The 43,242-nt window shown below is 69.2% G+C and carries 31 protein-coding genes and 4 pseudogenes; 17 read left to right on the top strand and 18 right to left on the bottom strand.

Annotated elements, in window-relative coordinates:
* Positions 1-160: 160 nt before the first annotated feature.
* Positions 161-841, bottom strand: a complete 681-nt coding sequence (locus ACFW2Y_RS14305) for an ABC transporter ATP-binding protein (RefSeq protein ID WP_384877745.1) — start codon at positions 839-841, stop codon at positions 161-163.
* Positions 838-1,914: an ABC transporter permease gene (locus ACFW2Y_RS14300; protein WP_384877742.1), complete on the bottom strand. Its 1,077-nt coding sequence runs from the start codon at positions 1,912-1,914 to the stop codon at positions 838-840. The genes ACFW2Y_RS14305 and ACFW2Y_RS14300 overlap by 4 nt, the downstream gene beginning before the upstream one ends.
* A gap of 125 nt (positions 1,915-2,039) precedes the next feature.
* Here ACFW2Y_RS14300 and ACFW2Y_RS14295 point away from each other — a divergent pair.
* Positions 2,040-2,132, top strand: a pseudogene (locus tag ACFW2Y_RS14295) (thymidylate kinase); the annotation flags it as partial.
* Positions 2,133-2,262: 130 nt separating this feature from the next.
* Here the strand turns inward: ACFW2Y_RS14295 and ACFW2Y_RS14290 are convergent.
* On the bottom strand, positions 2,263-6,480 hold the full coding sequence (locus tag ACFW2Y_RS14290) for an FG-GAP-like repeat-containing protein (RefSeq protein ID WP_384877740.1): 4,218 nt from the start codon (positions 6,478-6,480) through the stop codon (positions 2,263-2,265).
* A gap of 3,355 nt (positions 6,481-9,835) precedes the next feature.
* Here ACFW2Y_RS14290 and ACFW2Y_RS14285 point away from each other — a divergent pair.
* The 4 genes and pseudogenes from ACFW2Y_RS14285 (at position 9,836) to ACFW2Y_RS14270 (ending at position 15,599) form a co-directional block, all read left to right on the top strand.
* Complete coding sequence (locus ACFW2Y_RS14285) at positions 9,836-13,660, top strand: RHS repeat domain-containing protein (protein WP_384877754.1); 3,825 nt, start codon at positions 9,836-9,838, stop codon at positions 13,658-13,660.
* A 65-nt stretch (positions 13,661-13,725) separates the two neighbouring features.
* Positions 13,726-14,070 carry a hypothetical protein gene (locus ACFW2Y_RS14280; RefSeq protein WP_384877737.1) on the top strand — a complete coding sequence of 115 codons (345 nt, stop codon included), beginning with the start codon at positions 13,726-13,728 and terminating at the stop codon, positions 14,068-14,070.
* A 261-nt stretch (positions 14,071-14,331) separates the two neighbouring features.
* Positions 14,332-15,063, top strand: a pseudogene (locus ACFW2Y_RS14275) (IS701 family transposase); the annotation flags it as partial.
* A 338-nt stretch (positions 15,064-15,401) separates the two neighbouring features.
* Positions 15,402-15,599 (top strand): hypothetical protein, encoded by a 198-nt coding sequence (locus ACFW2Y_RS14270; protein ID WP_384877760.1) that lies wholly within the window; start codon positions 15,402-15,404, stop codon positions 15,597-15,599.
* 216 nt (positions 15,600-15,815) lie between these two features.
* On the opposite strand, the pseudogene ACFW2Y_RS14265 reads toward ACFW2Y_RS14270, so the two are convergent.
* Positions 15,816-17,306 (bottom strand): annotated as a pseudogene (locus tag ACFW2Y_RS14265) (IS1380 family transposase).
* A gap of 257 nt (positions 17,307-17,563) precedes the next feature.
* On the opposite strand from ACFW2Y_RS14265, the pseudogene ACFW2Y_RS14260 reads away from it, so the two are divergent.
* From ACFW2Y_RS14260 to ACFW2Y_RS14250, 3 genes and pseudogenes are all read left to right on the top strand, one after another.
* Positions 17,564-17,890, top strand: a pseudogene (locus ACFW2Y_RS14260) (transposase); the annotation flags it as partial.
* A 91-nt stretch (positions 17,891-17,981) separates the two neighbouring features.
* On the top strand, positions 17,982-18,221 hold the full coding sequence (locus ACFW2Y_RS14255; RefSeq protein ID WP_384877757.1) for a hypothetical protein: 240 nt from the start codon (positions 17,982-17,984) through the stop codon (positions 18,219-18,221).
* Positions 18,222-18,623: 402 nt separating this feature from the next.
* Positions 18,624-18,959 carry a lysine transporter LysE gene (locus tag ACFW2Y_RS14250; RefSeq protein WP_384877734.1) on the top strand — a complete coding sequence of 112 codons (336 nt, stop codon included), beginning with the start codon at positions 18,624-18,626 and terminating at the stop codon, positions 18,957-18,959.
* 35 nt (positions 18,960-18,994) lie between these two features.
* Here the strand turns inward: ACFW2Y_RS14250 and ACFW2Y_RS14245 are convergent, their stop codons facing one another.
* Positions 18,995-20,206, bottom strand: coding sequence for an IS110 family transposase (locus tag ACFW2Y_RS14245; RefSeq protein ID WP_384877731.1), 1,212 nt, complete (start codon positions 20,204-20,206; stop codon positions 18,995-18,997).
* 471 nt (positions 20,207-20,677) lie between these two features.
* On the opposite strand from ACFW2Y_RS14245, the gene ACFW2Y_RS14240 reads away from it, so the two are divergent.
* Together ACFW2Y_RS14240 and ACFW2Y_RS14235 are read left to right on the top strand one after the other, a co-directional pair.
* Positions 20,678-21,895, top strand: a complete 1,218-nt coding sequence (locus tag ACFW2Y_RS14240; RefSeq protein WP_384877728.1) for a sensor histidine kinase — start codon at positions 20,678-20,680, stop codon at positions 21,893-21,895.
* The gene (locus ACFW2Y_RS14235) at positions 21,892-22,515 is read left to right on the top strand and encodes a response regulator (RefSeq protein WP_384877725.1); all 624 of its coding nucleotides are present in this window, start codon (positions 21,892-21,894) and stop codon (positions 22,513-22,515) included. The genes ACFW2Y_RS14240 and ACFW2Y_RS14235 overlap by 4 nt, the downstream gene beginning before the upstream one ends.
* 66 nt (positions 22,516-22,581) lie before the next feature.
* Here the strand turns inward: ACFW2Y_RS14235 and ACFW2Y_RS14230 are convergent, their stop codons facing one another.
* Positions 22,582-22,896: a DUF5955 family protein gene (locus ACFW2Y_RS14230; RefSeq protein ID WP_384877722.1), complete on the bottom strand. Its 315-nt coding sequence runs from the start codon at positions 22,894-22,896 to the stop codon at positions 22,582-22,584.
* Positions 22,897-23,259: 363 nt separating this feature from the next.
* Between ACFW2Y_RS14230 and ACFW2Y_RS14225 the strand changes: the two genes are divergently transcribed.
* From ACFW2Y_RS14225 to ACFW2Y_RS14215, 3 genes are all read left to right on the top strand, one after another.
* Positions 23,260-23,874 carry an NTP transferase domain-containing protein gene (locus tag ACFW2Y_RS14225; RefSeq protein ID WP_384877719.1) on the top strand — a complete coding sequence of 205 codons (615 nt, stop codon included), beginning with the start codon at positions 23,260-23,262 and terminating at the stop codon, positions 23,872-23,874.
* 224 nt (positions 23,875-24,098) lie between these two features.
* A complete protein-coding gene (gene aceB, locus ACFW2Y_RS14220) occupies positions 24,099-25,721 on the top strand; it encodes a malate synthase A (protein WP_384877716.1) in 1,623 nt (540 codons plus the stop codon).
* A gap of 217 nt (positions 25,722-25,938) precedes the next feature.
* Positions 25,939-27,084, top strand: a complete 1,146-nt coding sequence (locus tag ACFW2Y_RS14215) for a GDSL-type esterase/lipase family protein (protein ID WP_384877713.1) — start codon at positions 25,939-25,941, stop codon at positions 27,082-27,084.
* A 72-nt stretch (positions 27,085-27,156) separates the two neighbouring features.
* On the opposite strand, the gene ACFW2Y_RS14210 is transcribed toward ACFW2Y_RS14215, so the two are convergent.
* The 3 genes from ACFW2Y_RS14210 to ACFW2Y_RS14200 all read right to left on the bottom strand — a co-directional run bounded on the left by ACFW2Y_RS14210 (position 27,157) and on the right by ACFW2Y_RS14200 (position 30,573).
* Positions 27,157-28,944 carry a hypothetical protein gene (locus tag ACFW2Y_RS14210; protein WP_384877710.1) on the bottom strand — a complete coding sequence of 596 codons (1,788 nt, stop codon included), beginning with the start codon at positions 28,942-28,944 and terminating at the stop codon, positions 27,157-27,159.
* Between the two features lie 50 nt (positions 28,945-28,994).
* Positions 28,995-30,095, bottom strand: a complete 1,101-nt coding sequence (locus ACFW2Y_RS14205; protein WP_384877707.1) for a hypothetical protein — start codon at positions 30,093-30,095, stop codon at positions 28,995-28,997.
* Positions 30,096-30,261: 166 nt separating this feature from the next.
* Positions 30,262-30,573 (bottom strand): hypothetical protein, encoded by a 312-nt coding sequence (locus ACFW2Y_RS14200; protein ID WP_384877704.1) that lies wholly within the window; start codon positions 30,571-30,573, stop codon positions 30,262-30,264.
* A 157-nt stretch (positions 30,574-30,730) separates the two neighbouring features.
* Between ACFW2Y_RS14200 and ACFW2Y_RS14195 the strand changes: the two genes are divergently transcribed.
* Positions 30,731-31,330, top strand: a complete 600-nt coding sequence (locus tag ACFW2Y_RS14195) for a hypothetical protein (protein ID WP_384877701.1) — start codon at positions 30,731-30,733, stop codon at positions 31,328-31,330.
* Positions 31,331-31,336: 6 nt separating this feature from the next.
* Here ACFW2Y_RS14195 and ACFW2Y_RS14190 read toward each other — a convergent pair whose 3' ends face one another.
* The 9 genes from ACFW2Y_RS14190 to ACFW2Y_RS14150 form a co-directional block, all read right to left on the bottom strand.
* Positions 31,337-31,990: an aspartate/glutamate racemase family protein gene (locus ACFW2Y_RS14190; RefSeq protein WP_384877698.1), complete on the bottom strand. Its 654-nt coding sequence runs from the start codon at positions 31,988-31,990 to the stop codon at positions 31,337-31,339.
* 62 nt (positions 31,991-32,052) lie between these two features.
* Positions 32,053-33,402: a nucleobase:cation symporter-2 family protein gene (locus tag ACFW2Y_RS14185; RefSeq protein ID WP_384877751.1), complete on the bottom strand. Its 1,350-nt coding sequence runs from the start codon at positions 33,400-33,402 to the stop codon at positions 32,053-32,055.
* A 398-nt stretch (positions 33,403-33,800) separates the two neighbouring features.
* Positions 33,801-35,192 (bottom strand): 8-oxoguanine deaminase, encoded by a 1,392-nt coding sequence (locus ACFW2Y_RS14180; RefSeq protein ID WP_384877696.1) that lies wholly within the window; start codon positions 35,190-35,192, stop codon positions 33,801-33,803.
* Between the two features lie 45 nt (positions 35,193-35,237).
* Positions 35,238-36,656 carry a nucleobase:cation symporter-2 family protein gene (locus ACFW2Y_RS14175; RefSeq protein WP_384877693.1) on the bottom strand — a complete coding sequence of 473 codons (1,419 nt, stop codon included), beginning with the start codon at positions 36,654-36,656 and terminating at the stop codon, positions 35,238-35,240.
* Between the two features lie 71 nt (positions 36,657-36,727).
* Positions 36,728-37,651 carry a factor-independent urate hydroxylase gene (gene pucL, locus ACFW2Y_RS14170; RefSeq protein ID WP_384877690.1) on the bottom strand — a complete coding sequence of 308 codons (924 nt, stop codon included), beginning with the start codon at positions 37,649-37,651 and terminating at the stop codon, positions 36,728-36,730.
* 5 nt (positions 37,652-37,656) lie between these two features.
* Positions 37,657-38,046: a hydroxyisourate hydrolase gene (gene uraH / locus ACFW2Y_RS14165; RefSeq protein ID WP_384877687.1), complete on the bottom strand. Its 390-nt coding sequence runs from the start codon at positions 38,044-38,046 to the stop codon at positions 37,657-37,659.
* On the bottom strand, positions 38,046-38,558 hold the full coding sequence (uraD, locus tag ACFW2Y_RS14160; protein WP_384877684.1) for a 2-oxo-4-hydroxy-4-carboxy-5-ureidoimidazoline decarboxylase: 513 nt from the start codon (positions 38,556-38,558) through the stop codon (positions 38,046-38,048). Before uraD ends, uraH begins: the two co-directional genes overlap by 1 nt.
* A 155-nt stretch (positions 38,559-38,713) precedes the next feature.
* On the bottom strand, positions 38,714-39,052 hold the full coding sequence (locus ACFW2Y_RS14155) for a helix-turn-helix domain-containing protein (protein ID WP_384877748.1): 339 nt from the start codon (positions 39,050-39,052) through the stop codon (positions 38,714-38,716).
* 44 nt (positions 39,053-39,096) lie between these two features.
* Positions 39,097-39,351, bottom strand: coding sequence for a hypothetical protein (locus tag ACFW2Y_RS14150; RefSeq protein WP_384877681.1), 255 nt, complete (start codon positions 39,349-39,351; stop codon positions 39,097-39,099).
* 137 nt (positions 39,352-39,488) lie between these two features.
* Between ACFW2Y_RS14150 and ACFW2Y_RS14145 the strand changes: the two genes are divergently transcribed.
* The 3 genes from ACFW2Y_RS14145 to ACFW2Y_RS14135 all read left to right on the top strand — a co-directional run bounded on the left by ACFW2Y_RS14145 (position 39,489) and on the right by ACFW2Y_RS14135 (position 42,901).
* Positions 39,489-40,322: a TIM barrel protein gene (locus ACFW2Y_RS14145; RefSeq protein ID WP_384877678.1), complete on the top strand. Its 834-nt coding sequence runs from the start codon at positions 39,489-39,491 to the stop codon at positions 40,320-40,322.
* A gap of 44 nt (positions 40,323-40,366) precedes the next feature.
* Positions 40,367-41,257: a 2-hydroxy-3-oxopropionate reductase gene (locus ACFW2Y_RS14140; protein WP_384877675.1), complete on the top strand. Its 891-nt coding sequence runs from the start codon at positions 40,367-40,369 to the stop codon at positions 41,255-41,257.
* A gap of 186 nt (positions 41,258-41,443) precedes the next feature.
* Entirely contained in the window at positions 41,444-42,901 is a 1,458-nt protein-coding gene (locus ACFW2Y_RS14135; RefSeq protein ID WP_384877672.1) for a catalase, read from the top strand.
* The last annotated feature ends 341 nt before the right edge of the window (positions 42,902-43,242 follow it).

The raw sequence follows: 43,242 nt of genomic DNA, 5'->3' as shown, positions 1-43,242 counted from the left end.
GCACCCCGCGCGGCACCACCGGGACGGTGGGGACACGCCGGGTCGACCGGGGCGGGCGACCCGCGGGTGGGCACGTCCCCGCCCGGGGACGTGCCCACCGTCGATGGACCGCCCGAGGAGGGCGGGCCCGTCGGGGCGCGGGCCGTCCCGCGCGCACGGCTCAGGTCCGTACCGACTCCGTCAGTCGGCCGTCCTGGACCGTCACCGTGTGGTCCGTACGGGCCGTGTGCGTGCGGTCGTGGGTGACGAGGACCGTCGCCGTTCCCCGCTCGACCGTCAGCGTGGCGAGCAGTTCCATGACGGCCGCCCCCCGCTCGTGGTCGAGCGCACTCGTCGGCTCGTCGACCAGGAGCACGGACGGTTCGTTCATCATCGCCCTCGCGATGTTCACGCGCTGACGCTGCCCGCCCGACAGTTGGTGCGGCCGTCGGTGGGCCTGGTCCGCGAGTCCCACCGCGGCGAGGAGCTCTTCCGCCCGGCCGCGGGCGGCCTTGGGCGAGCGGCCGGACAGGTGGGCCATCACCTGGAGCTGTTCCGCCGCGCTCAACGAGGGCAGCAGATTGGGCTGCTGGAAGACGATCCCGATGTGTTCGCGCCGCAGCTCCGCCTTGGCCGCAGGGGTGAGGGACCCGGTGTCCGTACCGGCGACGACCACCCGCCCCTCGTCCGGGGTCACCAGGGTGGCGGCCACCGCCAGGAGGCTGGACTTTCCGGAACCGGACGGGCCGACGACGGCCGTGAGCGTACCGGCGGGGACGGTGAGGGAGACGGCGTCGAGGGCGGTGAGCCGGCCGTCGCCGTCGGGGTAGGTGAGGGTGACGGCGTCGAGGACGAGGCTCATCGGGCGCTCCCGAGGGCGGTGAGGGGGTCGACGGCGGTGATCCGCCGGATGGACAGTGCGGCGCCCAGGACACCGAGGACGATGATCACGGCGGCGGGACCGAGGACGGTGAGCGGTTCCAGGACGAAGGGCACGTTCCCACCGCTGACCAGGGCTCCGATGCCGACCGCGAGCACGGTGCCGAGCAGGGTGCCGGCGCCGAGCATGAGGACGGCCTGTCCCAGGGCGTCCTTGAGGAGGTACGGGGTGGAGGCGCCCAGCGCCTTCAGGACGGCGACGTCACCGCTGCGCTGGATGGTCCAGACGGTGAAGAAGGCTCCTATGACGAGCGCGGAGATCGCGAAGAGGAAGCCGCGCATGAGCTGGAGCGAGCCGTTCTCGGCCTGGTAGGACCCTATGGCCGTGAGGGCGTCGTCGGAGGTCCGGGCCTCGGTACCGAGCGCTTCGTCACCGGCCGCCCAGTCGACGTCCTCGCCGCTCAGCGCGATGACGGTGGCCTCCCCCCGGGAGGCGGTGCCGCTGCGACCGAGCTCCTGCCAGTCGTCGAGCGAGGTCCACACCACGGGGGTGTGGCTGTACGAGGCGTCACCGGAGACCGCGGTGACGGTGACCTCCAGCGGACCGAGACGGACGGTACCGCCGGTGGTGACCCCCAGCTCCTCCGCGGCCGACTCGGACAGGACCGCCTTCCCCGCGCCGACGGCTCCCGGGGCGAGCCCGGCGTCCGGCTCCGCCCCGAAGGCGGAGACCGCCGCGGTGCGGTCCCCGGCGACTGCGTTGACGGTGCGGATTCCGAGCGGCTCGGCCTCCGTCACCCCGGGCCGCTCCGACCACCCGCGCCACTGGTCCTCCGTCACCGTCGAATTGGTGAAGGAGACCGACTGACCGGACGGCGGCGCCGCGAAGGCCAGCCGGTCGGCGGGCAGGCCGGTGATCGCGGAGACGTTCTCTCGCGCGAGGCCGGCGGTCAGCCCGGACAGCAATCCCACGAGCAGGGTGATCAGCACGATCACCGTGCCCATGAGGGTGAAACGCCCCTTGGCGAATCTCAGGTCTCTCCATGCCACGAACATGCTGACCAGAGTGGTCCGCGAAGGCCGCCGCGGGCATCGCGCCACGGATGGCTCCACAATCAAACTTTCGGTTGATTCGCCGGAGGGGCTGCTGCGGGGTTGGGGGACACCTGATCACGCAGTAGGCCCACGAGACCTCTCCGCATCTCGGCAGCCCGGTCGACTGGCGGCCGTGGTCGGCCGAGGCCTTCGAGGAGGTTCGGCGCCGCGAGGCCCCTCGTGCCGTTCTGGCTGTGACTCAGATCAAGCCGGCCTTTCTGGCGACTTGGTAGGTGCCGATGCTGATGCAGGGCCGGCAGACGGTGCTGCTTGCCGACCCTGCCGCGTGTGCTGCCTGGTTGGGGTTGGTTAGGCGGGGCTGTAGCGCTCGATCATGTGGACGCGGTCGAAGGACCAGTTTCCGGCGGGGGTCTCCCAGCCGCCAGCGTGGGAGTTGAGAGTACCGTCGGTCTTGGCGATCCAGGTGAGCGTCCTGACTCGGCCGTCTTCGAAGCCGTACATGCCGCCGATGTCGTCACGACCATCGCCATTGAAGTCACCGGTGACGATCTTCAGGTTCTCCCTCCAGAAGTGGCCGGCTTCGATGCTCCAGATTTCCTTGCGGTTGCCGAACTTGCCGTCAGTGCCGCTGGGGTTGAAGCTGATCATGGCGTCATGGCCGTCACCGTAGTCGTACCAGGTGACGATGTCGTCGCGGCCGTCGCCATTGAAGTCACCAGAGTGCACGGAAGTACGTTCGAAACTGCCCCAGGCTGTGCTGAACCAGCCAGCGAGGGGTTCGTTGAAGCTGCCATTGGGTTTGGTGGTGAAGGTGAACAGTCTGCTGTCACCGTTGCTGTAGCCGTAGAAGACCCCGAGGTCGTCGCGGCCGTCTGCATTGTAGTCGCCGGTGACGAACTTCATGTTCTGCACATACCAGCCGTCGGCTCGGTAGAAGGAGGAGAAGGGGTAGTTGAAGCCACCCTTGACGTTGGCGATGAAGGTGAAGAGTTTGTCACTGCCGTCGCCGTAGGCGTACCAGGTGGCGATGTCGTCGCGGCCGTCGCCGTTGAAGTCACCGGACTGCACCCGGATGGCATCAAAGTTCCAGTGCCCGGCTGGGACGTTCCAGGAGACGAAGGGTGCGGCGAAGTTGCCGTCACCCTTGCCGAGCCACGTGCGCAAGTTCATGTGGCCGTCCTCGTAGCCGTAGAAGGCCGCGATGTCGCCGATGCCGTCGCCGTTGAAGTCACCGGTGGTGTGCTTCATGTTCTCGGCCCAGTAGTTGCCGGCGGCGGTCTCCCAGGCGTGGATGGGTGCCTTGAAGGTGCCGTCGGAGTTGGTGGTGAAGGTGTGGAGTTTGTCGCTGCCGTCGCCGTAGTCGTACCAGTCGGCCATGTCGCTGCGGCCGTCGTTGTTGTAGTCGTGTCGGACCGCGGTGCCGCTGGACCACTGGGACTGGCTCTTGGCGTTGTAGATGACGAGGTTGCCCTTGTCTTGGAGCAGGGCGTATCCCTCTGCGGCAGTTGTCCCCGACTGCCAGGCTATGGTGACGCCGTCAGCCTTGTAGACGACGAGGTTGCCGTCACCGCGCATGACGGCCTTGGCGCCCACGTTGCCGGTTGTTTTGGAGGACCACAGGGCGTTGCCGGCGTTGGAGGTGATGACCAGGTTGCCGTCGTCCTGCATCGTCAGTTTGGCCGAGCGGGAGGTCAGCGACTGGCCGGCCTCCAGTGTGGTGCCGCTGGGGATACGGGCGCCGCCGGTGATGCCGTCGATGGTGAAGGAGGCGCCGAAGGACCGATTGTCCGCGCCAGGGATCTTGCCGTACCAGCCGAGCATCGTGTTGTCGGTCTTGCGGGCCCACAGGTCTGCCAGGCCGTCGCCCGTCACGTCGCCAACGGACCCGATGGCGGGGTACGCGGACGCCTGGTATCCGACCGCGATCTTCACGCGGGCGGAAGTGTCACCCCAGGTGGTCGGGTCCAGGTAGCCGTTGGAGCCCTTCTTGCCGTAGGAGCGCCAGATGTCGCCCGTGGCGTCCTCACGCAGCCACAGGTCGGCGATGCCGTCCCCGTTGACGTCGCCGGGCGCGATCACGGTGAACTTGTTCCAGTCGCCGCCGCCGACGAGGACCGGCTCGCGGACGTCGAGGTTGTATCCGGCGCGGTTGCCATAGTAGGCCCACAGGAACGTGCCCTGCTTGACAAGCAGATCGGGCGCGGTGTCACCGTTGAGGTCACCTGGCGTGATGATCTGCTCGGCGTTGTGCCAGTGGTCGTCACCTGTCCACGTGTCGTCACCGAAGCAGCCGAGTTCCTCGTTGACCACCGGGCAGGAGACGGTCAGTTCGGTGTAGTTGTCGCTGATGACCCCTCTGCCGTTGTTGGGGTAGGTCCACAGGCGCTTCTTCTTCTCGATGTCGTCGTACTCGAGGGCGACCAGGTCGTTGTAGCCGTCCTGGCCCCAGTCTCCCCGTGAGTCGACGTCGGCGTCGGTGAAGTGCTTGCCGCCGCCGTTGGTGGCGGCGGAGAAGGTGGAGTTGCCCTGGCCGGCGTAGGTGAGAAGTGTGCCGTTGGAGTCGATGCTCCAGATGTCGCTGTGGGTGTCGCCGTTGAGGTCGGTCGGGCCGTCACGCTGCTGCGAGCGACTGGCGTAGTACAGGTAGGTGGCGGCGTCGGAGCGGTTGCCGGCCTTGTCGACGCTGTAGGCGTAGACGAAGTGCGGTCCGTAGCCGGGCGGGCTCACCGAGGCCGGGACACCGGGCGCGGCGTCGTTGGGGTCCGGGTTGTAGTCGGTCCACCAGACGTAGTGGTCGATGTCCGGCACCTCGTTGGCGGAGAAGGTGAACTTGCCCACGTCACGCGCCTTGCCGGTCACCGCAGGCCACCCGCTGTCACCGGGTGGATACTGGTTGTTCACCGAGATGATCACCGGCGGCTTGCTCGGCCGGGTGCGGTCGATGGTGAACTTGCAGGTGGTCGACCAGGGAGAGTAGGCGTTGTCCTGGTCCTTGGCGCGCACCCGCCACGTCCAGTTGCCGGACGGCAGATCCGCGTCCGGGACGACCCATGTGCTGATCTTGCCCTTGTTCGCGGGCAGCGACCTCGTCTTCGAGGTGCCGTCCGCCTTGATCAGCTGGAACTCGGCGGTGAGGTTTCCGGCATCCTCGTCGTCGATCTTCGCGTAGAGGCTGACCCGGGTGTTACCGATCAGCCCGCCTGCGGTGCAGCTCGTGCGCGGGTTGGTGCCCAGGTCACTCGGCTTCTTCGGCGGGTTGTTGTATGTCGTCTCCAAGATCGCGGTCTTGGGGTCGAACTTCTTCCAGCCGAAAGTGTCGGTCTCGTCGGAGGCGTAGAGGCCGAGGGTGATGCTCGACCAGCCCTTCAAGGCGGCATCGCGCATCTTGGCGGTGGTGTCGAACTCCAGGTTGCCGGCGGCGCAGTCCTCGCTGTTGCTCCAGCCCTTGGCGTCGTTCACCGTGTCGAGGGGAGAAGCGCCGATCTTCGACGGCTGCCGGTTCCAGGTGGTTTGCTTCGTGATGCCGGTGGTGTGCCACAGCTGCACTGGGCGGTGTTGGCAGGACCAGGACCAGGTGTTGCGAATCCGGAAGACCGAGGACTTGACCTGGGCGCCCCGGGTGTCGCTGGTGTCGAGCTGGACGAAGGACCGTGAGATCCGGTTCGAGCCGCCCGTCTGGGCCTCGTAGCCGACCCGGACGGGGTCCTTGGTGTTCCAGTACGACGTGTTCGGGTACTGCTTGTAGACCCGGGTCCAGTTCTGCTTCTCGCCCCACGCCCACGACGGATCGATATAGACCGGATACTGGGTGTCGGCGCCGGTGAGCAGTGCCTGGTCTGGCTTGATCTCCAGAACGTCTCCGGAGACCGTGGTCGGCATCTGCGCGTCCTGCGCACCAGGCGCGGGGTCGAAGACGTCCGCCGGGGCGGGGGGCTCCTCCTCCGTCACCGTAGAGGCGCCATAAGCGCTTATGCCCATGGAGGCCGCACCGCTGCTCGTGGTGGTCGAGTCCCACATTAGTGGCGAGGGGCTGGTGAACACCGTCTGCCCCGCCGGGTTCACGGCGCTGACGCTGCCCGTCTCGGCGTCCGTGGAGACGTCGAGACCGACCGTGTTCAGCTTGTACTTGAGCGAGGCGAGTTCAGGGTTCTTCGCCGCTTCGGCCGTCTTGACGACGAGCAGCTGCGAGAAGCCCTCTATCTCGGCCTTCAGCTGAAGGTCCACGCCAGGCAGGACCTCGACGTAGGTAGCGACATTCTCGGCCAGCGTCGGCGTGGGCAGCGCCATCGGCCAGGTCAGCGAGAGCGTACGACCGTCCTTCACGCCGGTGAGCAGCGGTCCGGTGCCTCCTCCGGAGAAGGTCACGTCGACCGTGGACGCCTTGGGAACGACCGTTCCGGCGGTCGTGAACACGAGGCTGGCGTCGGTCGGAATCCAGGCCCCCGCCCGCAGCAGACGCACCGGAGTGCCGTACCGCTTCACCGACCACGAACCGTCGGGCTGCGCCCAGGTATCCGTCGACTCCGTACGAGCCGAAACGAGCTCATAGGGCTGCCCCGTGGCCACTGCCTGCTCAAGCGCGAACTCCTCCTCGCTCTTGGACCCTTCCGCAACCGGATCGGCAGTGACGGCGCCATCCGCGACAGAGGAAACGGCGGCCAACGCGGTGGCGGGCAGAAGAAATCCGGAAGCAAATATTCCGGTTGCTGTCGCGAGTGATATCGCGCCGACCATTCGGCGTCTCGCCCGCCGGGCTTCGGGTGTTCTTGGATGCGTCACGTAAACCTCTCAATATTCGATGATGATCGAGACTTTATCCGCGATCCAAAGTACCCCCCACCCCCACCCCCCACCTGCCACTTTGCGGCAATCTCGGCGTTCATGTCTGATTCATCAATCAAGATCAGCTTTTGATTTATCTTCACCAACAAAAGGCGGATGGTCGCTTGCTACTGAGGTTGAACTCGTGGTGCCGTAGGGGCTGACGACTGGTCACCCACTGCAGCATCAGCAGGGCATGCGGCACCAACGGGGCATGCGGCACCCACAAGGGGACGGTCTGACCGCCGAACGACGGCAGTTCCACGAGGAGTGATCTCCGCCGCCGGCCGCCACCCCCTCGCCCACGTCACCAACCATGCCCACCCGCCCGAACTACTCTTACTAGCCGAGGCCTTCGAGCAGCGGTGGGACGACATCAAGGCCTACCTGACCACTGACATCACCAACGCCGCCTCGAGGGCAACAACCGCCTCATCAGGCTCGAAGTCCGCAACGCCTTCGACTGCAGACACCGAGCCGACCAACACCTCGAATCACGCCGCGCAATCACTCGGCGGAGCCGGCGAGAGGCGTACCCCAACTAAATTCGAAGACTCCGACATGGACTATCCACCATCAAGATCATCTTTAATGTCCATTCTAGTCCAAAATGGACCCTGCTAGCCTTTGCTGGCCTTATTCAAGGTTTATTGAGGGGGGATCAATGAGACGTTTCAGTATGCGTGGCCTACCGACGCTCTTGGCCGCCGCGGTGCTGGCTGGGGTGTTGCCCAGTTCAGCGGTTGCCGCAGGAGCCAATGGCGAGGCACGGCGTCACGTGGTAAAACAGCCAGAGGCTGTTGAGGTCATGAGAGTTGCGGTGGGTGGGACGCGGCGACCGGACGCGGCAGCCGCCAACTCCTGGCTGAAGAAGGCCCCGAACGTAAACTGGCCCCGTCCCGGCGCCGCAGAGGTGTCGCTCGCCACGGGTGGGCGGGCGGGTTCCCTTCCGGTCTCGGTGACGGCAGGAACTCCGTTGTCCCGCAAGGCTGGTGCCGGCGCACCGAAGAACCAGGCTCCAGCCACGGTGAAGGTGTCCGTCGCCGCCCGTGACACCGCCCGCAAGGCGGGAGTCGAGGGCATGCTGATCTCCGTCGCCCGTACAGACGGCGGACAGGACATGGCACCTGCTCGGGTCGACGTGGACTACTCGTCCTTCCGGGGCGCGTACGGCGGCGATTGGGCCGCACGACTGCGTCTGGTGGAGATGCCGGTCTGCGTCCTGACCACGCCGCACGACCCGAAGTGCCGGATCCAGAAGCCGATTCGGACGACGAACGACATCAGCTCCGGGAAGCTGTCCGCCCAGACTCAGGCGGTTCCCGCCGGCATGGTGCTGGCGGCGACCGCCGAGGCGGGCGGCGCGACGGGTGACTACAAGGCCACAGGCCTGCAAGCCTCCGGCTCCTGGAGTGCCGGTGGTTCGACCGGCGCCTTCACCTGGTCGCATCCGATCGGTGTGCCGACGGTTCCCGGCGGTTTGGAACCGCAGATCTCGCTCGGCTACAACTCCCAGGCGGTGGACGGACGTACCGCCGCGTCGAACAACCAGGCCTCGTGGATCGGTGACGGCTGGAACTGGGAGCCGGGGTTCATCGAGCGCAAGTACAAGTCGTGCAACGACGACAAGACTGGCGGCACCAACACGACCAAGGTCGGCGACCTGTGCTGGTACAACGACAACGCCACGCTCTCCCTCGGCGGCAAGAACACCGAACTTGTCTATGAGAAGGACAAGGGCTGGGTACCCGAGAGCGACTCCGGCGAGAAGGTCGAGAAGCTGTCCGGTGCTGTCAACGGTGACAAGGGCACGGCGGGCGTCGACGGTGAGGGTGAGCACTGGAAGGTCACCACGACCGACGGCACTCAGTACTTCTTCGGCTTGAACCGCCTGCCAGGCTGGAAGGACAACGGCACCGCCGCCGACGACCCGGTCACCAACTCCGCTTGGACCGTACCGGTCTTCGGCAACCAGTCCGGCGAGCCCTGCTACAACGCGAGCTTCGCCAGCGCCTGGTGCCAGCAGGCATGGCGCTGGCAGCTCGACTACGTCGTCAGCCCCACCGGCAACGCCATGGCCTACTACTGGAACACCGAGAAGAACAACTACGGCCGCAACGTCTCGGAAACCACCGGGAAGGCCACGGTAACCCCGTACGTCCGGGGTGGCTGGCTCGACCACATCGACTACGGCCTGCGCTCCGACACCGTCTACACCGGCAAAGCCATGGGCCAGGTCCACTTCGGCGTGACCGAACGCTGCCTCACCAACTGCGGCACCTTCGACGAGACCAACGCCACCAACTGGCCGGACGTCCCGTACGACCTGTACTGCAAGGACGGCTCCACCGAGTGCAAGGACAAGTACTCACCCACCTTCTGGACCCGTAAACGCCTGACCACCATCAGCACCAAAGTCCTCACCGGCGGCGCATACAAGGACGTCGACACATGGACCCTCGCCCAGGACTTCCCCGCCTCCGGCGACGGCATCTCCACCCCCATGTGGCTGAAGTCCATCCAGCGCACCGGGAATGCCAACGGCACCGCGACCCTTCCTCCGGTCACCTTCGCAGGTGAACAGAGAGCCAACCGAGTGGACGGACTCGGCGACGGACTCGCGCCCTTCATCCGCCTCCGCCTCTACCAGATCACCACAGAAGCCGGAGGCACCATCGGCATCACCTACTCCCAGCCCGACTGCACCGCCACCACCCTGCCACCCGCCGACGGCACCAACACCACCCTCTGCTACCCGGTGAAATGGGCTTACGAGGGCGAAACCGCCAAGCAGGACTGGTTCAACAAATACGTCGTCACCCAGGTCGTCGAAGGCGACAACCTCGCCGAGTCCCCTGACAAGGTCACCACGTACACCTACCTCGGCGGCGCCGCCTGGGCCAAAAACACCGACGAGTTCACCAAGGCGGAGAACCGAGTTCACTCCGTAGCCCGTGGCTACGAGCGGATCCAGACCCGCAGCGGCGCCGCGGAAGACGGGAGGACTCTGCAGGAGAAGCGCTTCTTCCGTGGGATCGACGGCGCCGCTGTGAAGGACTCGGCCGGTATATCGGTCACCGACCGCGTGCAGTTCGCCGGCATGGTCCGGGAGAGCATCACCTACAACGGCGACGACACGAACAAGCTCGTCTCCGCCACCTCGTACACCCCATGGCGCTCGGCCGCAGGCAACACGCGTACACGCACCGGTCTGCCCGACCTCGTCTCGTACAAGACCGGCACGGAAAAGGAGTCGACACGCACCACGGTCACGGGTGGTACACGCACGACCGAGACAACCCGCCGCTTCGACAGCTACGGCATGGTCGACCAGATTTCCGAAACCGGTGACACCGCCAAGAACGGTGACGAGAGATGCACCACGACCAACTACGCCCGTGGCACCGGTTCCATCGTCGACAGGGTCAGCCGGGTCGAGGTAGTGGCCGTCCCCTGCGGTGACACGGTGTCCCGCCCCGGTGACGTCATCGACGACATCCGCTCGTACTACGACGGAGGCGCGTTCGACGCGGCGCCCACCAGGGGTCTGGTCACAAAGAAAGAGAAGATCAACGGCTCGGGCACCGGATACTCCACCGTCTCGTCCACTCCCGTAGCGGACTTCGACATCTACGGCCGCGCACTGAGCATCAGCGACGCCTACGGAAAGGTGACCCGCACGGCGTACACACCGCCCACCGGCGAGGTACCGACGCAGACCGTGGTCACCAACCCCAAGGGCCACACAGTCACCACCACGTTGGAGCCGTTGCGCGGACAGCCCACCCAGGTCGCCGACGCCAACGGCAAGATCAGCACCACGGCGTACGACGCTCTCGGCCGCCTCGTCAAGGTCTGGAAGCCGACCCGCTCGGCCCTCACCTACCCCGACTCGCCCAACATGGTGTTCGAGTACCTCGTGCGCAATGACGGCCCTGTCGTCGTGACCACGAAGTCCCTGACGCATGACTCCCAGTACACCGTCTCCTACTCCTTCCACGACGGCTTGCTGCGTGACAGACAGACCCAGAAGGAGTCCCCGGACCGCGCCGGCCGCCTGGTCAGCGAGTCTTTCTACGACACCCACGGCCGGGTCTGGCGCAGCTCCGGCACCTATTTCGCCACCGGAGCGCCCGAGCCCGTACTGATCACCGGTCAGGAGCTGAAGTACCCGGCGTCCACCGACACCGAGTTCGACGGCGCGGGACGCGTCACCGCCGTCATCGCCAAGAGGTTCGGCGATGAGACGAAGCGCAGCACCACCGTCCACACCGGTGACACGACCACTCTGATTCCGCCCCTCGGTGGCATCGCCAGCACCACAGTCGTCGATGCTCTCGGCCGTACGACCGAGGTGCGGCAGTACACGGATGCGGCACGGACAACAGCGCAGATCACCAAGCACGTATACAACAAGCTCGGGAGACTGGCCGAGGTCATCGACCCGTCCGGCGCCAAGTGGACGTACACGTACGACGTCCGCGGCCGTCAGGTCGAAACACTCGATCCGGACAAGGGGCTCGTCAAGAGCACCTTTGACAACGGCGACCGAATCACGGACGTGCTCGACGCACGTGGCGTGGCACTGCACACCGACTTCGACGAACTGGGTCGTCGGACCTCCCTGAAGAAGGGCACGACGACCCTCGCCACATGGGAGTACGACACCGTCGCCAAGGGGCAGGTGTCCAAGTCCATCCGCTACGTGGACGGCAACGCCTACGAGTCGGCGGTCACCTTCTACAACAGCGTCTACCAGCCGGTGGTCACCCAGACCACCATCCCGGCCTCCGAAGGCGCGCTGGCCGGCACGTACAAGTGGATCACCAGCTACAACCTCAACACCGGCCAGCCGATGTGGACACAGCATCCCGCCATCGGCGGACTGCCGTCGGAGAAGGTCGCCAACACCTACACCCCCGTCACAGGTCTGCTCAATACGGTGGGCGCCGGTACCGACCCGCTGGTCAACGCGACCACCTACGATCACTACGGCCGCCAGATCATCCGGAAGTTCGGTGAATTCGGCCGGACTGTGACGAACGCGCACACGTACGACGACCACACCGGCGCGCTGACAGACAGCTACCTGGACCGCGAGCTCGCACCACAGCGCATCGAGGACGCACACTACACGTACGACCCGGCCGGCAACGTGACGTCCATCGCCACCTCGTACGGCCAGGACGCCGCTCGTACGACGGACACCCAGTGCTTCGACCTGGACGCCCTGCGCCGCCTGACCGAGGCATGGACCGACAAGAACGCGGCGTGCTCCTCCGCACCCTCGGACTCCGTGGTCGGTGGAGAGGACCCGTACTGGACCTCCTACACGTACGACGCCGTCGGCAACCGCAAGACCGAGACCCAGCACAGCACAGACGTGGGTACGGGCACGGGTGCGAACACCCTGCGCACCTACTCCGCTCCGACGACGGGCAAGCACGACCTGCCCAAGGTCACGCAGACCGGCACCAACAGTCACGAAGTGGTCTTCACCTATGACGAATCGGGAAACACACACACCCGCAAGCTCGGCACCGCCGCGACGGAGACCTTCGACTGGAACGACGAGGGGCACCTCGCGTCGGTGAGGGAGGGCACGATCGAGAAGGCCGCCTACCTGTACGACACCGACGGGCAGCGCGTCATCGCGCGCGAGGCCACAGGTACGACGCTCTACCTCTCGTACGGCACCGAGCTGCACCTGAGCAAGAGCGGCACCGTCACCGGAACCCGCTCGTACACGGCCGACGGCCGGACCGTGGCCTTCCGAACCGGCACGAAGCTCACCTTCTCCTTCGGTGACCACCACGGCACCGGCACCACGCAGGTGACCGCCGACGCCACCCAGAGCGTCACCCGGCGCAAGACCTCTCCCTTCGGAGCGGCCCGTGGCACCCAGCCCACCGACTGGACCGGCGGCAAGGGGTTCGTCGGCGGGACCAACGATGAGGTCACGCTGCTCGTCCACCTGGGCGCGCGCGAGTACGACCCGAGCACCGGCCGTTTCATCAGCGTCGACCCCGAGATCGACCTGAACGATCCACAGCAGTCGCAGGGCTACACCTACGGCAACAACAATCCCGCCACCAATGGCGACCCGACTGGGCGCATGCTGATGGAGTGCTGGGAGGGCCTGATCGAGTGCAAGGGCGGAATGCCCGTGACGGACGACAAGCCCAAGGACCCGGATCCGCCGGTCGACGACAAGGTCGCTGAAGCCACGGATGCCGGCTGGGGGACTCAGCCGACCGGATCGGTCCGGAAGAAGTTCAATGTCGGAAAGGGTCCCAACCGGGGAATCATCCGCCTCACGTTCTACATTCATACGCGGGAGGCGGCTATGGGGATGCTGCTGGGTGACGACCGTGAGGCATCGCTCGATCCCCATGCGCCGTATCGCATGTCGCTTTTCTGGAACACCGAGTCGGGCGAATGCAGCTTCACCATCACCGCATCCAATACCCCTCCTAGAAAGGAACACGTGGGTAACGGGATGGGACTCACCGGCTGGGCTCGGACTCCCGCAAAGCCGGGAAAGATGATCCCCGCCAACCCACTGAAGGTCGGTGGCTGGCCCGGCGACACCTGGGGTGGGGACAGCGTACTGAACTACGAAAACCTCGGGCACAAAACGACCCCGGAGCAGCTGGACCTGGGAGTGCACGCCGTTAACAGCCTCATCAACTTCTGGTCCGTCGACAACGACATCAAGATCCAGGCCACGCGAACCTCTGTCAGTGTGAGCCGAAAGGGCGATGCCTATCCAGATATGGAAGTGGTGCAGTACCGTGCCAATCAGGGACCACGCGTGATCGCCACGGACGGAATGGCAAGTCCACGAGGATTGGATTCGGCACCCTTTTGGGGCAAGAAGATCGACAAGACATGGACGGACGGAACATGCGTCAAGGGGTGTTGATGCGAGAGGAGAGAAGGGACGGTCCTGGCATGGTCCGGGTGCTGGGGAGAGTCGGGCGATGCGTCTTGACGTACGTGCTCCTGCACACCGTGACGTGGGTCGTGATCGCCGCCGCCGTCCCCTGGCCTGACTCGTTCGCCGAGATCATGTCGGCCGGCTTCGGCATGCTGGCGGTCATCGGGATTCCGACCCTGCTCCTGGCGGTCATTGCCGGACTGGCGCACAGAAACATGGCCGTCACCCACTTCCGGACCGCACTGGCTTTCCCCATGGCTTTCTTCGCCCTACCGCTGGCAGGGGCTTCGATTGCCGAGCCACTGATTCTGCAGTTCGTGGCTCAGATCGCGTTCGCCGCGTTTCTGATGCCGGCGCCGCTCATTCCCGAGAACTGGGAAAAGCGCGCGCCGTAGCCCAGGCGCTCGACAGCTGAAAGGACGATGCCCCGGCAGGGTTTCCTGCCGGGACATCGTCGTACCTTGCCCCACATGCCGGAGCAGGGACCTGCCGATCAATAACTCTTCGGCTTTCGTGGGCTTTTGGGCGGCTGAGCGAGGTTGTTTGGGGCCGTGTCGGTCGGTGGGCATGGTGAGGGCCCGACGCGGTGGTCGGGTTCTCCAAGTACTACAGCCGGAGATCTTGTGACCGTGTCCCGTCATGCTCGTTGACCGGGCATGATGACGGATGTGACGGCTGAGCAGATAGCCGGGTGGGACGGGGAACTGTCTGAGCTGACCGGTTCGTTGGGACGTTTGTTCAATCGACCCGAGCCGCGGGTGGTGTTCACGCAGTACGTCGAGGGGTTGCTGGCGAAGCTGCCGAAGAAGAGCGGGTGGACGCTGGCGGAGCGGGCCGGGCACGTGACACCGGACCGGATGCAGTGGCTGCCCAACGGCTCGGTCTGGGATGCCGACCGGCTACGGGACGAGGTCCGCAGCTACCTGGTGAAACACCTCGGTGAACCGGAGGCGTCACTGGTCATCGACGATACCCAGGCGCAGAAGAAGGGCACCAAGTCCGTCGGGGTGGCCTTCCAGCACTGCGGGCTGACCGGTGATGTCCGCAACTGCCAGACCATGGTCATGCTCACCTACGCCGCCGAGAAGGGGCACGCGTTCATCGACCGCCGCCTCTACCTGCCCGAGAACTGGACCGCAGATCGCGAGCGGTGCCGCTAGGCCGGCATCCCCGACGACGTCGCCTTCGCCACCAAACCGGAACTGGCCGTGGCGATGCTGAAGGACGCGCTCGCCGCCGGCATCCCGTTCGGCTGGGTCCTGGCGGACGCCGGTTACGGACGCGATCCCGGCCTGCGCGGCTTCTGTCACCGCCGGACCCTTCCCTATGTCCTGGCCGTCCCCGTCGACCTGCCGCTCGCCGGACCACCCGGCAAGCCCCGCCAGCCCGCGGTGAAAAGAGCGGAGGACCTGCTGCACTACGCCAAGGTCCGTGACCAGTGGGAACGCCGTTCCCTGGGCGACGGCGCGAAGGGCGAGCGCCTCTACGACTTCACCGCCTTCGACGTGGCCGTAACCGGCGAAGCCTCGGCCTGCGGCTTCGCGCACTGGCTGGTCCTGCGCGGGTCCCTGCACCCCAACCGGCGCGGCAAGGATGGCGAACTCCACCGGGAGATCGCCTACTTCCTGGTCCACGCTCCGCTCGGCACCCCCCCCTCACAGAGATCATCACCCGGGCCGAGGGACGGTGGCGGATCGAGGAAGACAACGAGATCAACAAGCAGCTCGTGGGCTTCGACCAGTACCAGGTCCGCAAGTGGACCCCGTGGCACCGGCACATCACCGCCTGCATGCTCGCCACCGCGTTCCTCACCGTCCAGCACGCCGTCCTCACCGATCCCGAACCTGAAACCGGCTCCTCGGCCGCGAGCCCGGCAGACCCGGGAAAAGCCCTGGTCAACGGCGAGAGCGAGAGCACCGACTGATCCCCGGACCACTCCTGCGGCCCTCGGCCCACGCCATCTGGCACTGCCTCGCCGCCACCCGCCTCAACCCCCACCATCCCGTCGAAATCGTCCTGGCCTGCGACTTCTGGCGCCGCCGCCACCAGACCCGCGCCACCGTCAGCCACTACCGGCGCCGCGGCGACCCCCTCCCGCAACACCTACGAGCCTGGACCACCCACCAGCCGACCCCACCGATCAGCGACCCTCAAGATCTCCGGCTGTAGTACAAGGTCCTTGAGTCGAGGGTGGGCGGGGGACGGCGGGGCGGGGTAGTGCGGCCAGGCGGTGGAATGCGGCCGTGAGTTCATGTCGCCAGGGCCAGGTCGCCGACATCCGAAGGTAGAGGCGGCGGCCGCCCCGGGTGAGGCGGGCGGCTACGCGCAGGATCCGGTAGCGGAGTTTCTTAGGTCCGGCGGTCGCGAGTTCGCCGTCCAGGAGGAGGACGCGGGTCCGGGCGAGGAGGTCGATCGCGGCGGGGCTGAGTTCGAGCCAGGCGGCGTTGACCGGGAAGCGGCGGGAGGGGAAGCGGCCGAAGACAGTGGTCTTGGCGCACCGCATGTGGTCCTCGACGGTGGCGTGTTGGCGGTCGCGGAGATCCAGGAACTGGGCCGAGCCGGAGGTGATGGGGGTGCCGGTGAGGAAGACCTGGTGCCGCAGGCCCTCGTCCTGGTCGAACAGCGAGAGTTGTGCTCCGAGGTGGGGTCATTCGCGGCGGACGATGATGCGGGTGCCGACCGGGTAGCCGGCGAGGTCGACCGTTCCGGTCAGTTCGGCGACCTCGGCGGACTCGCGGAGCGTGCCGTCCTGGTCCAGGGCGGGGTGCCAGACCTGTTCGGGCATGGCTCGGATCGCGCGCCGGACCGGCTCGGCGACCGCGTGTCCGACCGAGAAGAAGGTGCGGATTACGCGTGTTCGCAGGTCGCGGACGTGGGTGAGGAAGGCTTTCGCGGATCCGGCCCTGTCGGTGCGGACGAGGATGTCGGTGCCGGGCCGGTGGGCGTCGGGGATCTGGGCGAGAGCGTCGTCCAGGACCGTGATGTGATCCGCGGCCGTGTTGGCTCCGGCGTTGCCGGGCCGAAGGCGCCCGGACAGGCCCTCGCCCGTGTTGACCAGGAAACACAGCAGGGGGTGGAGGCCGAAGCCGCCCTTGTAGGTGGGTGCGGCTCGATCCTTCTCGGAATGGCAGGTGATCAGCGTGGCGTCGCGGTCCAGGACCAGTCCGGGCAGTGCACGTCCCCCAGCCTGGGCTGCGGGTATGCCCTCGCCCTGGTCGGCGGACTGCGGCCAGGCCACCTCTCGGGCTCGGGCGCGGGCTGACCACAGCCGGTCCGGTACCCGTTCGTCGATGGCGACCAGCAGTCACCAGGCCGTCGGCGTGGAGGCGACCGGGCCGAACACCTCGCCCTGGCCCCGCAGCACGGCCAGTTCCGTGATCGCCTCGCCTCCGTCGGCGAGCATCACCGCGAGGTCGGTGGCGATCCGGCCCGGATCATGCCCGATCCCGCGTGGCCGAAGCGGCCTGCGCGCAGTGGAGTACGCGCTGGTCAGCCCGATGTTACCAGCAAGATCAGGCGGCAACCGGGCCCCGGCGTGGCCCACCACCCCGGCACCGTCGGCGGAAACACGGAGCTTGGGACGCGAACCGACACCCTGCGCGTAGAAAGTGACTTCCGTCTGGACCGGCAGAAGCCCTGGACAAGGTTCATCGTCCCAGTTCAGAGCAATGCCAGTGAGTTTGCAAGTCCGTGCAGGTCAGGCACGTGATGGTGTGGGGTTTGGGCGGGAATACCTCCTGGTGACGTTGGGTGATCCGTCACTTCTGGTGATGTGTCAGCGGGAGCCGGGACACGGCAACGGAGTTCCCGATAGGACAGAGGGTCGACCAAGATCCGACTGTCCGTGAGGGAACTCCGTTGCTGTCCGACGGCTCCTACCTGTCCATCATGAGAACGCCCGCGGAGAACGTCCGGCACGGTCAGGCCCACGCGGCCGGACGCACCTTGCAGCAGCCTCCCCGAGGACACCCGGTGCGGATCATCGAGTACACCGTGACCATCCGCCCACAGGCCGGCCTGCCCCGCACCGAGACGTTCCGGCTGGTCACCAGCCTGCTGGATCCCAAGCTGGCCCCGGCCCGCCAGCTGGCGACGGCCTACCATCAGCGGTGGGAGATCGAAAACGGGTTCGCGGAACCGAAAAACCGCCTGCGCGGCGCCGGATTCATCCTGCGCTCCAGGGCACCCGAGCTGATCTGCCAGGAGATCTACGCCCTCCTCACTGTCTACCGGGCACTGCGCACCGCAGACGCGCGCGGCCGAGCACGGCGGCACCGATCCCGACCGGATCTCCTTCACCGTCACCGTGCAACTCGCCCGGCTGGCCGTCGCCGCTCAAGCCGCAGCCGACGCGACCGTGTTGGACTCCACACGCCACGAGGTCATCACCGAGCTCCTGGCCGCCCTCCTCCCGACCCGCCGCCACCGACAGTGCCAGCGCGTCAAGAAGCCGTCCAAGAACACCTTCGAGGTCAGAAAACGCGACCAGCCCCGCACTCGCAGTAACGCCCACTACACACTCAGAGTCACCAAGCACCCCACCTGACCTGCACGGACTCGCTAACTCACCGGTATTGCAGCTCAGAGGTCGCTTTCGCGTTCCCGCCCATGATCCGGACGGACTCCGGGTGAAATCCCAGGGCCAGCGCCACCGGGCGCGATGGACGTCCGGTCCACTTTCAGAGGGGCAAGGGGCCGCATCAGGAGCACGCTCCGCCCGGTACGGGCTGGCAGGGTTGCTCGATGACCTGGGGTCGATGTCGTTGCCCTTCCCCCAGTCGGACGAAGCCTCTCTGCCGGCTGGGGGGTGCCTCTATGTCCTTCGTCAAGGTGTGACCGTGTGCCGCAGTCGGCGACTCTTGAGTACCCCGGCAACCATTCCGGCTCGGCGGGGGTCCTCCGTACCAGGCCCCCGCTCGGGGCCATCGACGCAAGAGGGAGGAGCGTCATGGGGGTCCGCAGGGCAGCGAAAGGCGTCGGCGACTTCCTGGTCGAGACGCTGGGAGAAGTCGTCGCCGAGGTGATCCTCAGCCTGCTTGCCTGTGCCCTGCTCGGCTGCCTGGCTCTGATCGCCTACCTGAGCTGGTCCCTCAGCCCGCGCTTCGCCATCGCGGGGGCTGGGCTGCTCAGCATCCTCCTCGCCCACGGCGCCTGGCAGACCTTCCGCACTCCCGCGAAGGGGCGCCGCCGGGGCCTCGCAGCCCTGACCGCTGTCGGTTTCACTGTGACCGCCATGACGGCCCTCTTCCTGCTGCTCTACTCCACAGGATGCGACTGCCTGTGAGGCCGTTTGGTTCAGCTACGCAAGTCCGAGGCCGGTCATACGGTAGCTGTTTCGGGAACGCGTGACTCGTAGAAGGTGCCGTCGCGGAGCATGGCGAACAGGACGCTGATGCGTTGGCGGGCGAGGCGGAGGAGGGCCTGGGTGTGGGTCTTGCCGCGGGCGCGTTGCTTGTCGTAGTAGGTGCGGGAGGCCGGGTCGGCGTTCATGCAGGCGAAGGCGGAGAGAAACATCGCCCGTTTGAGCTGCCGGTTGCCGCCTCGGGGTGCGTGTTCGCCATGGATCGAGGTCCCGGACTGCTTCGTGGCTGGGGCGAGGCCGGCGTAGGAGGCGAGGTGGGCGGCGGTGGGGAAGCTGGTGCCGTCGCCGACGGTGACCAGGAGGACGGCGGCGGTCCTGACGCCGACACCGGGCATCGACGTCAGGACCGGGGAAAGAGGGTGTGCCTCCAGCAGGGCGTTGATCTGGGCTTCCATCGCCCGGCGCTGGGTGTGGACAGCGGCCAGCGAGGCGGCCAGGGAGGGGATGACGATGTCGAGGGTGCCGGTCCCGGGAACGACGACGGTCTGCTCGTCGAGCGCGTTGAAGACGTCGTCGATCAGCCGGGTGGCCATGCGCGGGGCCTTTGGACGGATCAGCTCCACGAGTCTGCGGCGGCCGGCTTTACGCAGGGCGGCTGGGGAACCGTAGCGCTCCAGCAGCCAGGTGACGGCCTGGTGGTCCAGGCGCGGGCCCAGGACGCGTTCCAGGCTGGGGTGGAACTGGGTGAGCAGGCCGCGTATCCGGTTGGAGGTGCGGGTGGCCTCGGCGGCCAGGTCCTGGTCGAAGCCGACGAGCACGGTCAGCTCGGCGGTGATCTGGTCGGTCAGCTCCAGCGAGCGCAGGGTGTGCGGCATGGTGCGGGCGGCGTCCGCGATGACGGCGGCGTCCTTGGCGTCGGTCTTGGCCTCGCCGGGGTAGAGGTCGGCGATCCGGCGCATCGCCAGTCCGGGCAGGTAGGCGACCTGGCAGCCCGCTTCGCGGGCGACGGTCAGTGGCAGGGCGCCGATGGAGGCGGGCTGGTCCACGATCACCAGCACGGTGCCGAACTTCGCGGTCAGCTTGTCGAAGACGGCCCGCAGCTTGGGCTCGCTGTTGGGCAGCTGCTTGTCGAAGACCTTCTTCCCGCCCGGGGTGAGCCCATGACCGTGATGGCTGCTCTTGCCGACGTCCAGGCCCAGGAACACGCCCACGTCTTCGATCTCGAACATCGTGCCCCTTCCCAGGGGGTGTTGACGGTGCCGGCCTCGGCTCGGGTGTCGTGCTCGCGCATCCACGTTATGCAGACCTGCCGCCCGCGAACTGTCCAGCATTGCGCCGGACCGGACGGTGGCCGGACCTCTGATCAGCGTCTCCGACGAACACCCCCGGACCCGGTGACACCACCCCCCAGGTCATGCCTTCGACAGGGGGACACAGTCATGCCGGGCCCGGAGGCCAGCGGCCCCATTGCGGAGCCGCAGAAAACATAACGGGGGGAGCGTGGCTACCTTCATGGCTACGTACGTAGCCGTGCGGTCCCGTTCGAACCGGTGTGGACCGGGGGCCGGGTAAGCCCGCAGCCTTGGAGAGAAGGGCATCCGACCAGCAAGATCGCTGCTCACGAGGCCGAGCGGCAGGTGATGACAATCAAACTTTCGGTTGAGTCCGGACGGCCATGCGCTGTCTACGCTGGAGGGGACATGGATCCGCGTTCCCTCACCCCCGCCCTGCGCGTCCTGCGCCTCTGCCTGCACCTCCTCATGGCGGGTCTGCTCGTCCTCGCCGCGGCGCGGGCCAGTTCGACCGTCGGAACCGTGATGGCGCTGGTCACGGGTGCGGTCTACGCGGCCGGCTCGTACCTGCCGTCCGTGCGGAGTTCCCCGCGGGCCGCCGCCGTCTGGCTGGCCGTCCTCGGTGCCTCCTGGCTCGGACTGCTCTGGCTCACCCCCGAAGCGCTCTGGCTGGCCTTCCCCCTGTACTTCCTCCAGCTGCACCTGCTGCCCGCGCGCTGGTCGCTGCCGGCCGTGGTGGTGACCGCGGGGGCGGCGATCCTCTCGTACGTGGGGCACGGCGCCCCGCTCAACCCGGGGGTCTTCATCGGACCGCTGCTCGGCGCGGCGGTCGCGGTGGCGACGGTCCTCGGCTACCAGGCGCTGTACCGGGAGAACGAGCGGCGGCGCCGGCTCATCGAAGAGTTGATCGAGACGCGGGCGGAGCTGGCCGCGGCGGAGCGGCACGCGGGAACCCTCGCCGAGCGGGAGCGGCTGGCGCGCGAGATCCACGACACCCTGGCGCAAGGCCTGTCGTCGATCCAACTGCTGCTGCGCGCTGCCGAGCGGGCACTGCCGCCGGCCTCCCCCGCCGCCGTCCACATCGGCCGGGCGCGGGAGGCCGCCCAGGACAACCTGGCGGAGGCACGACGCTTCGTCCGGGCCCTCTCGCCACCGGACCTGGAGCGCGGTTCCCTGGCTGCGGCCCTGGAGCGGCTGTGCGCGCCGGGCGGCAGCGCGGCCCCGCGCGATCCGAGCACCAGCGGGGTGGGCCCGTACGGCCTGGGTGACGGGCCGCGGGTCCGCTTCTCGGTGAGCGGCACACCCGTCGAGCTGCCCACCCCGTACGAAGTGGCGCTGCTGCGGATCGCGCAGTCGGCGCTGGCCAACACGGTGCGGCACGCCTCCGCCTCGCGGGCGGAGATCACCCTGTCGTTCATGGACGCGTCGGTCACCCTGGACGTGGTCGACGACGGCGTCGGCTTCGACCCCGCATCCGTGCGCCCCTCCTCCGACGGCGGTTTCGGGCTGCCGGCGATGCGCTCGCGCGCGGAGTCGCTGGGCGGCACCTTCACCGTCGAGTCGGCGCCCGGACAGGGCACCGCCGTCGCCGTCTCCCTCCCCCTTCCCACCGGAGCTTCCGCATGACCATCAGACTGCTCCTCGCCGACGACCATCCGGTGGTGCGGGCGGGCCTGCGCGCCGTCCTCGACACCGAGCCCGATTTCGCCGTGGTCGCCGAAGCCGCCACCGCCGAGCGTGCGGTGGAGCTGGCCGCCGGCGGGGGCGTGGACGTGGTGCTGATGGACCTGCAGTTCGGTGCGGGGATGCACGGTTCGGAGGCGACGGCGGCGATCACGGCGTCGGGCGGACCGAAGGTGTTGGTCCTGACGACCTACGACACGGATGCTGACATCCTGGCGGCGGTGGAGGCGGGCGCCTCCGGGTACCTCCTGAAGGACGCACCGCCGGAGGAGTTGGCGGCTGCGGTCAGGACGGCGGCGGCCGGGCAGTCCGCCCTCGCGCCGGCCGTGGCGCACCGGCTGATGGACCGGATGCGGACCCCGGCCCAGGCACTGACCAAGCGGGAGCTGGAGGTGCTCCAGTTGGTGGGCGAGGGACTATCGAACCAGCAGATCAGCAAGGCGCTGTTCCTGTCCCAGGCGACCGTGAAGTCCCATCTGGTGCACATCTTCGCGAAGCTGGGCGTGGACTCGCGCACGGCGGCCGTGGCGGCGGCAACGGCACGCCGACTGATCCGACGGTAGCCGGTCGCGGCCTCGGGCCGTCGACGCGGGACGGCGGTCCGTCCGCCACCTCCCGGGTCGGAACGCCTAGGGAGGGGGCGGGGGGCCGAAGAGCTCGACGGCGCGGCGGACCGCCGCGAGACCGCCGGCGAGCGCGCTGACGGAGCCGACCGAGCCCGCCACGAGCAACAGGGAACGGCGCAGCCGTCGCACTTCGGGCTCGCCGCTCAGCGCCATGGCGTCGAGTGCGGCGAGTTCCTCCTCGGCGATCCCCCGGTCGGCGAAATCGGTCCGGAGCGCGGCCAGTTCTCGGCGGAGCCGGGACACTGCGAAGCGCAGTTCGGCCACCCTGGGGTCCATGCCCTCGCCGGTCACTCGCCTCTGCCCCACGCTTCGCAACATGGTTCTCCCCCTCGCACGACGCCGTGCGCAGAACTCCACTCCGAACGCTCCGAGCGGACCCGCCGTGCGGGCGGTCGGCGCCGCGAGTCGCCGCCAGTTAACTCCTCCGCCCCCCGCCGCGCCAGCCTTGGCGGACGGAATTCAGCTGATCTGGCGAGGAGTCGGCCGACCCTCCCCCCTCCCGGCGCGGACGACCACGGATCCCGCTGCACGCACGGCTCGGAAGCCCCGCCCGGACCCGCGGTCACACAGGGATCCGCGGGCCCGGACGGACCGCCGTCAACGTCCGACGGACGGGTGCCCGTCCCTCCCTCCCGGGCACGGCCGGGGCGTCCCCGGACGGCCGTGAGGTATGCAGTCCCCATGACAACAGCGCATGAGCGACCCCCCGTCGTCGCAGGACTGCTCCTCGCCGCCGGAGGCGGAAGGCGGCTCGGAGGACGACCCAAGGCCCTGCTCACCCATCGGGGGCGCCCCCTGGTGGAGCACGCGGTGGGGGTCCTGCGGGAGGCCGGGTGCGAGGTCGTGCACGTGGTGCTCGGCGCGTCGGTCGCTGCGGTGCGGGAGCGGGCCGGACTGGCGGGCTGCGTCCTGGTGGAGAACCCCGAGTGGGCGGAGGGGATGGGCTCCTCGCTGCGGGCCGGGCTCGGCTCGCTGGCCGACGATCCGCACGGCGTGGACGCGGCGCTCGTGCTCCTGGTCGACCAGCCGGGGATCGGGGCGGAGGCCGTGGCGCGCGTGCGGGCGGCGTACGAGTCGCGGAGCACCCTGGCGGCGGCCTCGTACGACGGGCAGCGGGGCCATCCGGTGTTGTTCGGCGCCGCGCACTGGGCGGGGGTCGCGGTTTCGGCGGTGGGCGATCGGGGCGCACGGGACTATCTGGCGGCGCACCGGGATGCGATCACCCCGGTGGACTGTTCGGATGTGGCCGAGCCCTATGACATCGACACGGAGGCGGACCTGTCCCACCTGGAGTGAAGCCGCTGGCACTCAGCGCCATGTTCTGTCGATCCTGAGAATCTCGACATCAACAAACCATTGAACTTCCACCATGAGGAAACTACTATCCACTGTTCAGAAGCCCTGCTCGCCCAGAGGGCACTCGCGGCCGTATCTCGGCACCGTGGCACTCCGTGCCGCCCCGTAGCGCCCGGCGGCCGCCTGGCACCGCCCGTGAAGTCCGCCGAAGGAAGTGACAGTTCATGTCCGCACCAGCGCCGTCCAGCCTGGCCGTCGTCGACGCCGAGCCCCTCCCCCGCCAGGAAGAGGTGCTCACCGAGGCCGCTCTGGCCTTCGTCGCCGAACTGCACCGGCGGTTCACCCCGCGCCGGGACGAACTCCTCGCCCGGCGGGCGGAGCGCCGCGCCGAGATCGCCCGCACCTCCACCCTGGACTTCCTCCCGGAGACCGCCGCGATCCGCGCCGACGACTCCTGGAGGGTCGCCCCGGCCCCGGCCGCGCTGAACGACCGCCGGGTCGAGATCACCGGTCCGACCGACCGCAAGATGACCATCAACGCGCTCAACTCCGGTGCGAAGGTCTGGCTCGCCGACTTCGAGGACGCCTCCGCGCCGACCTGGGAGAACGTGATCCTGGGTCAGGTGAACCTGATCGACGCCTACACCCGGAACATCGACTTCACCGATCCCAAGTCGGGCAAGTCGTACGCCCTCAAGCCGGCCGAGCAGCTCGCCACGGTCGTCATGCGACCGCGCGGCTGGCACCTGGAGGAGCGGCACCTCACCGTCGACGGGCGCCAGGTGCCCGGCGCGCTCGTCGACTTCGGCCTCTACTTCTTCCACAACGCCCAGCGCCTGATCGACCTCGGCAAGGGCCCGTACTTCTACCTCCCGAAGACGGAGTCGCACCTGGAGGCCCGCCTCTGGAACGACGTCTTCGTCTTCGCCCAGGACTACGTCGGCGTCCCGCAGGGCACCGTCCGCGCCACGGTCCTCATCGAGACCATCACGGCGGCGTACGAGATGGAGGAGATCCTCTACGAACTGCGCGACCACGCCGCCGGACTCAACGCGGGCCGCTGGGACTACCTCTTCTCGATCGTCAAGAACTTCCGCGACGGCGGCGCCAAGTTCGTCCTGCCGGACCGGAACGCGGTCACGATGACGGCCCCCTTCATGCGCGCGTACACCGAACTCCTCGTGCGCACCTGCCACAAGCGCGGCGCGCACGCGATCGGCGGCATGGCGGCCTTCATCCCGTCCCGCAAGGACGCCGAGGTCAACAAGGTCGCGTTCGAGAAGGTCAAGGCGGACAAGGAGCGCGAGGCGAACGACGGCTTCGACGGCTCCTGGGTCGCCCACCCCGACCTGGTCCCGATCGCCATGGCCTGCTTCGACGCCGTCCTCGGCGAGAAGCCGAACCAGAAGGACCGCCTGCGCGAGGACGTCTCGGTGGCCCCCGGCGACCTCATCGCGATCGACTCGCTCGACGCCCGCCCCACCTACGACGGCCTGCGCAACGCGGTCCAGGTCGGCATCCGCTACATCGAGGCGTGGCTGCGCGGCCTCGGCGCCGTCGCCATCTTCAACCTGATGGAGGACGCCGCCACCGCCGAGATCTCCCGCTCCCAGATCTGGCAGTGGATCAATGCCGGCGTGGTCTTCGAGAACGGCGAGACCGCCACTCCCGAGCTGGCCCGCAAGGTCGCCGCCGAGGAGCTGGCCGCCATCCGCGACGAGATCGGCGAGGACGCCTTCACGGCGGGCCGGTGGCAACAGGCGCACGACCTGCTGCTGCACGTCTCCCTCGACGCGGACTACGCGGACTTCCTGACCCTGCCCGCATACGAGCAGCTGGTCGGCTGACCGCCCCCTCCGCACAGGCCCCGTCCCCGGTGAACGCACAGCTCCGGGGGGCGGGGCCTCGTCATGGCCGGTTTCTTGCGCCTGTCGGGCCACAGGGGACGTAACCCAACCGAAACATGCAGCTACCTAGCGGTAACAAGCCACGACGTGCGAGATTCCGCCATGCCACCGGCCGGCGGCTGTCCCCCACGTCACTGCACACCGCAGGAGCACAGCCATGCCTTCGATCCCCCACCGCGCGCTGCGCGCACTCCTGGCACTGTGTACGGCCGCCGGGCTCGCCGCCGTGGCGGCCCCACCCGCCCATGCCTCCCCCGACAACGGCCCCACCGCCGTCGTCGCCATGGGCGACAGCTACATCTCCGGCGAGGCCGGGCGCTGGCTGGGTAACAGCCTCACCAACTCCGGCAGCCGCAACGGCACCGACCGGGCCTGGACGGGCAGCGGTTACGACCCCTCCCGGGTCTACGGCACCACCGCGGGCGGCTGCCACCGTTCGGACACCGCCGAGGTCAAGAGCGCCGGACCGATCGCCGACTCCCTGATCAACCTGGCCTGCTCCGGGGCGACCACCAAGAACGTCTTCCGCGCCTCCCAGGGCGGGGTGGCCTTCAAGGGCGAGGCGCCCCAGGCCGACCAGCTCGCCGCCGTCGCCGCCTCGCACGACGTCGAACTGATCGCGCTGTCCATCGGCGGCAATGACCTCGGCTTCGCCGACGTCATCACGACCTGCGCGACCGACTACATCATCTGGTACTCGTACTGCCACGACGACCAGCAGGTCGCGGTCGACGCGAAGATCGACCGCGTGATGTCCGACGTCGGACGGTCCGTCGACGAGATCCGGGCGGTCATGGCCGGCGCCGGGTACGCCGCGTCCGACTACCGGATCGTCCTGCAGTCCTACCCCTCTCCGATCCCCCGCGCCTCCGAGAACCGCTACGTCGAGAGCGGCTGGTCGCGCACCAGCACCGGCGGCTGCCCCTTCTGGAACGCCGACTCCACCTGGGCCCGCGACTCCCTGGTCCCCCAGATCGCCAACCGCCTGAAGGGCGTCGCAACGGCCAAGGGCGTGCAGTTCCTCGACCTGCGGGACGCGCTCCAGGGCCGCGAGGTCTGCGCGAAGGCGAGCCGCCAGGTGACGGCCACGGCTCCGCCGTCGGGGGCGACGAGCGAGTGGGCGCGCTGGATCGACAGCCAGAGCACCCAGGGCCTGGTGCAGGAGTCCATGCACCCCAACGCCTACGGGCAGCAGGCCCTCGGTCGCTGTCTGGCCCTGGTCCAGGCCCGCCCGACGGGACACCAGAGCTGCCGGAACACGGCCGGGGCGGGACCGTCGGGCATGTACCTCACGGCGGGCTGACCCCCCGGCTCCTCCACGGCGGGATGACGCCCGCCGTGGAGAAGCGTGGAAGGACGCTGCGGGGCGCGGAGGTCACGGGAGGGTGATGCCCAGCGGGCGGAGCACCCGCTCGGTCTCGTGGCGGTCCGCCGCCGCCATCGCCCGGACCAGGGCCGCGGAGCCGCCCGGCCAGTCCGCCGCCGCCGCGTCGAAGGCGGCCCGACGGGATTCCAGGGGCCCCTTCTTCGCGGGCAGGGCGTCGAGCACGTGCAGGGCCCGGGCGGAAGCGCGCACCTGGATCGGGTCCGCCGGCTCGCCCCGCCGGCGCAGCGCCTCATGGGCGTAGGCGCCGACCACGGGGTCGCGCAGGGCGCTCCGCAGGGCCTCGGGCGGTGCGCCGGCCGTGTCGAGGGCGGCGAAGAGCCCCCGGGTGGCAGCCGCATCGGAGGTTCCCGCGTGGACGGTGCCGAGGGCGGCGAGCAGTCGGGACCAGGCGTCCGTGGTGTCCCCGTGCGCGCGGAGCCAATCGGCGAGCACGCGCACGGCGACCGACGCGGACCAGCCGCTGGCCGCGGCGACCAGGTCCGGGGCGGCCCAGGCGGTGAGCCCTCCGGCGTCGGGCGCGGTGACCCCGCGCACGGCGAGCAGGTAGCGCACGACGCCCGCGCCGCGCGGGGTGAGTCCGAAGGCGTCCCCGCTGCGAAAGACGAGGCCGGTCGCGGCCAGGCGGTCGACGACCGCGGCGAGGTCACGGGCCGGCCGTTCGAGCCGGACCCGGTCGGCCTCGTTCAACTCCACCAGCCCCAGCAGACGCACGAGCTCCGGCAGGGGTGGAAGGACGTACGGTCCGCTCGCCCCGTCCGGCACCGGTGCGGGCAGGTCCTCCAGGTCCGGATCGACGGCCCAGTCCTCGTATTCGGCCGCCCTGCGGGCGATGGACTCCGGGGCGCAGCCGCGCTGGTAGAGCGCGTACAGCAGGTGCGGTGCCTCGCCCCCGTAGGGCTCGAACTCCTCCTCCGCGAGCTCCTCGACGGCGGTGATGAGGGCGTCCGCGTCCTCCTCCACGGGCCCGTCCTCGATCGCGGGCGGCGGAGGGACGGGGACGGCGGGGTCCCCGTAGTAGTCGAGGTGCTCGTCGAGGAGGGCGTCGGCCAGCACGAGGTGGGGGAAGGCGTCGGGACCCGGGGCGAAGCGCGCGTAGGGGCCGGCCAGCTGCTCGGCGAGGCCGGCTGCGGTCCAGCGGTCCTGGAGCGCCGCGGCGAGCCGTCCGATGCCGGTCGCCACGGCGTGGTCGGTGAGCAGCGGCCCGGCGGCCGGAGGCTTCTCGGCGTCCCTCACGTACGCCCGGGTGAGCGCCTCGGCCAGCAGGACGTCGGCGAGGGCCGTCCGCCCCATGAGGTGGGCGCGGCGCACGCCGTCGGGAAGGGGCGCGCCGTCGAGGGCGGCGAGCCGACGGCGCACGTCCTCCGGGTCGTCGAGGTCGGTGCCGCAGGTCCGCAGCAGCGAGGCGTACCAGCGGTGCCAGGTGAGGTTGCCGGGGTCGTTCATGGCGCGCTCGAAGTCGGGCGCCGACTCGGCGACGGCCAGGGCGATCCGCTCCCGCCGTCCGCCGTCGAACCGTGCCGCGAGCGCCCCGAGGACGGTCGGGTAGGCGGCGAGGTGGCCGGGTGGCGCGTACACGAAGGTCGGCAGGTCCTCCACCAGGAGTTGCCGCACGAGGCCGGGCGTCGGCTCGGGCACCCCCGTCGTCCGGTCGGCTCCGCGCAGCGCGAGGAGCCCCAGGACGACTTCGGCGGCCCGCACGAAGGCGGGGTCACGATGCTCGGACGCTCCGTCGAGGAGGCTGTCGAGCCCGATGTTGGTGAGGACGGTCTCGGCCACGCTTCCCAGGGTAGTTCCGGGGGAGCGGATCCGGCGGGCAAGGCAGGGGGTCAGGAGTGTCGCCGCAGTTCGCGGGCGACGTGCGTCAGGTGCTGGGCGTGGCCGGCGCAGATCCAGGCGTCGGGGTGGCCGGTGCCCAGCGGGCCGCTGCCGTCGGCGCAGGCGCTGAGCCAGCGGTCCCCCGCGCTGTATCCGGCTCCCCTGAAGTCCGGGGAGCCGACGATCTCACGGGCGAGCCGCCGGACCGTGACGTGGTGGTCGGTCCCTGCCGGCACCTCGCCCACGAGGAAGGTGCGTGCGGTGGTGTAGCGCAGGGCTCCGCGGAAGGGGACCCGTCCCGTGTCGGAGACCCGGTCGGCGCTCGTCGGGTCGTGCGCTCCGTAGTCGCCGTGGACGGGGTGGGTTCCGTGCCGGCCGACCGCCCGGCGGAGCAGGTCGGGAAGGAACCGGTCGGTCCGGTACGTCTCGGCCAGGGGCGCTCCGTAGCCCCGGGGGTGGGTCCGGGGAAAGGCCCCGGAGAGCAGTACGACGGTGCGCCAGGGGTGGAGGGGGGCAAGGGCGTTCAGGGCACGGAGCGCCGTGCGGCAGGGGCCCCGGTGGTCCTCGTCGACCGCTCCCAGGTCGAGCAGGAGGTCCACCGGGCACCGTGCGAACGCGATCCGTTCGAGCAGGGAGCCGACGGCGTCCCGGAGCCGCCCGTGCAGGAGGGCCTCCGGGGGCACCCGGAGGCCGAGGCCGTTCCCGCTCGCGCGGGCGACCTCGGCACTCGCCTCCTGTTGCCGGACGTCCCGTTCGACGCCCGTCACCGGCCGGAGCGGGGTGCGCGCCAGGAGGCTCCGGAACTCCGCGAGCAGGTGTCGCGGCTCGCCCTCTGCATGGCGGGCGTCCACCCAGGCGGGTCGACCGCACTGCACGCCCACCATCCGGTGCAGGGCGGTGCGCAGGTGTCCGACGGGGGCGAGCGGGTCGGGATCGGGACGGTGAGGCGCCCCCTTCTCCCGCGTGCGGGCCCCGCCGACGTGGGGCGGGACGGTCCAGAGCGGCGTGACGACGGCCCGGACGTCCGGTGTCAACGCGCCGTAGGCCGCGAGGCCGCTCGGGCGCGCGGGCAGCGCGGGTACGTACATCGGACCGGACATCGGCTCGGACATCGGTGCCCCCTACTGCCTGTCGCATCTCCTGTTCGCAGGGTGAGGGACCGTCACGCCCTGCGAAAGGATGCGATTCCGGCCAAGAGCAGGGGAGTTCAGCGCATCACCACCGTCCGCGGAGCGGAGAAGTCGCCCCGGGTTCCGTCCGGGAGTCGGGCACGGAGGGTCACGACGTGGCGGGTGCTCGGGGGGCCTGGACCGCGAAGCCGTGGCCGGCGCGGCCGGTGGGAGGATCGGCGCCCCACACGACGGTGGTGGCGAAGCGGCCGTTGAGGTGGAGCTCGTGGTGGGTGACCGGCGCTCCCGCCCTCGGCGGGGTCCAGGTGGGGCTGATCTCGCCGGGCGCCGTCGCGACGGCGACACCTTCGGGGGCGGTGACTCCGGTGGATGCGGTGGGTGCGGTGGGCGGCCCGGTGTCCTGCGGGACGGGGGCCACGAGCGCCGAGCAGGCGGCGACGGCGCACACGCGGGTGGTCAACGGGCTTGCGGAAAGTGGGCGTTGCACGATCCAACCTCCCCCCCAAGGAAGGTCCAGACCCATGTCACACAAGGGGTGACGGTCCGACAAGGGGGCGGTGTCAGTGGGGTGCGCTTCACTGAAAGCATCACTCTCCGTAGTCGAATCAGGAGGATGCGTGACGGACCGTACGACGTATGTGACGCTCACCGGGGTGCGCCGCCGCGGCTGGACCGACGCGATGGTGCGGGAGCTGCTCGGCAGGCCGGACCTCCAGGGACGAGACCCTCGCCGCTGGTCCCCCGCACCCGTGTGCCTCTACCTCTTGGCACGCGTGCAGACGGTGGAGCGGACCCCCGAGTTCGCCGAGACCGCGGCGCTCTGCCGCGGTCCGTCTTCGGTCTCGGTCGGCCGTACCGCGCGACGGCGGGCCGCCGTCCTGGCCGCGGTCCGGGCAGAACCGATCGAGGTGCCCCGACTCCCCCGCCCGGAGCTGGAGCGGCGCGCCGTCCGACACCGACGCCTACTGGGGGCGCGCGAGCCGGGAGGACCACGCGGAGGAAGCACCCCCGTCCCGGCCGGGGCGCTGGTGCGCTGGCAGGTCAGCTATCTGCGCCATGCCCTGTCGCGGTACGAGGCCCTGCTCGACGGCTTGTACGGGGAGACCGGACGGGGGGAGGCCGAAAGGCTGCTGCGGCGGCGGTTGTACGAGGCGATCGCGACTGCCTACCCCTTCCTGGCCCGGGAGTGTCGTCGGCGGATCGAGGTGGAGCGGTGAGGGCGATCAGCCCGCGAGCGCCTGGGCGACGGCGCGGCAGGCCGCCGGTATCGGCGCCACGATCCGCACCCTGCAGCGGCCCCGGAGTTCCTCGGCCGCTTCGCCGAGCGGTCCGCCGCCGATGACGACGGCGCGGGCCCCGTCCCGGTCCGCACAGGCGCGGACCGCCCGTTCGAGCCGGTCGAGCAGCAGGGGCGGATCGGCGGAGAGGCGCTCGGGCGTGCCGGCGGTCAGTCGTAGGCCGGTGTACCGGTCGGCGAGCCCGAGGGCCGTTACCCGTGCATGGATGGCATCGGCCAGGAGCGGGGTCGTGGTGGCGACGCCGAAGGGGGTTCCACCAGCGGCTGCTTCCAGGAGCGCCGCCTCACCCAGGCCGATCACGGGAATGCCGGCCGTTCCCTCCGCCGCCCGCAGGGTTGGGAGGCCCGGGTCGCCGAAGGCGGCGACCAGAAGGGCGGCGCAGGCTCCTTCGGCAGCTGCCCGGAGACCTGCGGCGAGGACTTCGGGGGCGGCGGCCCGCAGCGCCTCCGGGTCGGTGAGCATGCGCGGCCCCCGGGAGACGGTCACGCCCCGAACGGGAAGCGCTGCCCCCAGGCTTCGCCGGGCGATGGCGGTCATCGTCGCGGTGGTGGCGGTGGAGGTGTTGGGGTTGATCAGCACCAGCACCCCGGGCGCCGCGGTGTGCGCGGGGCCCGGGGCAGGAGGAGGAAGGAGGAGCGGGTTCAGTGGACGTGCGCCGCCTTCGTGGTGCGGGTTTCGGAGATCTCCTCGCCGGGCTCCATGGGCGCGGTGACGTCGTCGTCGTCGCGGCCCCGCCCCAGGTGGTTGAAGACCACGTTGAGCAGGACGGCGGCGACACAGCCGGTGGAGATGCCGGAGTCCAGGATGATCTGCGCGGTCTCCGGGAAGGCGTGGTAGAACTCCGGCTTGGTGATCGGAATGATGCCGACGGCCAGGGAAACGGCCACGATCAGCACGTTGTTGTCCTTCTCCAGGCCGGCCTTGACCAGGGTCTGGATGCCGCTGGCGGCGACCGAACCGAAGAGAACGACGCCCGCGCCGCCGAGAACCGGTCGGGGAACGACCGAGATGAGCGAGGCGGCGACCGGCGACAGGCCCATGAGGAGCAGGAAGCCGCCGCCGCAGGCGACCACGAAGCGGCTGCGGATCCTCGTCATGGCGACCAGGCCGATGTTCTGGGCGAAGGCACTGCACATGAAGCCGTTGAAGAGCGGGCTGAGCGCGGAGCCGAGGGTGTCGGCACGCAGCCCGGCGGCGATGGTCTTCTCGTCCGCGGGCCGCTCGACGATCTCGCCGAGCGCCAGCATGTCGGCGGTCGACTCCGTCATGGAGACCAGCATGACGACGCACATGGAGAGGATCGCGGCGAGGGCGAACTGCGGGGCCCCGAAGTGGAAGGGCGAGGGGAAGCCGACGACGTCGGCCTCGGTCACCGGGGTGAAGTCGGTGACTCCGAACGGTATGGAGATCAGCGTGCCGATGACGAGGCCGACCAGGACGGCCACCTGCTTCAGGAAGCCCCGGGTGAAGCGGCGCAGCAACAGGACCACGACGAGCGTGACGGCGGCGAGCGAGAGGTACGTGGTCGAACCGTAGTCCTCGGCGGCCGGGTTGGGCCCCTGGGCCCAACCGAACGCAACCGGGAGGAGGGAGACGCCGATGAGGGTGATCACCGTGCCGGTGACCACCGGCGGGAAGAACCTCACGAGGCGGGAGAAGAAGGGGGCGGCGGCGAAGCCGAGGAGTCCGGCGACGATGATCGCGCCGAAGATCACGGGAAGCGCATCGGCCTTGTTCTCGGTGGTGTCGACGATCGCGAGCATCGGCGCGACGCCTGCGAAGGTGACGCCGTTCACGAACGGCAGCCGGGCTCCGATCTTCCAGATGCCGAGCGTCTGCAGGAAGGTGGCGAGGCCGGCGGTGAAGAGGCTGGCGCCGGTGAGGAAGGTGAGTTCGGTCCCGGAGAGGCCGACGGCCGCTCCGACGATCAGGGGCGGGGCGACGACGCCCGCGTACATGGCGGCCACGTGTTGGAGGCCGCTGGTGAGCATCTTCAGTGGGGGCAGCGTCTCGTCGACCGGATGCTTCTCGCGGTCGTCGGGAGCGGAGCCTGCGTCTTGTGCATTGCGAACCTGGGGCTTGGCGGCCACGGCGGTTCCTCCGGTCGGTTACACGTCGGCGGTGACGCGGGGTTCAGGGAGGTGGTGCGATGCGGTGCGGGGTGCAGGAGGTGCGGCTCGTTGCGGCGTGCGGGGTGGTGCGGTGCGGCCGAGGAGGGGTGCCGCGCGGGGACGGGTCACCCGTGTGGGGGGGGGCGGGCGTCACCGTCCCGGGGGGTGCCGTTCGCCTTTCTGCGTACGCCACCCCCCGGTCGGGCTGCCGCGAACCCCGCTCGGGTCCGCGGCGACCGACCGAGGGCCGTCCCCCTCGGTCGGACTCCGTGGGGAGGTCAGCCCTGGGCCGTGATCCGGGCCAGGCGCTGCGCCTCCGCGCGCGCGTCGCGCGCGATCTGCTCCTCGTCGGCGAAGAGCAGTCGGTTGTTCTCGACGATCTGCTTGCCGTTGACGAAGGACGCGGTGACCGGGGCCGCCGCGCCGAAGACGACGGCGGTGACCGGGTCGGCGATCGAGGAGTGGCCGAGGCCGTCGATCTTCCAGAGGACGAAGTCGGCGAGCTTGCCGGCTTCGAGCGAGCCGATGTTGTCGGCGCGACCGAGGACCTGGGCGCCGCCGTAGGTGCCCAGGCGCAGGGCCTGGCGGGCGTTGAGCGCGGCTTCCCGGTGCGCGCCGAGGCGGTTGATGAGGAGCGCGTTGCGCAGCTCGGTGTGGAGCTCGCCGGACTCGTTGGAGGCGGTGCCGTCGACGCCGAGGCCGACGGGTACGCCCGCCTTGAGCATGTCCGGTACGCGGGCGATGCCGGCGGCGAGGCGCGCGTTGGAGGACGGGCAGTGGGCAACACCGGTCTTGGTCCGGGCGAAGGCGGCGATGTCGGAGTCGTTCATGTGGACGCAGTGGGCCATCCACACGTCCTCGCCGAGGAATCCGGTGGACTCGAAGTAGTCCGTCGGTCCCATGCCGAAGAGCTCGTGGCAGAACTTCTCCTCCTCCACGGTCTCCGAGCCGTGGGTGTGCATGCGTACGCCGAGGCGACGCCCGAGCGCGGCACCCTCGCGGAGCAGGTCGGTGGAGATGGAGAAGGGGGAGCAAGGGGCGACGGCGACCTGGGTCATCGCGTCGAAGGAGGCGTCGTGGTGCTTGCGCACCGTCTCCTCGGTGGCGGCGAGCGCGCCCTCGGTGGTCTCGACGGCGAAGTCCGGCGGCAGACCGCCGTCCTTCTCGCTGCGGTCCATGGAGCCGCGGGCGAGGGTGAAGCGGACGCCCATGTCGGCGGCGGCACCGATGATGGCGCCGGAGAGGTCTCCGGAGCCCTGCGGGTAGACGTAGTGGTGGTCCATGGCCGTGGTGACACCGCCGCGGGCCATCATCGCCAGGGAGCCCTGCGCGGCGACGCGCACCATCGACTCGTCGATCCGCGACCACGTCGGGTAGAGCGCGACCAGCCAGTTGAAGAGGTTGTGGTCGGTGGCCAGGCCCCGGGTGATCCACTGGTAGAAGTGGTGGTGGGTGTTGACCAGACCGGGTGTGATCAGGTGACCGGTGGCGTCGATGCGGCGGACCACGTTCTCCAGGCCCTCGGGGGCCCTTCCGGATCCCATGGACTCGATCTTGTTGCCGGCGATGACGAGGTACCCGGAGGCGTACTCGGTGTCCTGGGCGTCGACGGTGGCGATCGCCGCGTTCTCGATGACGATCCGCTGGGGGGCTGCCGAAGGTGCTGCCATGGCGGTGGTTCCTTCATTCCTCGGTGGTGTGGGCACGGCAGGACCCTAGGAGGATTTGAGTGCCGGAGCCGGTTGGCGGCTCCGGGTGCCGAGATGGTGGAAGAACAGGTTGAGCAGGACCGCGACGAGCGCGCCCGCGCTGATACCGGAGCCGAGCACCGTCTGGGCCCAGACCGGGAAACCGGCGTAGAAGGTGGGCGTGGCCAGGGGGACGATGCCCGCCCCGAGCGCGACGGCCACCAGGATGATGTTGGAGCTGTCGTCGAGTCCCGCCTCGGAGAGGGTGCGGATGCCGCTGACCGCGATCGAGCCGAAGAGGACGATGCCGGCGCCGCCGAGGACGGGCATCGGGACCAGCGAGACGACCGCGCCGAGGACGGGGAAGGCGCCGAGGACCAACAGGACGCCGCCGGCGACAGCGACCACGTACCGGGAGCGGACCCGGGTCAGCGAGACGACACCGACGTTCTGGGCGAAGGCGGAGGTGGGGAAGCCGCCGAAGACCGGGCCGAGCAGGGTCGCGATGCCGTCGGTGCGCAGGCCCCGGGTGATGGTCTTCCCGTCGCTGCGGCGCTCGCAGATCTCCCCGAGGGCGAGCATGCCGGCGCTGGACTCGGTCATGAGGACGAGCATGACGATGCACAGGGAGAGGATCGCGGCCGGCTGGAACTCGGGGGCCCCGAAGGCGAAGGGGGCGGGCAGCGCTACGACGGGCGCTTGGCGCAGGGCGGTGAAGTCGGCCATGCCGAAGGGAACCGCGGCGAGGGTGCCGACGAAGAGGCCGAGCAGCAGGGCGACCTGTCGGACGAAGCCGGTACCGAAGCGCTGGAAGAGCAGGATGACGACGAGGGTGAAGCCGGCGAGGGCCAGGTACCGCATGGAGCCGAAGTCGGCGGCGGTACGGTCACCGCCCTGGGCCCAACCGACGGGCACGGGCATCAGGGTGACCCCGATGAGGGTGATCACGACACCGGTGACCAGGGGCGGGAAGAAGCGCAGGAGCCTGCCGAAGAAGGGACCGACCGCGAGGCAGAAGACTCCGGCGACCATCACCGCGCCGTAGATCGCGGGGAGTTGGTGACCCGGGGCGCTGGTTTCGGCGATGGCGAGCATCGGGGCGATGCCCGCGGACGAGGCGGCGTTGACGAACGGGAGCCGGTTGCCGGCGAAGCGCCCCATGCCGAGGGTCTGCAGGATGGTCGCGCAGCCGGCGACGAGCAGGCTGGCCGCGATGAGCCGGGTCATTCCGGCGGCGTCCAGGCCGACCGCCTGGCCGATGATCAGCGGAGGGGTGACGACGCCCGCGTACATGGCGGCGATGTGCTGGAGTGCCGCGGGGACGAGCCGCGATGCGGGGAGCCTCTCGTCCACCGGATGGCACTCGGTCGGGGCCGAGGCGGGGGTGGACGGAGGGGTGGAGCACGGGCCTCCGGCGGATGCCGGCCCCGGTGCGGGCTGTGCCATGGTGGTTCCCTCCGGTCCGGTACCGGCCCCGCCCGACTTCGGGCGGGCGGGGCCGTTCACGCGGATGCCGCTTAGAGGTTGGTCATGTCGACCGGGATCAGCGCCGTGGCTCCGTCGCGGAGGACGGTGGCCTCGATGAGGCCGTACATGCGGTCGGCGGCGTAGTAGACCTCGTTGTCGTTCTTCAGGCCGAAGGGCTCGAGGTCGACCAGGAAGTGGTGCTTGTTCGGGAGCGAGAAGCGGACTTCGTCGATCTCCGAGCGGTGGTTGATGATGCGCGTGGCCATCTGGTAGAGCGTCTGCTGGAGGGAGTACGAGTACGTCTCCGCGAAGGCTTCGAGCATGTGCTTCTTGGTCTGCTCGTAGGACCGCTCCCAGTGGGGCATGCGCTGCTCGTCGTCGGTCCAGTTGAACCGCCAGCGGCCGGACACCTGGGTGGCGAGGATCCGGTCGTACGCCTCCTGGAGGGTGGTGTACTGGTCCTTGATGTAGCCCCAGAACTCCGAGTTGGTGGAGTTCATGACGACGAGGTCCTTGAGGCCGGAGATGACCTCCCACTTCTCGCCGTCGTAGGTGATCTGGGTGACGCGGGTCTCCTGGCCCTTGCGGGCGAAGGAGTGGTTGACCTCGTCGGCGCCGATGAACTTGGAGTTGGCGTCGGAGGAGGCGATGCGCTCCCAGGTGTACTCCTCGATCCGGATCCGCGCCTGCTTGATCGGCTCCTGGCTCGTCACGAAGTGGCGGGCGAGGTGGATGCCGAACTGCTCGGCGGACTCGATGCCGTGCTCCTTGGCGAACGCGAAGACGGTGTTCTTCGTCGTGTCGGTGGGGAGGCAGTGGGCGTTGGAGCCGGTGAGGTGTACGTCGTCGAGGTCACCGGAGAGGGCGACGGAGACGTTCAGGTCCTTGATGTGGTGGGTGGCGCCATCCCGCGTGATCTTGACGACGCGGTTCTCTGCTTTGCCGTACTGGTTCTGGCCGAGAATCGTGGGCATGTCTGCTAGCTCCCTCGGTAAACGGAGTAGCCGAACGGGTTGAGCAGCAGCGGTACGTGGTAGTGCTCACCCGGCTTGACGGCGAACGTGATCGCCACCTCCGGGAAGAACGCACCGCTGTCCCTTACGCGGGGGGCGTCCTGCTGCGCCTCGGCTTGCTTCTTGGCGAAGTACGCCTCGGTCTCGAAGTCGAGACGTACGTGGGTGGTTTCCTCCGGCAGCGCCGGCAGGTCCTTGCAACGCCCGTCCGCGTCGGTGGCGGAGCCGCCGAGCGCGACCCACTCCGCGTCGGAGCCGCTGCGGGCCGCGAGCGTGATGGCCACGCCCTCGGCGGGGCGGCCGATGCTGGTGTCCAGGATGTGGGTGGACACCGAAGCCGTGGTGTCGGTGCTCATCAGGAGCTCTCTTCCTCTACGAGACGGGTCAGCCGAATGCGGTTGATCTTGCCCAGTTCGGTGCGGACGATCTCCCGCTCCTTCTCGGGCGGGTTGTCGATCCGCTCACGGACCGCGTCGCGCATCTGCTCGCCGGTCCGGCCGGTGGCGCAGATGAGGAAGACATGACCGAACTTCTCCTGGTAGGCCAGGTTGAGTTCGAGCATGTCGGCCTTGAGCTCCGCGGAGGCACCGGCCATCCCGCTCTGCTCGCGGGAAGAGGTCGGATCCCCGGCCTTCGGACGACCGATCGGCGGGTGCCCCGCCATCGCCTCGGCCAGGTCTTCTGCGGTCAGCTCGGCCATGGCGGCGTCGCTGGCGAGGAAGAGGGCTTCGACGGTGGCGTACGGGCGCTGGGCGAGCAGCCTGCTCCCCCACGCCGAACTGGAACACACCTCGTGGAGCGCGGCGACGGCCTCGCTGTCCGAGGAGGTGTTGAACCGGGTGAGGCCCGGTGTCGTACCTGAAGTCACGGGAAGCCTCCGTGGCTGTTTTTCGCTGTGCGTCGGACGGGCTGCGGATAGCTAACGCCCTCCACAACACGACGTCAACACTTTGTTGAAAAGTCGGCCACACAAAAGCCGTCGTCTCGACATCCGGACGACGACTTAGGGTTCCGCATGATCAACTACTCGCCCTTGGCGGCCTTTTCCCTGCTCAGAGCGGTCTCCCGGTTCAAGTAGTTGTACACGGTGAAGCGACTGACGCCGAGCGCGCCCGCCACCGTCTCCACCCCGTGACGCACGGAGAAGGCACCGCGGGCCTCGAGGATCCGAACGACCTCCTGCTTCGACTTGCGGTCCAGTTCGGCCAGCGGCATCCCGTGCCGCCGCTCCATCGCCGCGAGAATGCGGTCCAGCGAGTCGGAGAGCTGCGGCAGCCGCACGGCGAGCACCTCCTCCCCCTCCCAGGACAGGACGATGTCGTCGCCTTCCGCCTGCGCGGGACCGAGCAGCTCGGCGCCCATGGCGTCGACCAGCGGCTTCACCGCCGCAACCAGGGGATGCTCGCTCACTTGCCCTCCTCCCCGATGACGTTCACCTGGAGCGAGACGCGCGTGGCGCCGGCGGCGAGCGACTTGCGCAGCAGCGCATCGACCGCGGTGAGCACCGCATCGGCGCCCCCCTCCGCCGTATTCCCGAAGGGACCGACGTCGACCGCGTCCAGTTCGGCCGACTGGATGACCTCACGGGCCACGACCGCGTGCGCCGGCGCCTCGTCGAGGTCGAACGGCTCGGTCGTGAACTCCACTCTCAAACGCTCCATGACCCCACGCTAAGGCCCCGTTCGGCCGGGCGGGAGCCCCGGACCTGCGGGGACCCCTTGACAAGCACGGCAACCGCCTTGCAACATTCCGTCAGACAGAAACTTACTTCCGCAATACGGAAGGAGCGCCGCCCCTCATGGGATTCTCGGACCAGCGCTTCGATGTGAACCTGTCGATCCTCTTCACGGAACTCCCGCTCCTGGAGCGCCCCGCGGCCGCCGCCGCGGCGGGCTTCACCGCGGTCGAGCTGTGGTGGCCCTGGATCGACACCGCCACCCCCGAGCAGAGCGAGCTCGATGCCCTCAAGAAGGCCCTTGAGGACGCCGGCACCCAGCTGGTGGGACTGAACTTCTACGCCGGACAGCTCCCCGGCCCGGACCGCGGAGCCCTCTCCGTGCCCGGGGACGAGTCGGACCGCTTCCGCGCCAACATCGAGGTGGCCGCCGACTTCGCCGCCTCGGTCGGCTGCAAAGCGCTCAACGCGCTCTACGGCAACCGCGTCGAGGGCGCGGATCCGCAGGTCCAGGACGCCCTCGCGCTGGAGAACCTGGTCCTGGCCGCCCGCGCGGCGGACCGAATCGGTGCGATCCTCCTCGTCGAGACCCTCAACGAGCCGGAGTCGCCGCTCTACCCGCTGGTGAGCGCCCCCTCCGCGATCGAGGTCGTCGACAAGGTGAACGCGGCCACCGGACTCGGCAACGCCAGGTTCCTCCTGGACGTCTACCACCTGGCCATGAACGGCGAGGACGTCTCCCGGGTCATCGCGCAGTACGCCGACAAGACCGGCCACGTCCAGATCGCCGACAAGCCCGGCCGCGGCGCACCCGGCACCGGTGAGCTCCCCCTCGAACAGCTCCTCGACGAGCTGAAGGAGGCGGGCTACGACGGCTGGGTCGGCCTGGAGTACAAGGCCGCCGACGCCGCGGCTTCCTTCGAGTGGCTGCCCGCCGAGGCCCGCCCGGCCCGCTGACGCAGGACTCCTCCCCGTACCACCTTGTTTTGAGAGGCACCCTCATGAGCAACCTCCCCAAGATCGCTTGGATCGGCCTCGGCATCATGGGCTCCCCCATGTCCGAGAACCTCCTGAAGGCCGGCTACCCGGTCACCGGCTTCACGCTGGAGCAGGACAAGCTGGACCGGCTGGCCGCGGCCGGCGGCACCGCCGCGGGCTCGATCGCCGAGGCGGTCAAGGACGCCGACGTCGTCATCACGATGGTGCCCGCCTCCCCGCAGGTCGAGGCCATCTCCTACGGCCCCGAGGGCATCCTGGAGAACGCCAAGCCGGGTGCACTGGTCATCGACATGTCGTCGATCACCCCGCAGACCTCGGTCGACCTCGCCAAGAACGCCGCCGCGAAGGGCATCCGCGTCATCGACGCCCCCGTCTCCGGCGGCGAGGCCGGCGCCATCGAGGCCGTGCTCTCCATCATGGTCGGCGGCGAGCAGGCCGACTTCGACCAGGCCCTCCCGATCCTGGAGGCCCTCGGCAAGACCATCGTGCTGTGCGGTCCGCACGGCTCCGGCCAGACGGTGAAGGCCGCCAACCAGCTGATCGTCGCGGTCAACATCCAGGCCTGCGCCGAGGCAGTGGTCTTCCTGGAGAAGTCCGGCGTGGACCTCGCCGCGGCCCTCGACGTCCTCAACGGCGGCCTGGCCGGCTCGACCGTCCTGACCCGCAAGAAGGACAACTTCCTGAACCGGGACTTCAAGCCCGGCTTCCGGATCGACCTGCACCACAAGGACATGGGCATCGTCACCGACGCCGCCCGCAACGTCGGCGCCGCCCTCCCCGTCGGCGCGGTCGTCGCCCAGCTCGTCGCCTCGCTGCGCGCACAGGGCGACGGCGGCCTCGACCACTCGGCCCTGCTGCGCGCCGTCGAGCGCCTCTCCGGCCAGCAGGTCTGACCCCGCACCCCTTCGAGGGGTCCCAGATTTCCGGTCGGCGTCGGCGCTGACAACCTGTCCTGTCGCGCCCAGGCGCCGCCGCCGGCCGGAACACCACACTTCATTTTCAACAAACTGTTGACGTCCTGATCAGGGCCTCCTTAGGCTCCTCGGACCGTCAGCAGAGCTCCCGTACGGAAGGTCACCATGTCGAAGCGCGTGCTTACGACCGAGTCCGGCGCCCCCGTCGCCGACAACCAGAACTCCGCCACCGCCGGCGTCGGTGGCCCTCTCCTCCTCCAGGACCAGCACCTGCTGGAGAAGCTCGCGCGCTTCAACCGTGAGCGGATCCCGGAGCGCGTGGTGCACGCCCGCGGCTCCGGCGCGTACGGCTACTTCGAGGTCACCGACGACGTCACCGGCTTCACCAAGGCCGCGTTCCTCTCCGAGGTCGGCAAGAAGACCGAGACCTTCATCCGCTTCTCCACCGTGGCCGACTCGCTCGGCGGCGCGGACGCGGTCCGCGACCCCCGCGGCTTCGCCCTGAAGTTCTACACCGAAGAGGGCAACTACGACCTCGTCGGCAACAACACCCCGGTGTTCTTCATCAAGGACCCGATCAAGTTCCCCGACTTCATCCACTCGCAGAAGCGCGACCCCTTCACCGGCAAGCAGGAGCCGGACAACGTCTGGGACTTCTGGGCGCACGCCCCGGAGGCCACCCACCAGATCACCTGGCTCATGGGCGACCGCGGCATCCCGGCCTCCTACCGCCACATGAACGGCTACGGCTCGCACACCTACCAGTGGACCAACGAGGCGGGCGAGGCCTTCTTCGTCAAGTACCACTTCAAGACGAACCAGGGCATCCGCTCCCTCTCCGCCGAGCAGGCCGCCGAGCTCGTCGGCAAGGACGCCAACTCGCACCAGACCGACCTGCTCCAGGCCATCGAGCGCGGCGTGAACCCGAGCTGGACCCTGTACGTGCAGGTCATGCCGGCCGCCGAGGCCGCGGACTACCGCTTCAACCCGTTCGACCTCACCAAGGTGTGGCCGCACGGCGACTACCCGCTGCAGCGGGTCGGCCGCCTGGTCCTCGACCGCAACCCGGACAACGTCTTCGCCGAGGTCGAGCAGGCCGCCTTCTCCCCGAACAACTTCGTTCCGGGCATCGGCCCGTCGCCGGACAAGATGCTCCAGGGCCGTCTCTTCGCCTACGCGGACGCCCACCGCTACCGCCTCGGCGTGAACCACACCCAGCTCCCGGTGAACGCCCCCAAGGCGACCGCGGCCGACAACTACGGCCGCGACGGCTTCATGGCCACCCGCAACGGCTCGCGCCACGACAAGAACTACGAGCCCAACTCGCACCAGGGCCCGGCCCAGACCGATGCCGCGCTCTCCGCGCCGCTCGCGATCCACGGCTGGACCGGCACCCACGCGGCGCCGCAGCACGCCAAGGACGACGACTTCTTCCAGGCCGGCGAGCTCTACCGCCTGATGTCCGAGGACGAGAAGCGCCGTCTGGTCGCCAACATCGCCGGCGGCCTGTCCCAGGTGTCCCGCGAGGACGTCATCGAGAAGAACCTCGCCCACTTCGCCGCCGCCGACGCGGACTACGGCAAGCGGGTGGCAGAGGCGGTCCGCGCCCTGCGCGAGGACTGATCACAGAGCAACACCCAGGCTGCGTACGACGCATGACGGGAGGTCAGTGTCGTACGCGGTCCGGATCACCGGCCCGGATGAGGGGTGGTCGGCGAACCGGACAAGCGTGAGGACCGCGGCGGCACCGAGCCAGTGCGGTGGTCAGGGCGCCGGCTCCCCTTCTTGACCTGAAGGAAGGGGAAGGCCGCTCCGCCCGTCGGCACCGCCGCGGTCCCAACGCCCCCCGCGAGGGGTTCCCGAGTACTCCGTCCGGCGGCGCGAACGTCCTGTCGCGCCAGCCTCGTGCCGTCGGACGGTCACCAGACGGGAGGGCGCGGAACCAGGTTTACGGTCCCTGGTTC

Origin of the sequence: Streptomyces sp. NPDC058877, from assembly GCF_042742855.1 — a bacterium.
Lineage (GTDB): Bacteria > Actinomycetota > Actinomycetes > Streptomycetales > Streptomycetaceae > Streptomyces.
The sequence above is the reverse complement of the archived record's forward strand: the minus strand, read 5'-3'. Positions and strand labels throughout refer to the sequence as shown.

What these genes read in the sequence shown, in the direction of transcription:
- aceB (WP_384877716.1), top strand. Translation starts at nt 24,099, where the DNA reads ATGTCCGCACCAGCGCCGTCCAGCCTGGCCGTCGTCGACGCCGAGCCC.
- uraH (WP_384877687.1), bottom strand. Translation starts at nt 38,046, where the DNA reads ATGAGCACCGACACCACGGCTTCGGTGTCCACCCACATCCTGGACACC.
- pucL (WP_384877690.1), bottom strand. Translation starts at nt 37,651, where the DNA reads ATGCCCACGATTCTCGGCCAGAACCAGTACGGCAAAGCAGAGAACCGC.
- ACFW2Y_RS14235 (WP_384877725.1), top strand. Translation starts at nt 21,892, where the DNA reads ATGACCATCAGACTGCTCCTCGCCGACGACCATCCGGTGGTGCGGGCG.
- ACFW2Y_RS14305 (WP_384877745.1), bottom strand. Translation starts at nt 841, where the DNA reads ATGAGCCTCGTCCTCGACGCCGTCACCCTCACCTACCCCGACGGCGAC.
- ACFW2Y_RS14155 (WP_384877748.1), bottom strand. Translation starts at nt 39,052, where the DNA reads ATGGGCGCCGAGCTGCTCGGTCCCGCGCAGGCGGAAGGCGACGACATC.
- ACFW2Y_RS14240 (WP_384877728.1), top strand. Translation starts at nt 20,678, where the DNA reads ATGGATCCGCGTTCCCTCACCCCCGCCCTGCGCGTCCTGCGCCTCTGC.
- ACFW2Y_RS14205 (WP_384877707.1), bottom strand. Translation starts at nt 30,095, where the DNA reads ATGTCCGAGCCGATGTCCGGTCCGATGTACGTACCCGCGCTGCCCGCG.
- ACFW2Y_RS14150 (WP_384877681.1), bottom strand. Translation starts at nt 39,351, where the DNA reads ATGGAGCGTTTGAGAGTGGAGTTCACGACCGAGCCGTTCGACCTCGAC.
- ACFW2Y_RS14245 (WP_384877731.1), bottom strand. Translation starts at nt 20,206, where the DNA reads ATGTTCGAGATCGAAGACGTGGGCGTGTTCCTGGGCCTGGACGTCGGC.
- ACFW2Y_RS14225 (WP_384877719.1), top strand. Translation starts at nt 23,260, where the DNA reads ATGACAACAGCGCATGAGCGACCCCCCGTCGTCGCAGGACTGCTCCTC.
- ACFW2Y_RS14175 (WP_384877693.1), bottom strand. Translation starts at nt 36,656, where the DNA reads ATGGCACAGCCCGCACCGGGGCCGGCATCCGCCGGAGGCCCGTGCTCC.
- ACFW2Y_RS14145 (WP_384877678.1), top strand. Translation starts at nt 39,489, where the DNA reads ATGGGATTCTCGGACCAGCGCTTCGATGTGAACCTGTCGATCCTCTTC.
- ACFW2Y_RS14215 (WP_384877713.1), top strand. Translation starts at nt 25,939, where the DNA reads ATGCCTTCGATCCCCCACCGCGCGCTGCGCGCACTCCTGGCACTGTGT.
- ACFW2Y_RS14180 (WP_384877696.1), bottom strand. Translation starts at nt 35,192, where the DNA reads ATGGCAGCACCTTCGGCAGCCCCCCAGCGGATCGTCATCGAGAACGCG.
- ACFW2Y_RS14285 (WP_384877754.1), top strand. Translation starts at nt 9,836, where the DNA reads ATGGTCCGGGAGAGCATCACCTACAACGGCGACGACACGAACAAGCTC.
- ACFW2Y_RS14250 (WP_384877734.1), top strand. Translation starts at nt 18,624, where the DNA reads ATGGGGGTCCGCAGGGCAGCGAAAGGCGTCGGCGACTTCCTGGTCGAG.
- ACFW2Y_RS14230 (WP_384877722.1), bottom strand. Translation starts at nt 22,896, where the DNA reads ATGTTGCGAAGCGTGGGGCAGAGGCGAGTGACCGGCGAGGGCATGGAC.
- ACFW2Y_RS14300 (WP_384877742.1), bottom strand. Translation starts at nt 1,914, where the DNA reads ATGTTCGTGGCATGGAGAGACCTGAGATTCGCCAAGGGGCGTTTCACC.
- ACFW2Y_RS14185 (WP_384877751.1), bottom strand. Translation starts at nt 33,402, where the DNA reads ATGCTCACCAGCGGCCTCCAACACGTGGCCGCCATGTACGCGGGCGTC.
- ACFW2Y_RS14135 (WP_384877672.1), top strand. Translation starts at nt 41,444, where the DNA reads ATGTCGAAGCGCGTGCTTACGACCGAGTCCGGCGCCCCCGTCGCCGAC.
- ACFW2Y_RS14140 (WP_384877675.1), top strand. Translation starts at nt 40,367, where the DNA reads ATGAGCAACCTCCCCAAGATCGCTTGGATCGGCCTCGGCATCATGGGC.